This window comes from Streptomyces sp. NPDC056738 (assembly GCF_042790435.1).
Classification (GTDB): domain Bacteria; phylum Actinomycetota; class Actinomycetes; order Streptomycetales; family Streptomycetaceae; genus Streptomyces.
In genome coordinates, this window is sequence record NZ_JBHTZF010000003.1 from 606,874 (window position 1) to 663,815 (window position 56,942).

Sequence of the window (56,942 nt, forward strand, 5' to 3'; positions counted from 1 at the left end):
CCGCCCGGCCGACAAGCCGCTCCTCGACATCCACGCCTTCGTCTACATCGAGCGCCCCAGCCAGAAGGGCATCATCATCGGCCCCAAGGGCAAGCGCCTGAAGGACGTCGGCATCAAGTCGCGCAAGCAGATCGAGGCCCTGCTGGGCACGCCGGTCTTCCTGGACCTGCACGTGAAGGTCGCCAAGGACTGGCAGCGCGACCCCCGGCAGCTCCGCAAGCTCGGCTTCTGAGGCGACCCGGAAACGTACGGCACCGCCCCGGGGGAGATCACTTCCCCCGGGGCGGTGCCATGCTCAGCCCGCGGTCACCGTCGTGTGCACGGCGCCGTCGGGGCCGGCCAGCAGCACCGGTGTGGCGGGCCCGCCGAGATCCCGTACGGCCGCCCGGTCCGCGTCGGTGACGGCGGCGGCCTCGGACACCACGGCCGCCGACTCCAGGGACTTCGCGCCGGACGCCACGGCCATCGCCACGGCCGTCCGCAGGGCGCTCAGCCGCAGGGACTCCAGCTCCACGGTCCCGGCGACGTACGTACGTCCCGTCTCGTCGCGTACGGCCGCGCCCTCGGGCACACCGTTGCGGGCCCGCGCGGAACGGGCCAGGGTGACGATCTTGCGGTCCTCGGGGTCGAGCGCGCTGCTGTCGGTCATGACCAGAGCATACGAAGTGCCGGCACCGTCCCGCGCCGACGGGTCGGCCGCCCACCTGGTCGCCGGTCAGCCGGCCACCGGGTACATCGAGCCGCGGCGTCCCTCCGGCGAGGCGAGCCACTCCAGCTTCGCGGCCGTGTTCGCCTCCGGCAGCGGGGTGTGCAGCACGATCGTGAGGTCGGGCCGGACCGGCACCTTCATCGCGGTGGACTCGACGGCGAGCAGCCCCACGAGCGGATGGTCGAGCTCCTTGCGGATCTGCCCCGCGTCCTCGATGTCCCGCCGCTCCCACAACTCCGCGAACTCGGGGCTGGCCTCGGTCAGCCCGGTCAGCAGCTCGCGGAACCCCTCGTCGTCCGGCGCGGCCGCGCACGACGCGCGGAACTGGGCCACGACGGTACGGGCGTTGTGCTCCCAGGTGCGGGAACGGCCGCGGTAGAGCGGGTCGGTGAAGAAGTCGACGACGCAGTTCTGGGTGATCTCCGGACGCATGCCGAGGACCACCGCGGCGGCGTCGTTGTACAGGACGCAGTTGTAGTACGGGTCCATGATGTGCGCCGGATACGGCATCCACGTGTCGATCAGGCGCCGCAGTCCGTCGCACATGTCCCGGTCCCCGGGGGCGACTTCGGGAGCGGGCGGGTTCAGTCCGGCCAGCGTGTACAGATGACGCCGCTCGGTGTTGCTGAGCCGCAGCACGCGGGCGACGGAGTCCAGGACCTGCGGCGACACGGAGATGTCCCGCCCCTGTTCGAGCCATTGGTACCAGGAGACGCCCACGCCCGCGAGGACGGCGACCTCCTCGCGGCGCAGCCCCGGTGTGCGGCGACGGGCTCCGCCGCCCGGGAGCCCGGCCTCGGCCGGTGACACCCGTGCCCGGCGGCTCATCAGGAACTCGCGGAGTTCCGGGCGTCGTCGGGTCTTCGGCGCGTCCTCCGCCACGTGTCTCCCCCTCCGGTGACTGGTGGTGCGGCCACCAGCATAAGTTCCGGCTCCCCACGGATATTCCGGCCGCCGCACGCTCTTCCCATGACCACCGACACGACCACCGAGTCAACCGCCCGCACCCCCGGCACCGGCACGCCGGGCGTCGATCCGGGCACCACGAACGGCCCCCGGGCCGACACCTCCACCGCGTCACCGGCCCGCGGGAGGGCCGGCCGGCCGCCGCGCCCGGACCGGCTGTCGGGCCGCGCGGCGCTCGTGCTCTTCGTGCTGTGCGCCGCCCAGTTCATGGTCGCGCTGGACTTCTCCGTCCTGAACGTGGCGCTGCCCGTGCTCGGCCACGACCTCGGCATGAGCCCGTCCGCGCTCCAGTGGGCCGTCACCGCCTTCGCGCTGCCGTCCGGTGGCTTCCTGCTCCTCTTCGGCCGGATCGGCGACCTGTTCGGCCGCCGGGGGCTCTTCCTCGCCGGGCTGACCCTGTTCGGGGCGGCCTCGCTGCTCGCGACCCTCGCCTGGGACCCGGCGTCGTTCCTGGCCGGACGGGCCCTGCAAGGTCTCGCGGCGGCGGCGATCGTGCCGACCGGCATGTCGCTGCTGACCACGACCTTCCCGGAGGGCCCCGCCCGGGACCGCGCGCTCGGCATCTCCGGCACGCTCCTGTCGCTGGGCTTCACGGTCGGCATGGTGGCGGGCGGCGTCCTGACCGACGTGCTGGGCTGGCGTTCGACGATGGGGCTGCTGTCGCTGTTCGCGCTGGTCGTGCTGCCGCTCGCCGCCGGACTGCTGCCCGCGTCCGGCCCCCGGGACACGGGCGCCGGAGACCGCCCCCGCCTGGACATCCCCGGCGCGGTCACCGTCACCGGCGGTCTGCTGGCCCTGATCTACGCACTGTCGACGGCGGCGGACCGCGGCTTCGGCCGGACGGACGTCGTGGTGACACTCGTCGCGGGTGTGCTGCTGCTCGTCGCCTTCGTGCGGATCGAGTCCCGCGCCGACGCCCCGCTCGTCAGCCTGAGGATGCTGCGCCGCCCCACGGTGGCGTGGGGCAATCTGGGCGGCCTGGTCACCTTCTCGATGATGTCGACGGTCGTCTTCGTGCTGACCCTGTACCTCCAGGAGACGCTCGGCCTCTCGGCCTTCGAGACCGGTCTGGTCTTCGGCGCGCAGGGGCTGCTGTCGGCCGTCGCCGGGATGTACGCGCCGAAGGTCATCGGCCGCTTCGGCGCCCGGCGCACCCTGGCCGCCTCGCTGGCCGGACAGGGCCTGTTCGTGGCGGGGATGCTGCTGCTGAACGCGCACACCTGGTCGGTGTGGATCGCCGTCGCCGGGGTGTCGCTGGCCAGCATGTGCCACCTGGGCGCGATCATCTCGTACGGCCTGACCGTCACCTCGGGCGTCCCCGACGAGGAGCAGGGCCTGGCCACCGGTCTGGTGACCTCCACCCAGCAGGTGGGCATCACCGTCGGGATCCCGCTGCTCGGCGTCCTCGCGACCACCTCCGGCGACCTGCTCGGCGGAGTGCACACGGTCCTCGCCCTGGACGCGGCGATCGTGCTCGGGGCGGCGGCCCTGGTCGCGGTCGGACTCGGGCGGCGGGACGCGGCGCGCGCCCGCTGAGGGCGGCGCCGGACCGTCCCGGGCCGGGGACGACAGGTCCCGGGTCAGGGACGGTCGAGGCGCAGCCGCTCGGCGCGCGGCAGACCGGCCACGACGAGATCGTACGAATCCTCGACGAGCTCCCGGACCAGAGAGTCCGGGAGCTCGCCGTCGACGGTCACCGTGTTCCAGTGCCGCTTGTTCATGTGATAGCCGGGGACGACCAGTCCCGGGTGCTGCTCGCGCAGCCGGAGCGCGTCGTCCGGGTCGCACTTCAGGTTGACCGTGAGCGGGCGTCCGTCCAGGTTCGTCAGCGCGAAGAGCTTGCCCAGCACCTTGAAGACCGAGGTCTCGGGGTTGAACGGGAAGTCCTCGACGGTGGCGTTGAAGGACAGGCAGAACGCGCGCAGTTCCTGCGGGGTCACTCCGGCTTCTCCTCCCGAGGGGGCCCGGCCGGGCCGACGGGCTCGACGAGCACGGTCACGATCTTGTTCCGGCGGCCGGCGGCGGCCTCGGCGGTGAGCCGCAGCTGGCGCCCGTCGGGCAGTTCGACCACCGAGGAGGCCCCGGCGATGGGCACCCGTCCCAGGGCCTTGGCGAGCAGCCCGCCGACGGTCTCCACGTCCTCGTCGTCGTAGGCCTCGAAGCCGTACAGCTCGCCGAGGTCGCCGATGTCGAGGCGGGCGGTCACCCGGAAGCGGTCGTCGCCGAGCTCCTGGACGGGCGGCAGCTCGCGGTCGTACTCGTCGGTGATCTCGCCGACGATCTCCTCGAGGATGTCCTCGATGGTGACGATGCCGGCCGTGCCGCCGTACTCGTCGATGACGACGGCGACGTGGTTGCGCTCCTGCTGCATCTCGCGCAGCAGATCTCCGGCGTTCTTGGTGTCGGGCACGAACGTGGCGGGCCGCATGGCCGTGGCCACCAGCTCGGACTCGGCGTCCCGGCTGATGTGCGTCTTGCGGGCCAGGTCCTTGAGATAGACGATCCCGACGATGTCGTCCTCGTTCTCGCCCGTGACGGGTATGCGGGAGAAACCGGAGCGCAGCGCCAGGGTGAGGGCCTGCCGGATGGTCTTGTAGCGCTCGATGACGACGAGGTCCGTGCGGGGCACCATGACCTCGCGCACGAGGGTGTCGCCGAGTTCGAAGACGGAGTGCACCATGCGGCGCTCCTCGTCCTCGATGAGCGACTCCTTCTCGGCGAGGTCGACCATCGCCCGCAGCTCCGCCTCAGAGGCGAACGGGCCGCGCCTGAAGCCCTTGCCGGGGGTGAGCGCGTTGCCGATGAGGATCAGCAGCGGCGGGATCGGCCCCATGATCCGGGCCAGCGGCAGCAGGACGTACGCGGCCGCGGTCGCGGTGTTCAGCGGGTGCTGACGGCCGATGGTGCGCGGCGAGACACCCACCGCGACGTACGACACGAGGACCATGACGGCGATGGCGACGGCCAGCGCCTGCCAGGTCCGGTCGAACTCCTTGAGGCAGGCGAAGACGACGAGCGCGGCCGCCGCCATCTCGCAGACCACGCGGACCAGCAGCGCCACGTTCAGATAGCGCGTCGGGTCCGCGGTGACCTGCGCGAGCTTGGCGCTGCCGCGCCGGCCGCTGCGGACCGCCTCCTCGGCGCGGAAGCTGGAGACCCGCGCGAGGCCCGCCTCCGCGCAGGCGGCGAGCCAGGCGACGACGACCAGGACGATGGCACCGACGACAAGCTGTGGGCTCATGACACGGTCGGGGCCGGAGACGGACCCGTGATGCCCTTCTCCGCGCGCCAGCCGTCCACGATGGCGGCCTGCAGGCCGAACATCTCGGCCTTCTCGTCGGCTTCCTCGTGGTCGTAGCCGAGGAGGTGCAGCACCCCGTGGACGGTGAGGAGCTGGAGCTCCTCGTCCATGGAGTGCTGCGTCGGGGCGTCCTTGCCCTGCCGCTCGGCGACCTCGGGGCAGAGCACGATGTCGCCGAGCAGCCCCTGCGGCGGCTCGTCGTCGTCCTTCGACGGCGGGCGCAACTCGTCCATCGGGAAGGACATGACGTCCGTCGGTCCCGGCAGGTCCATCCACTGGATGTGGAGCTGCTCCATGGCGTCGGTGTCCACGACGATCACCGAGAGCTCGGAGAGCGGGTGGATGCGCATCCGTGCGAGCGCGTAGCGGGCGATGTCGAGGATCGCCTGCTCGTCGACCTCGGTTCCGGACTCGTTGTTGACGTCGATCGACATGGCGGTGCTGGTCTACTTCCCCTTGTGGCCCCGGCTCTTGTGGGAGCCGTTCTCGGTGCCGTTCTCGCTGTCGTACTTCTCGTACGCGTCGACGATACGGCCGACCAGCTTGTGCCGGACGACATCCTGGGACGTGAGCCGCGAGAAGTGCACGTCGTCGACACCTTCCAGGATGTCCTGGACCTGCCGCAGACCCGACTTCGTCCCGCTCGGGAGGTCGACCTGGGTCACGTCACCCGTGATCACGATCTTCGAGTCGAAGCCGAGGCGGGTGAGGAACATCTTCATCTGTTCGGGGCTCGTGTTCTGGGCCTCGTCCAGGATGATGAAGGCGTCGTTCAGGGTCCGGCCGCGCATGTACGCCAGCGGCGCGACCTCGATCGTGCCCGCCGCCATCAGGCGCGGGATCGAGTCCGGGTCGAGCATGTCGTGCAGCGCGTCGTACAGCGGGCGCAGATAGGGGTCGATCTTCTCGTAGAGCGTGCCGGGCAGGAAGCCGAGCCGCTCGCCGGCCTCGACCGCCGGGCGGGTCAGGATGATGCGGTTGACCTGCTTGGACTGGAGCGCCTGGACGGCCTTCGCCATGGCGAGGTAGGTCTTGCCCGTACCGGCGGGGCCGATGCCGAACACGATGGTGTGCTTGTCGATGGCGTCGACGTAGCGCTTCTGGTTGAGCGTCTTGGGGCGGATGGTGCGGCCTCGCGAGGACAGGATGTTCTGCGTGAGCACCTCGGCCGGAGTCTCCTGGCCGTCGCCCTCCCCGTTCTCGCTCGCCCTGAGCATGGCGATCGAGCGTTCCACTGCGTCCTCCGTCATGGGCTGCCCCGTGCGGAGCACCAGCATCATCTCGTCGAACAGGCGCTGGACGAGCGCGACTTCACCGGCGTCGCCCACCGCACTGATCTCGTTTCCCCGGACGTGGATGTCGGCCGCCGGGAAGGCCTTCTCGATCACGCGCAGCAGGGCGTCTCCGGAACCCAGAACGGTCACCATGGGGTGCTTGGCCGGGACGGTGAAGTGCGCGCGCGCCTGCCCCTGTGCGGGGCCGTGAGCTGTGGGTGTCTGAGTCATGGGCCGGCTCTGTAGGCCTGCGTATCCTCCTCGGTCGGCACGCTTGCCACACGGGCAGCCTTGCGGTTCCCAGCGTACGTCGCGGCGCACACGGACCCGTAGGGCTTTTCCCGCGGTGACGAGGTCGTGACCTGAGGGCGCCGCTCAGGCCGAGCGGCCGAAGCCGATCGTGGGTACCGCCCGGCGCAGCGGCCAGGGGCGGGTGACCTCGGGGAGCCTGCCCTCCAGGAAGGCGTACCGGGTCAGGGCCGCCGGGTCCTGGTCGTCGACCGACTGCACCCGGCGCCACCAGGCGGCGATCTCCGACCAGCCGGGCGCCGACAGCGATCCGCCGAACTCCTGGACCGAGAGCGCGGCGGTCAGCCCGGCGAAGGCGAGGCGGTCGGCGAGCGGCCAGCCGGCGAGGGTCCCGGTGACGAATCCGGCGACGAAGACGTCCCCGGCGCCGGTGGGGTCCAGCGCCTCGACGGCGATCGCGGGAACCTCGGCGCTCTCCCCGGTACGCCCGTCCACGGCGTAGGCGCCGTCGGCGCCGAGGGTGACGACCGCGAGCGGCACGTGGTCGGCCAGCGCGTGCGCCGCCGCGCGGGGGCAGTCGGCGCCGGTGTAGCGCATGGCCTCCTCGGCGTTCGGCAGGAACGCCTCGCAGTGCGCCAGGTCGGCGAGGCCCGCCAGGTCCCAGCGGCCGGTGTCGTCCCAGCCGACGTCCGCGAAGATCCGGGTGCCCCGACTCGCGGCCTGCTGGATCCAGGGCGCGCTGACGCCGGGGGTCAGCGAGGCGACGGCGGCCCGCGCGTGCGGCGGGAGGTCCGGCGCGGGCTCCTCCAGGGGTGCCTCGTGGCCGTGGCTGACCATGGTCCGCTCACCCTCGTACGCCATCGACACGGTGACCGGCGAGTGCCAGCCCGGCACGGTCCGCGACGGTGTGAGGTCGATGTGCTCGCCCTGCTCCAGGGCGTCCCAGCAGTACTCGCCGTAGTGGTCATCGCCGAAGGCGGCGGCGAGGGAGGTGCGCAGGCCGAGGCGGGCGAGGGCGGTGGCCATGTTCGCGACGCCGCCGGGGCTCGATCCCATGCCCCGCGCCCAGGACTCGGTGCCGCGCACGGGGGCGGAATCGAGCCCGGTGAAGATGATGTCCAGGAAGACCGTGCCCGTCAGGTAGACGTCCCAGGGCGGGTCGTCGGCCCTGCGCAGCGCGGCCAGCGGGTCGACATGGGCCTGACGGAACGGTCCCTCGCCGTTGATCACGGTCGCTCCCCGGGGTGGTACGGATCTGGCCAGTGTGCACCACGCCGCCGCCCCGGGCCCGTGGTCGGCGCCGGGACACCGGCACTCGACGCGCCACACCCCACCCGGCCTCGGCCCGCCCCGGCCACCAGGCTTTGCCCCGCCCCCTCCACCCGGCCTCGGCCCGCCCCGGCCACCGGGCTTTGGCCCGCCGCCTCCACCCGGCCTCGGCCCACCCCAGCCACCGGGCTTCGGCCCGCCGCCTCCACCCGGCTTCGGCCCGCCCCGGCCACCCGGCTTTGGCCCGTCCCCTCCACCCGGCTTCGGGCCGCCCGGCCACCTGGCCGATCCGCCCGGTGGCGGGGCGCGGGCGCGACGCTGGCGCGGGGGCGGCGGTCGGCTTCGCCCGCCCCTCGGCGGGCGCGAGGACGCGTCAGTACCCCGGGTGTGCCGCCGCAAACAAAGAGTGCCTCAGATCACACCGTCACGCCTTCTTCGCGGACCCCCCACCTTGATACAAATTGCCCGCGCGTTCCTGTCCTTCGACGGCCGCCCCTCCCCCCTCTCTTCTTGAGCCGCTCTCGCCTGCCCTGGGAACGCCCGTGTCCGCCCGCACCCCCACGCCCTGGCCCCTCGTCGCCCTTTTCACGGCCGGGTACCTCGCCGCGTATCTCCTCCCCACCACCGTCGGCCGCCTCGACGCGGGGCTCCCGCTGTCGGCCACCCAGGCCGGAGCCGTCGGCAGCGTCCTGCTGCTGAGCTCGGCCTCGGCCGGCTTCCTGCTCGCCTCCCGCGTCGACCGCTTCGGCCCGCGCGCGCTGGCCCGCGCCGGGCTGCTCCTCGCCGCCGCTGGCTTCGGCACCGCCGCGCTCTCGACGGCCGTCCCCCTCGTGGTCGCCGGCGCGGTCGTCGGCGGCTTCGGCTCCGGTACGGCCACCACGGTCGCCGCGACCGGGATCGCCGGCCGGCCCGATCCGCACCGGATCACCACCCTGGGCCTGTTCGGCGTCTCCGGCCTCGCGGGCGCGCTGTATCTGACGATCCCCCACCTCGGCCCGGGGCACGGCTACCCGCTCGCCGCGATCGCCTGCACCGCGCTGCTCGCGCTGTCCCTGACGGGCCGCCTTCCCGACCGCACACCGCCCGACCGCGCCCGGCGCGCCACCGGCCCGCTCCCGCATCGCCGTTCCGGGCTGCTGCTCGCCGGCACGATGCTCTTCTGGTCGCTCGCGCAGAACTCCCTGTGGGGCGTCAGCGGCCGGATAGGCCTGACGCAGGCGGGGCTCACCGAGGTGAAGGTGGGCGCGGTCTTCGCGGTGGCGCTCGGCGCCGGGCTGCTCGGCACGATCGGCGCAGGCGCCCTCGGCCCGCGGCTCGGCCGGGCCCTGCCGATCGGCCTGGGCACCGCGCTGATCGCCGGCTGCATCGCGCTGAGCGCGGCGGCCACCGATCTGACGTCCTTCGCGACGGGCGAGATCGCCTGGAACGCGCTCTACCCGGTCGTGCTGTCGTACGTGCTCGGCCTCGCCGCGTCCATGGACCCGCGCGGCCGGTGGGCGGTCCTCGTCGGTTCCGCCTCCTCGCTCGGCACGGCGTGCGGTCCGCTCACCGGCAGCCTGCTGTCCGAGCGGGCGGGCTACCCGGCCATGGGAGCGGTCCTGGCCGCCGGCCTGCTGGTCGTCGGCGTCCCGATGACGCTCGTGGCGCTGCGCCCGCACCGCACCGGGCAGATCGTCGAGATCCCCGTCGTCGACATCCCCGTGCCGGAACTCCCCGTCGTGGAGATCCCCGTGGCCGACTTCCCCGTGGCCGACTTCCCCGTCGTCGAGATCCCCGTCGTAGAGATCCCCGTCGTCGAGATCCCGCTGGACGGCGTGCCCGCCCAGCGGCGCGCGTACGGCACGGCGGGCCCCCTGCACACGGCCGCCGCGCCCGCTCCCGGGTCCGTGGGCGCCTGACTCCCGCGAGTGCCCGCCCGCCCCCAGGAGGGGAGGGTGGGCGGGTGCTCGCCGGGCCCGGGGAACCCGGCTACGGGAACTCGTACGCCTCGACCTCGGCGATGTACCGCGCCCGCCGCTCCTCGTCGTGCTCCAGGAAGGACGCCTCGAACGAGTTGCGCGCCAGCTCCCGCAGCCGCTCCTCGCCGAGGCCGAGGGCCTCGCGCACCGCGCCGAAGTTGTCGCCGACGTAACCGCCGAAGTAGGCCGGGTCGTCGGAGTTGACCGTGCACAGCAGCCCGGCGTCCATCATGGCGGGCAGCGGGTGCTCCGCCAGGACGTCCACGGCGCGCAGCCGTACGTTCGACAGCGGGCACAGCGTCAGCGGCACCCGCTCGCGGACCAGCCGCGCGACGAGCTCGGGGTCCTCCATGCAGCGCAGCCCGTGGTCGACGCGCTCGACGCCGAGGAGGTCGAGGGCCTCGGTGATGTACGCGGGCGGCCCCTCCTCGCCGGCGTGCGCGACGCGCCGCAGACCGAGCGCGGCGGCGGCCTCGTACACCTCCCGGAACTTGACCGGCGGGTGGCCGACCTCCGCCGAGTCCAGGCCCACGCCGGTGATCCGGTCGAGGTGGGGCTTCGCGGCCTCCAGGGTGTCCATGGCGGACTCCGCGGACTCGTCGCGCAGGAAGCACATGATGAGCTGGGTGGAGATCCCGTGGGTCTCCTCGCTGCGCCCGAGCGCCCGCCACAGCCCCTCGACGACCGTCCCCATCGGCACGCCCCGGGCGATGTGCGCCTGCGGGTCGAAGAAGATCTCGGCGTGCCGCACGCCCTGGGCGGCGGCGCGCGCGAGATAGGCGTCGGCCAGGTCGGCGAAGTCCGCCTCTGTCCGCAGGACGGCCATGAGCTCGTAGTACAGGTTCAGGAAGGTCTGGAGGTCGTCGAAGGCGTACGCCTCGCGCAGTTCCTCGGTGTTCGCGTACGGCAGGGTGACGCCGTTGCGCTCGGCGAGCGCGAAGGCCAGCTCGGGTTCGAGGGTGCCTTCGATGTGCAGGTGCAGTTCAGCCTTGGGGAGGGACATCGAAGCATCGTACGGTTCCTCCCCCGACGTACCGAAAACGGCGCCTTCCGGCACCGGGCGCCCGCGCACCGGGCGCCCCCGCACCGGACGCGACCGGTACCGGAGGTCACCGGCACCGGGCGTCCCGGCCCCCGTCCGCCGGGTCCTCAGTGCCGCTTGGGCACCGGCACCCGCACCAGGTCGTGCGCCACCGTCAGCTCCCCGTCGAACCCCGCCGCGCGGGCCTCCAGCTCGAACGCGCCGGGGTCGGGGTAGCGCTGGCTGAAGTGGGTGAGCACGAGGTGCCGCACCCCGGCCTCCTTGGCCACCCGGCCCGCTTGCCCCGCCGTCAGATGCCCGTGGTCGGACGCCAGCCGGTGATCGCCGTCGAGGAAGGTCGACTCGATGACCAGGAGGTCGCAGCCCTCGGCGAGCGCGTCGACCCCCTCGCACAGCCGGGTGTCCATGACGAACGCGAACCGCTGCCCCCGCCGGACCTCGCTGACGTCGTCCAGCGTGACGCCCCGCAACGCGCCCTCGCGTTGCAGCACGCCGACGTCGGGGCCCGTGATCCCGTGCTCCCTCAGCCGCTCGGGCAGCATCCGCCGCCCGTCCGGCTCGACCAGCCGGTACCCGAAGGACTCGACGGGGTGGGAGAGCCTGCGCGCCTCCAGGGTGTACGCGGGCGTCGTCGCGAGGACGCCGTCGTCCGCGACCGGCGCCTCGGTCAGCGGGACCGTCTCGCGGTAGGCGGTGGCGTACCGCAGCCGCTCGAAGAAGTGCTGCCCGGAGAGCGGGTAGTGCGCCGTCACCTCGTGCGGGACGCGGTCGAGGTTGATGCGCTGGATCACCCCGCCGAGGCCGAGCGCGTGGTCGCCGTGGAAATGGGTGACGCAGATGCGGTGCAGGTCGTGCGCGGCCACCCCGGCCCGCAGCATCTGGCGCTGGGTGCCCTCGCCGGGGTCGAAGAGCAGGCCCTCACCGTCCCAGCGCAGCAGATAGCCGTTGTGGTTGCGGTGCCGGGTCGGGACCTGGCTGGCGGTGCCGAGGACCACCAGTTCGCGTGCGGACAAGGCCGGCTATCCCGGAGGCCACTGCATGCCGCGGCCGCCCAGGAGGTGGGCGTGCGCGTGGAAGACGGTCTGGCCGGCGCCGCTGCCCGTGTTGAACACGATGCGGTAGCTCTCCAGCTTCTCCTCGCCCGCGACCTCGCCGGCCTCGCGCAGGACGTCCGCCGCGATCGCGGGCTCGGCGGCGGCCAGGGACGCGGCGTCGGGGTAGTGCACCTTGGGGATGACCAGGACGTGGGTCGGGGCCTGCGGGTTGATGTCGCGGAACGCCACGGTCGTGTCGCTCTCGCGCACCAGCGTCGCCGGGATCTGCCCCGCCACGATCTTGCAGAACAGGCAGTCGTCCTGCGGTTGCCCGCCCGCGTCCCGCCTCGGCTCCTGCGCCATGCGTGTGCCTCCTCACGCCAGCCGATCATTACCCGGGCATGCTAGCGGCCCGGCGGGTCGGACGGCTCGCGTGCGGCTCGCGCCGCCGCCCGCACCGCCGGGCGACGGTCACAGCGGCGGCAGTACGGGCGCGGTCTTCGCCGGGTTCTCCTCCAGGGCGGCCAGCGCGATCCGGACCGCCTCGTCGAGCTGGGTGTCGCGGCCGGCCGCGTGGTCCTGCGGCGCCTGCACGACTTCGACGTCGGGATCGACCCCGTGGTTCTCCACGTTCCACTCGTACCCCTCCATCCAGAAGGCGTACTTGGGCTGGGTCACGCTGGTGCCGTCGACGAGGCGGTAGCGGCTGTCGATGCCGATGACACCGCCCCAGGTGCGGGTGCCGACCACGGGCCCGATGCCGAGTGCCTTGATCGCCGCGTTGACGATGTCCCCGTCGGAGCCGGAGAACTCGTTGGCGACGGCGACGACGGGACCGCGCGGCGCGTCCTCGGGGTAGCTGTAGGGGCGCAGCCCGCGGGGCAGGTCCCAGCCGACGATCCGCCGGGCCAGCTTCTCCACGACGAGCTGGGAGGTGTGGCCGCCGCGGTTCTCGCGGACGTCCACGACCAGGCCCTCGCGGGCCACCTCGACCCGCAGATCGCGGTGGAGCTGCGCCCATCCGGCGCCGACCATGTCCGGCACGTGCAGATAGCCGAGGCGTCCGCCGGACCGCTCGTGGACGTAGGCGCGCCGGTCGGCCACCCACGCGTGGTAGCGCAGCGGCTCCTCGTCGGCGAGGGGGACGACGACCGCGTGGCGCGGATCGCCGCCGCCGGAGGGCGAGACGGTCAGCTCGACGGGCTTGCCCGCGGTGCCGACGAGCAGCGGCGCGGGCCCGGCCACGGGGTCCACCGGTCTGCCGCCGACCGCGACGATCGCGTCCCCGGCGCGCACCGCGACGCCGGGCGCGGCGAGCGGGGCCCGCGCCTCGGGGTCGGAGGTCTCCGAGGGGAGGATCCGGTCGATGCGCCAACTGCCGTCCTCGTGGCGGGAGATGTCCGCGCCGAGGAGTCCTTGCGCCCGGTCTCCGCCGCTCCAGCCGCCGCGCGGGGTGACGTACGCGTGCGAGGTGCCGAGTTCGCCCTGGACCTCCCACAGCAGGTCGACGAGGTCGTCGTGGGTGGCGACCCGTTCCAGGACCGGCCGGTACCGGTCGAGGACGCCGTCCCAGTCGACACCGCCGAGGTCCGGGCGCCAGAAGTTGTCCCGCATGAGGCGGCCGGTCTCGTCGTACATCTGGCGCCACTCGGCGGCCGGGTCGACGTACTGGCGCACCCGCGAGAGGTCGACGGTGATGTTCGTGTCGCTCTCGTCGTCGTTCGAGGCGCGCCGGTCGCTGGGGACGACCTTGAGCTTTCCGTCGGTCCACAGCAGGACCCGCTTGCCGTCGCCGGTGACGGTGAAGTGGTCGGCGTCGGCGGCGAGATGCTCGATGCGCTGCTGGACGAGGTCGTACCGTTCCAGCTCGGTCTTGGGGTCCGGGTCGTCCGGGGTGGCGCGGGAGGCGCCGAGGACACCGCGCACGGGGTGGCGCAGCCACAGCAGTCCGTCCTTGGCGGCGCGCAGCGTGGAGTAGCGGGCGGCCTCGACGGGGAACGGCACGATCCGGTCGGCGAGTCCGTCCAGGTCGATGCGGGTGCTGGGGGCGCCCTCGCTGTCGGGCGTCTCGTCCTTGTCGGGCGCCTCGAAGGGCCTGCCGTGCCGCTGGGGTCCGAAGGGCGACGGGGTCGTCGCGGCCAGGGTGATCAGATACGGCCGGGAGCCGCCGACGAAGGCCAGGTCGAAGACGTGCTCGTCGTAGACGGGGTCGAAGGCGCGGGCCGACAGGAAGGCGAGGTGTCGGCCGTCGAGGGTGAACGCCGGCGCGTAGTCCCGGAAGCGCAGCGGGGTCGCCTCGGTGACCGACAGGTCGGTGGTGTTGGCGAGCTTGAGCTGGCGCAGCGGGCGGGGGCCGGGGTGGGACCAGGCGAGCCAGGTGGAGTCGGGTGAGAAGACGAGGCCGGTGACCTCGCCGTCCTCGCTGCGGTCGACCTCGCGGACCTCGCCGCTCTCGCGCTCGACGAGCAGGACGCGCCCGTCGTGCGAGGCGACGGCGGCCCGGCTCCCGTCGGGCGCCATGGCGAGGCCGAGGACCCGGCCGAGCGCGCCGGCGGCGAGCCGTCGCGGGGTGGCGCCGGGGGCGACTCCCGTGGCGGGGGCGAATTCGAGGGCGTCGTCGCCCTCGGCGTCGGTCACCCACACCACGTGCTCCTCGCCCTCGGCGCGGAAGGCGCGGGGCAGCCGGGCGCGTACGCCGGGTTCGGCGGCGAGCGCGCGGGCCGGTCCCGAGCGGTGGGTGACCCAGTGGACGGCGCCGCGCACCGAGACCGCGCTGCCGCGTCCGGTGTGGTCGGGCGCGGCAGCGGAGAACCAGCGCGAGGCGCTCACGGGGTGCGGCTGCTGGTCGACGCGCTGGCCGCCGAGCCGGATGTCGAGTCGGCGCGGTTCGGCGCCGTCTAGGTCGTCGAGGAGCCACAGCTCGCCGCCGGACGCGTACACCACGCGGGTGCCGTCGGTGGCGGCGTGGCGGGCGTAGAAGGAGTCGAGGGGGGTGTGGCGGCTCAGGCCGGATCCGTCGGCGAGGGAGGAGTACAGGGCGCCGACGCCCTCGTGGTCCGAGAGGAACGCGATCCGCTCGCCGGCCCAGAGGGGGTATTCGATGTTGCCGTCGATGTCCTCGTGCAGCCGGACGAACTCTCCGTCGCCGTCCCGGTCGATCCACAGTTTGCCCGCCGTGCCGCCCCGGTACCGCTTCCACCAGGCGGCCTCGCGTCCCATCGGCGCGGAGAGCAGGACGACACCGTGGTCACTGTGGGCGACGTCGCCGACGGGCCCGTACGGGAGGGTCGTGGCGGGGCCGCCGTCGAGCGGGACGGACCGGGCCCATGTGCGGCGCAGGCTGGCCTGGCCCTGGGTGCTGAGGGCGAGGACCTGTCCGTCGGGGGTCCAGCCGCACACCTGGGTCTTCACGCTGCCCCAGTAGGTCAGCCGTTTCGCGGGACCGCCGTCGAGGGAGGCCGCGTGGACCTCGGGGGCTCCGTCGCGCGTCGACGTCCAGGCGACGGTCCTGCCGTCCGGGGAGACGCGTGGATGGCTGACCGGGACGTTGTCGGCGCTGACCCGCCAGGCGCGGCCCCCGCCGTCGACCGGGGCGGCCCAGATGTCGTCCTCGGCCGTGAAGACGACCAACTCGCCGTGCAGATGCGGAAACCGGATGTACGCGGAGGCTGCGGAAGCGGTCACCCGGTCACCCTATGCAGCCGCGCGTGGCCCGGGTAGAGGTTCGAATCACTTGATCCGCGTACGGTCCGGCAGGTCACTTGCCCTGCGAGGGCCAGCAGGTGGGGTCGCCCTTGCACCACATCGTCCTCGTCACGGTGACGGTGACGGTGGGGTTGGGCTGCCCGGGGTGGTAGGTGACCGGCGGGGTGGGTCCGGCACCGCAGTCGCCGAGGCCCTTGACGTGGAAGACCTGCTTTCCGCCGACGGTGGCGCGCAGATCGCCGCGTACGCAGGCGCCGTTGACGGCGCGGGTGACCTTGCCCTTGACGGTGATGGCCCGGCCGTCGCCGGTCTGGCCCTGGCAGTCGACGCTCGCCACGGTGTTCTCGCTCGGCGAGGGCGACTTCCCCGGTGTGTAGGCCTTGGCCGCGTTGCCGAGGCTAGCGGTGCAGGTGAGCCACCTCACGTCCACGTGCCGGTGCTTCAGCTCGCTGGTGGCCGTCTGGTCGGTGGTGTAGGCGACGGTCGCGGTGCTGAGTCCGTCCACGGGCTGGCACCCGGTCACGGCGAACACTCCGGCCGCTCCCAGCCCGACGGCCGTCACGACCCGCCCGCGCCTCGTCCGGTGTCCGGAATACCTCGAAGCCCCCATGGACGGCAGCGTGCCACCGCGTGGCGGCGCGCGGTAGACCGCATGCGGCCATCGGGGGCACAACCACCCGAAGGTGTTGCCCGGCGGGCCGGGGAGGCCGTAGGGTTCCCGCTTCCCACGCCCCCGGGCGCGCTGCTGACCGGCCGTCAGCCGAGCATCAGCAGCCACTCCTGGAGCTCCACGAGGTTGCCCTCGGGGTCCTTGAGGTGGGCGACGCGCATGCGGTCCGTCATGGGCGCGGGGCCGTGCAGGAGGGTCGCGCCGCGCGAGACGACCTGCTCGCAGTAGGTGTCGAGGTCGTCGACCCGCAGCACCACCAGGGACCGGTGTCCGGTCACCGCGTCGCCGAGTTCACCCAGTATCCCGGCCATCATGGACCGGTCCTGGAGGGCGATGCCCGCGGACCCGGTGACCGGACTGAACTTCTCGTACGGTCCCTCGGCCGCGCCCGACTGGGGCTTGAGGCCGAGGACTTCGGAGTAGAAGCGGTAGCAGCCGGCGAAGTCGGAGACGAGCAGTCGTACCTGGGCGAGTTCCATGGGCTCCCGATTCGATGCGCGGAGGTGAGGGTCGTACCGGCGGCGGGTGGGTCAGGACCAGCGTCCGCTGCGGGCCAGCAGCAGCGCGGTCGCCACGGTCCCGGCCGTCGAGGTGCGCAGCACCGTGCGCCCCAGGTGGAAGGTCTTCGCGCCAGCCTCGGTGAACAGGGCGACCTCGTCCGCGGAGATCCCGCCCTCGGGGCCGACCACCAGGACGATCTCACCGGAGGCGGGCAGCGCGGCGGTCGCGAAGGGCTCGGTGCCCAGGGCGGTGTCCTCGTGGAGCACGGCGGCGAGATCGGCTTTGGCGAGAAGTGCGGCAACCTGTCGGGTCGTCATCGCGTCCGCGACCTCCGGGAAGCGTGCCCGGCGGGACTGCTTGCCGGCCTCCCGTGCGGTGGCACGCCACTTGCCGAGCGCCTTGAGGCCCCGCTCGCCCTTCCACTGCGTGATGCAGCGGGAGGCGGCCCAGGGGACGATCGCGTCGACGCCGGTCTCGGTCATGGTCTCGACGGCCAGCTCGCCCCGGTCGCCCTTGGGCAGGGCCTGGACGACCGTGATGCGCGGCTCCTCGGGCGCCTCCTCGGTGACCGCGCCCATCCGCACGATCAGCCGGTCCTTGCCCTCGGTGCCCAGCACCACGCACTCCGCCCGGCGCCCGGCCCCGTCGGTGAGTACGACGTCCTCACCGCTGTGGAGCCGTTTCACGGAGACGGCGTGCCGCCCCTCGGGTCCGTCGAGGACATGGCGTCCCTCGCCGTCCGTGTCGAAGTGCTCGACCAGGAACACCGGTGCCGTCATCGGGGCGCACCCTCTTCCGGGATCTCGGCGGCGGCCGACAACGCTGTCTCGGCGGCCGCGATTTCTGCGTTCAGTACCTCCACGAGCTGCCCGGCGGGCAGGTCGCGGGCCATGCGGTGGCCCTGCCCCGCCCACAGGGCCATGCCCTGCGCGTCGCCCGCCTTGGCCGCCGCCTTGCGCAGCGGCAGGGTGAGGTGGTGGACCTCGGGGTAGGCGGCGGGGGCGTACGGGCCGTGCTCGCGCATGAAGCGGTTGGCCAGGGCCCGCGCCGGGCGCCCGGAGAAGGCGCGCGTGAGCTCCGTCCGTACGTAGAGGGGGTCGGTCAGCGCCTGCTTGTGCACGGCGCTCGCGCCGGACTCGGGGGTGGCGAGGAAGGCGGTGCCGAGCTGGGCGGCGTCCGCGCCCGCGGCGAGGACGCCGGCGATCTGGCTGCCGCGCATGAGGCCGCCGGCCGCGACGACCGGGATCGCCACCCTCTCGCGGACCTGTGCGACCAGCGTGAGCAGGCCGACGCCGGTGCCGTCCGTCTCCGGATTGTCGCGGTGGGTGCCCTGGTGTCCGCCGGCCTCGATGCCCTGCACGACGACCGCGTCGGCGCCGGCCCGCTCCACGGCGAGGGCTTCCTCGGCCGTGGTGGCGGTGACCAGGGTGAGGGTGCCCGCGCGCCGCAGCGACTGGAGCACCTCCGGCTTCGGGACGCCGAAGTGGAAGGAGACCGCCGCCACCGGCTTGTCCAGGAGGACGGCGAGTTTGGCGTCGTAGCCGTCGTCGCGGCCGCTGTCCGGGTCCCCGAGCTCGGTCTCGTACCAGGCGGCCTCGCCCGCGAGCTGGTGCGCGTACACCTCGACCGCGGCGGCGTCCGCGTGCTCGGGCTGCGGGAGGAACAGGTTGACGCCGAAGGGACGGCCGGTCAGCCCGCGCAGTTGCTTGATCTCCTGGTACATGCCGTCGGCGGTCTTGTACCCCGCCGCGAGGAAGCCGAGCCCGCCGGCCTCGGACACGGCGGCCGCGAGCTGCGGGACGGAGACTCCGCCCGCCATGGGGGCCTGCACGATCGGGTGAGGGAAGAGATCGGTCAGCGCGGAGGACATGACGGCATGTTGTCACGTCCCTCGGACAAGTCCGAATCCGGTCGGTCAGCCGGATACGGCCTCCGACGTGGAGGGCACGGGGCGCTCCTGGCCCCGTGCCCCGCCTGGATCAGCGGCCGTTGAAGGCGTCCTTCAGCCGGGAGAAGAGCCCCTGCTGACCGGGCTGGAACTGACCGGTGGGCCGTTCCTCGCCGCGCATCTGCGCCAGCTCGCGCAGCACCCGCTCCTGCTCCGGGTCGAGCTTGGTCGGCGTCATGACCTCGACGTGCACGACGAGGTCGCCTCGGCCGCCGCCGCGCAGGTGGGTGACGCCCCGGCCGTGCAGCGGGATCGACTGACCGGACTGCGTGCCCGGACGGATGTCGACCTCCTCCATGCCGTCGAGCGTCTCCAGCGGCACCTTGGTGCCGAGGGCCGCCGCGGTCATCGGGATGGTGACCGTGCAGTGCAGGTCGTCGCCGCGCCGCTGGAAGGTCGAGTGCGGCAGTTCGTGGATCTCGACGTACAGGTCGCCGGCGGGGCCGCCGCCGGGGCCGACCTCGCCCTCGCCCGCGAGCTGGATGCGGGTGCCGTTGTCCACACCGGCCGGGATCTTGACCGTGAGGGTGCGGCGGGAGCGGACCCGGCCGTCGCCCGCGCACTCGTGGCACGGGGTCGGGACGACGGTGCCGAAGCCCTGGCACTGCGGACACGGCCGCGAGGTCATGACCTGACCCAGGAAGGACCGCGTCACCTGGGACACCTCGCCGCGGCCGCGGCACATGTCACAGGTCTGCGCCGCGGTGCCGGGGGCCGCGCCCTCGCCGTTGCAGGTGCCGCAGACGACGGCCGTGTCGACCTGGATGTCCTTCGTGGTGCCGAAGGCCGCCTCGTCGAGCTCGATCTCCAGACGGATCATGGCGTCCTGGCCCCGGCGGGTGCGCGAGCGCGGTCCGCGCTGCGACGCCGTGCCGAAGAACGCGTCCATGATGTCCGAGAAGTTCCCGAAGCCGCCCTGGCCGAAGCCGCCGGCGCCACCGCCGCCCTGCTGGGACAGCGGGTCGCCGCCGAGGTCGTAGACCTGCTTCTTCTGCGGGTCCGACAACACCTCGTAGGCGGCGTTGATCTCCTTGAAGCGCTCCTGCGTCTTCGGATCGGGATTGACGTCCGGGTGCAGCTCGCGAGCGAGCCTCCGGAACGCCTTCTTGATCTCGTCCTGGGACGCGTCGCGGCGCACGCCGAGTACGGCGTAGTAGTCCGTGGCCACTTACGACTCCGCCAGGATCTGTCCGACGTACCGTGCCACCGCTCGTACCGCTCCCATCGTTCCCGGGTAATCCATGCGGGTCGGGCCGACCACGCCGAGTTTGGCTACTGCCTCGCCGCCCGAACCGTAGCCGACGGAGACCACGGACGTGGAGTTGAGTCCCTCATACGCGTTCTCGTGCCCGATTCGCACGGTCATGCTCGAATCCCCGGCCTCTCCAAGCAACTTGAGGAGCACGACCTGCTCCTCGAGGGCTTCGAGCACCGGCCGGATGGTGAGAGGGAAGTCATGTCCGAATCGCGTGAGATTGGCGGTACCGCCGATCATCAGGCGCTCCTCGGTCTCCTCGACCAATGTCTCCAGCAGGGTGGAGAGCACCGTCGAGACCGTACCCCGGTCCTCCGCCTCGAAGGCATCCGGGAGGTCCTGGACGAGCTGCGGGACGTCCGCGAAGGGGCGCCCCGCGACCCGGCTGTTGAGCCGGGCCCGCAGGTCCGCCAGCGACGTCTCACCGAACGGCGCCGGGCAGTTGATCATTCGCTGCTCGACCCGGCCGGTGTCCGTGATCAGCACGAGCATCACCCGCGCGGGGGCCATGGAGAGCAGCTCCACATGGCGCACGGTCGAGCGGGTCAGCGAGGGGTACTGCACGACGGCGACCTGCCGGGTGAGCTGCGCGAGCAGCCGCACGGTCCGGCCGACGACGTCGTCAAGGTCGACGGCTCCGTCCAGGAAGTTCTGGATGGCGCGGCGCTCGGGCGCGGTCATCGGCTTGACGCCGGCGAGCTTGTCGACGAAGAGGCGGTACCCCTTGTCCGTGGGGATGCGCCCGGCACTGGTGTGCGGCTGCGCGATGTACCCCTCGTCCTCCAGGACCGCCATGTCGTTGCGGACGGTCGCCGGCGAGACGCCGAGACGGTGCCGCTCGGTGAGCGCCTTCGAACCGACCGGCTCCTCGGTGCCCACGTAGTCCTGGACGATGGCGCGCAGCACCTCGAGCCTGCGTTCGCTGAGCATCGCGCACCTCCAGAAGTCGACTCGGTGGTCTTCGTGGCCTTCGTGGCATTCGCCTGGCACTCAGCGCACGCGAGTGCCAACGTTCCCCGGCCCAGTGTACGGCGGTCGGGCACGCCCCGGGCAAGGGCGGGCCTGCGATGTCGTGCACGGCACCCGGTCACCGTTAGCGTCGCCGCATGAGGCTGACTTGGGAAGAGCTCGGGTGGGAAAGGGTGGCGCCCCGGGTGGGGCGACGGCGGCTTCCGGACTGGGACTGCACGGCCGGGCTCGTCGTCGGCGAGGGGGCGGCACTCATGATCGACGCCGGGTCGAGCCTCGCGGAGGGCGCCGCCCTGCGCGCCGATGCGCGGGTCCTGACCGGCGGACGTGTGACCCATATCGCGCTCACCCACCCGCATTTCGACCATGTTTTCGGCGCGGCCGCGTTCGCCGGCGCGCAGGTCCTCGCCGCGGACGGCTCGTCCGAGGTGTACCGGAACGGCCGCGGGGAGCTGTGCGCGGACGCGGTGCGCAACGGTCTCGACCCGGGGGCGGCGGAGGAGGCGGCGGACACCCTCGTACGGCCCCACCGCCTCGTCGGGAGCACCTGGGACGTGGATCTCGGCGGCGGCGTCGGGGTCCGGCTGGTGCGGACGGGCGAGGGCCACACCGCCCACGACCTGGTGGCCGTCGTGCCGGGCGACCCGGTGGTGGTGTTCTGCGGCGACCTGGTCGAGGAGTCGGGCGAGCCGCAGGCGGGCCCCGACGCCGTGCCGTCGCGCTGGCCCGCGGCGCTCGACCGGCTGCTCGGCCTGGGCGGCGAGGAGGCGCTGTACGTGCCCGGCCACGGGGCGGTCGTGGACGCCGCGTTCGTACGGTCCCAACGGGACGCCCTGGCCGAGCGTTTCGGCGTGTCGCGGTGAGCGCCGCCGGGCTTCTCCTATCGTCATCCGAATGCGCCAGTACTCTCCGGACCTGACCCCGCCGTGGAAGAAGCCCCAGCCCGTGCCCGAGGTCCCGGCGGACCCGGGTCTGGTCGTCGAGGAGCCCGGCACCGGCTTCTGCGGCGCGGTGATCCGCTGCGAGGCGGGCACGGTGACCCTGGAGGACCGCTTCGGCAAGCACCGCGTGTTCCCGCTGGAACCGCGCGGCTTCCTGCTGGAGGGCAAGGTGGTGACGCTGGTCCGCCCGGCGCCCTCCGCGCCGGTGCGCCCCAGCCGTACGGCCTCCGGCTCGGTGGCGGTCCCCGGCGCCCGCGCCCGGGTCGCGCGCGCCGGGCGCATCTACGTCGAGGGCCGGCACGACGCCGAGCTGGTCGAGCGGGTCTGGGGCGACGACCTGCGCGTCGAGGGCGTGGTCGTGGAGTACCTGGAGGGCGTGGACGACCTCCCGGCGGTGGTCGAGGCGTTCTCCCCGGGCCCGGACGCCCGGCTCGGCGTGCTCGTGGACCACCTGGTGCCGGGTTCGAAGGAGTCACGGATCGCGGAGGCGGTCACGAGCGAGCACGCCCTGGTGCTCGGCCACCCGTACATCGACGTGTGGGAGGCCGTGAAGCCGTCCTCCGTCGGCATCGCGTCCTGGCCCCGGGTCCCGCACGGCCAGGACTGGAAGACGGGCGTGTGCCGGGCCCTGGGCTGGCCGGAGAACACCGGCGCGGCCTGGCAGCACATCCTGTCCCGGGTCCGCTCCTACAAGGACCTCGAACCGGCCCTGCTGGGCCGGGTGGAGGAACTGATCGACTTCGTCACGGCCCCGGAGTGAGAGGTCGGCGCGGCCGCCTGCTCAGTCCACCAGATCCCGGACCACGGCGTCCGCGAGGAGGCGGCCGCGCAGGGTGAGGACGGCCCGGCCGGCGTCGTAGGGGCCGGCTTCGAGGAGTCCCTCGGACAGGGCGCGGCGGGAGGCCGCGAGACCGTCGGGGCGGAGCAGGGAGAGCGGGCAGCCCTCGCGCAGCCGCAGTTCCAGGAGGATCCGCTCGACCCGGCGGTCCTCCTCGGAGAGGAGTTCACGGCCGGCCCCCGGGGAGCGGCCCTCGGCCAGCGCCGCCGCGTACGCCCCCGGATGCTTCACGTTCCACCAGCGAACGCCGCCGACGTGGCTGTGCGCGCCGGGACCCGCGCCCCACCAGTCGGCTCCCCGCCAGTAGAGCTCGTTGTGCAGACAGCGGCTGCCCGACGAGCCGGCGGTGGCCCAGTTCGACACCTCGTACCACTCGAAGCCCGCCGCCGACATCACCTCGTCGGCGATGAGATAGCGGTCCGCGTGCACGTCGTCGTCGGTCATGGGGACCTCGCCGCGGCGGATCCGGCGCGCGAGCTGCGTGCCCTCCTCGACGATCAGCGCGTACGCGGAGATGTGGTCGGGTCCCGCGCCGAGGGCCGCCTCGAGCGAGGCCCGCCAGTCGTCGTCCGACTCCCCCGGCGTGCCGTAGATCAGATCCAGGTTCACATGTGCGAAGCCGGCCGCGCGGGCCTCGGCGACACAGGCCTCGGGGCGGCCCGGGGTGTGGGTGCGGTCGAGCACCTTCAGGACGTGCTGCCGGGCGCTCTGCATGCCGAAGGAGATCCGGTTGAAGCCCCCGGCGCGCAGGGTCGCGAGGTACTCCGGGTCGACCGACTCGGGGTTCGCCTCCGTGGTGACCTCGGCGTCGTCCGCGAGGCCGAACTCGTCCCTGATCGCGCCCAGCATCCGTACGAGGTCGTCGGCGGCCAGCAGCGTGGGCGTACCGCCTCCGACGAAGACGGTGCGGACCGGGCGGGGGTCGTCGCCGAGGACCTTGCGGGCGAGCCGGATCTCGTCGGTCAGGGTGTCCGCGTAGTTGTCGCGGGAGGCGAGCACGCCGCCGCTGCCCCGCAGCTCGGTCGCCGTGTAGGTGTTGAAGTCGCAGTAGCCGCAGCGGGTCGCGCAGTACGGAACGTGGAGGTAGAACCCGAGGGGCCGCTCGGCGGCCCCGGCCAGGGCGTGCGCGGGCAGCGCCCCGTCGTCGGGGACGGGCTCACCGTCGGGAAGTGCGGAAGGCATGCGTTCCATTGTCCAGCACGCCCGGGGTGGACGTGCCCGGCCCGGCGGGCCCTGTCACCCGGCCCGCGTCACGGGCGGAGCCCCCTCGCTCGGCCCGCGTCACGGGCGGAGGCCGTCACCCGGCCCGCGTCACGGGCGGAGGCCTGTCACGCGGCCTGCCTCACGGGCGGAGCCCGTCATTCGGCCTGTAACACCAGCAGGGCCATGTCGTCCTCGGGCGGGCGGGGGCCGAAGGCGTGGACCAGCGCGCGGATCCGTTCCGCGATCATCTCGGCGTTCAGACCGGCGCAGCCCGCGAGGGCGTGCGCGAGGCCGTCCTCGTCGTCGAACTGACGGGACCCGTCGCGCCGCTCCGTCACCCCGTCGGTGACGCACAGGAGCGTGTCCCCCGGGTACAGCTCGAAGGACTCCGAGGTGTACTCGGGGTCCTCGAAGACGCCGAGCAGGGTCTGCGGCCGGGCCACCTCCCGTACGCCGCCGTCGGGACCCAGCAGCAGCGGCAGCGGATGCCCCGCCGAGGCCAGGGTGCAGCGCACTCCGCCCTCGAAGGGGACCAGCTCGCCGTAGAGCATCGACAGGAAGCGCGTCTGCGGGCCGAGGTCGGTGCCGAGCCCGGGTCCGCCCGCGGCCACGAGCGCGCGGGCGGCCGCGTCCGCCGCCTCCGTAGCGTCGTCGAGGAGGAGCTGGTTGAGACGGTCGAGGACGTCCGCGACGTCGTAGCCCTCGCGGGCCAGGAGCCGCAGCCAGGGCCGGGCCAGGCCGATCACGACGGCGGCCTCGGGCCCCTTGCCCTGGACGTCGCCGACAGCGAAGCACCAGCGCCCGTCGCCCGCCGGGAACACGTCGTAGAAGTCACCGCTCGGCCCGCCCTTGTCGAGCGGTTCGTAGACGAGGGCGCTGCGCACCCCGGGGATCTCGGCGACCGCGCCCGGCAGCAGCCCGCGCTGCAGGACCCGGCTGATGGTGGCCTGGCGCGCGTACTGACGGGCCGCGCCGATGGCCAGGGCGATCCGGCGGCTGAGGTCCTCGACGAGCCCGGTGACCTCGTCGGGGAAGTCGGGCGGTCCGGCCCGCCCGATGACGAGCGTGCCCAGCGGCCGCCCGCCCGCGATCAGCCGGTACGCGAGTGCCGCCCCGCGGGCGCCCAGCGCCCCACCGGGCCACGGCACCGGGACGGCGCGCGAGCGCACCGCGTCGGGCAGCCGCGGCGGGTCCTTCTCCAGAGCCTGGCGCAGGCCCTCGATCAGGTTCTCGCGGCCGTGCCAGACCCGGGCGAGGCGGGGGCCGAGGGCCAGTCCGAGCCCGCCCGCCCGGTCGGTGGCCTCGTCCTCCAGCCACACGGCGCACCAGTCGGCGAGGCGCGGGACGAGGAGCTGTCCGGCCAGCGCGGCGACCAGGTCCTCGTCGAGCTGTCCCGCGAGCAGGTCGGAGGCCTCGGCGAGGAAGGAGAGGGCGCCCCGGTCGAGCCAGTCGGGGCCCCGCGGGGTGCTCCGGTCCGCCCCGGGGGCGGACACGGCCCGATACGGCTCACCGCCGGCACCCGGTCCGTAGCCCGGGACCAGCCCGTCGCCGCCGGTTCCGTACTCCGGGATCAACCCGTCGGCACCCGGCCCGTACTCCGGGACCAGCACCTCGGCGTACCCGGTGGCCCCGGCCCCGGCCGGCTCCGAACCGGCCGCCGCACCGGTGGGGCCGTCGGCCCCGGCGAACCCGCCCGGTCCGGGGAAGGCCTCGGGGAGCGCACGTGCGAGCCCGCCCGCGAGCCCGTCGGCGTCCGTGAATCCGCCCGGTCCCACGAGCTCACCGGGAAGCCCGTCGGGGAGTCCGTCGGCGTCGGTGAAGGCGCCCGGCCCCGGGAGAGCGCCCACGTCGTCGAAGCGGAGCGGCCGGCGCGGGTCGTCGGCCTCCGTGAAGGCGCCCGCCCCCGGCAGGGCCGCGGCGGCCCCGTCGGTCAGCAGCCTGGACCACACCGTCTTGACGCCCGGACGGTAGGTGATCCCCCAGGCCTCGGAGAGCGCGGAGACGAGGCGCAGACCCCGCCCGTACTCCGGTGTCCCGTAGGGCGGTTCGGCCCTGTCCTCCTCCCGTATGGCGCGCGAGGGATGCCGGTCGGAGACCTCGACGACCAGCGGGCCGGGCGGGCCGTCGGCCGGACACTCGAGACGGCACAGCAGCTCGACGTCGGTGCCCGCGTGCACGACGGCGTTGGTGACGAGCTCGCTGACCACGACGGACGCGTCCTCCGTGAGCCGGTCGTCGATGATCTCGGCGCCGGGCAGGGCCCGTTCGGCCCAGCTCAGGAGCGTGTCACGGAGGAACCGGCGCGCGGCCGCGGGAGCGAGCGGAGTGCCCGGCAACGATGTGCGCGACACGACGTCCCGGCCGGTGGGGTGGTGCGCGAGCGCGTCCGGTGCGCACGCCGTGGACTCCCGTTGCGTCGGAATGGCCCCCACTGTGCGGCTCCCTGGGCAGTTCGGACGAAGACACCTCGGACGATGCGGCCAGGGTGACAGACTGGCGGCGCTCATAAGCGCCGAGTCACCGAAGTGGGCCGTCATGAGTGAGAACAGTGGTATGGATGTGCCCGAAGACGGACAGAATCGAGCATCCGACCCGCGTCCGCCGCTCGCCGCGACGACGGCGCGGAAGGGCGGCTTCGGCGGGGGGCCCGAGGCGGGTCGTGGACCGGCCGCGGGGCATGGACCGGCCGCCGGACCCGCGAGGCACCGAGAAGACCACGGACCGAGTGAGGCACCGCCATCATGAGCGCCGAGACGACGACCGACGAGGGCGCGAGCATCCTCCTCGTCGACGACATGGAGGACAACCTGGTCGCCCTCGAGGCCGTCCTGCGTTCCCTCAACGAGCCGCTGGTACGGGCGCGTTCGGGCGAGGAGGCGGTGGAGGCGCTGACCCGGCAGCGGTTCGCGGTCGTCCTGCTCGACATCCACATGCCGGGCATGGACGGATTCGAGACGGCCGCGAACATCAAGCGGCTCGACCGGACCAAGGACGTGCCCATCATCTTCCTGACGGGCACCGACACCGACGCGGGCTATGCCTTCCGCGGCTACGCGACGGGCGCCGCGGACTACCTGACGAAGCCGTTCGACCCGTGGGTCCTGCGCGCCAAGGTCAGCGTCTTCCTCGACCTGCACCGCAAGAACCGCCAACTGGAGTGCCTGCTCGCCCGGGAGCAGGACCAGTTCGACGAACTCGCCGCCCGCCTGGGGAGGATGGACACGGACTTGGCGGCGGGCGGCGCCCCCGACGTGCCCGCACTCCGTGACCAGATACGGCGGATGGACGAACTGCTGGGCAGGATGCGGCGGAGACGGGACGGATAGGCCGGACAGGCCGGACGCGACGGACAGGCCGGACGCGACGGACGGGAGAGCGCGAGCACCCCGGCTTCCGGCCCGTACGGAACGGACCGGAAGCCGGGGTGCCTGAGTGCCGGGGATGCCGGAGCGCCGAGGGGCGCCGGGGCCGGCTACGCCTCGCGGCTGCCCGCGTACATGTCGTCGATCAGGTGCTTGTACGCCTTCTCGACGACCGGGCGCTTCAGCTTGAGGCTCGGGGTGATCTCGCCGTGCTCGACGTCCAGGTCACGGGGCAGCAGACGGAACTTCTTGATGGTCTGCCAGCGCTGGAGGCCCGCGTTGAGCTCCTTCACGTAGCCCTCGACGAGAGCGACGGTGGCGGGCGCCGCGACGACCTCGGCGTACGACTTGCCCTCCAGGCCGTTGCCCTTGGCCCAGTCGAGGATCGACGGCTCGTCGAGGGCGATGAGCGCGGTGCAGAAGTTCCGGTCGGCGCCGTGCACGAGGATGTTGGAGACGTACGGGCAGACGGCCTTGAACTGGCCCTCGACCTCGGCGGGCGCGATGTACTTGCCGCCCGAGGTCTTGATGAGGTCCTTCTTGCGGTCGGTGATCCGCAGATAGCCGTCCGCGGACAGCTCGCCGATGTCGCCGGTGTGGAACCAGCCGTCGGCCTCCAGGACCTCGGCGGTCTTCTCGGGCAGCCCGTGGTAGCCCTCCATGATGCCGGGGCCGCGCAGCAGGATCTCGCCGTCGTCCGCGATGCGCACCTCGGTGCCGGGCAGCGGCTTGCCGACCGTGCCGGTGCGGTAGGCCTCGCCCGGGTTCACGAAGGAGGCGGCGGAGGACTCGGTGAGTCCGTAGCCCTCCAGGATGTGGATGCCGGCGCCGGCGAAGAAGTAGCCGATCTCCGGCGCGAGCGCGGCGGAGCCGGAGATGCAGGCCCGCAGGTTGCCGCCGAAGGCCTCGCGGATCTTGGCGAAGACGAGCGCGTCGGCGACCTTGTGCTTGGCGCCGAGCGCGAACGGCACCGAGGCCGAACCCGTACGGCGGAAGTTGTCCTGGCTCGCCTTCGCGTACTCGCGGGCGACCTCGGCGGCCCACTGGAAGATCTTGTACTTGGCGCCGCCGCCGGCCCGCGCCTTGGCCGCGACCCCGTTGTAGACCTTCTCGAAGATGCGCGGGACGGCCGCCATGTACGTCGGCTGCACGATCGGCAGGTTCTCGATGATCTTGTCGACGCGGCCGTCGACGGCGGTCACGTGTCCGACCTCGATCTGGCCGGAGGTCAGGACCTTGCCGAAGACGTGCGCGAGCGGCAGCCACAGGTACTGCACGTCGGCCTGGCTGACCAGGCCGGTCGCGGAGATGGCCTTCGCCATGTACGACCAGTTGTCCTGCGGCAGGCGGACGCCCTTGGGGCGGCCCGTGGTGCCGGAGGTGTAGATGAGGGTCGCGAGCTGGTCGGCGGTGATCGCGCCGACGCGCTCCTTGATCAGCTCGGGGTGCTTCTCCAGGTAGGCGGAGCCGCGCGCCTCCAGCTCGGCGAGCGTCAGGACCCAGTCCTCGCTCTCCACGCCCTCCGCGTCGATGACCACGACGTGCGTGAGCTCGGGGAGCTCCGCGCGCTTCTCCCGGGCCTTGGCGAGCTGGGCGGCGTCCTCGGCGATGAGGACCCGGCTCGCGGAGTCGGACAGGATGAAAGCCGACTCCTCGGCGTTGGTCTGCGGATACACGGTCGTGGTGGCCGCGCCCGCGCACAGGATGCCGAGGTCGGCCAGGATCCATTCGACCCGGGTCGAGGAGGCGAGCGCGACGCGCTGCTCCGGCTGGACGCCGAGTTCGATGAGACCGGCCGCGATGGCGTAGACCCGCTCGGCGGACTGCGCCCAGGTCAGCGACTTCCACTCGTCCGGCCCGTCGCCCGGGGCCGGTACCGGGTAGCGGTATGCCTCGGCGTCGGGTGTGGCCGCCACGCGCTCCAGGAAGAGGGCGGCGACGGACGGCGGACGGTTCTCGATCAGGGTCTGTGTGTCGCTCACGACATCCTCCGGGGCCCGCGGCAGTGCGGCTGGCTCAATTGCGGCTGTTGTTTAACTCGCGAGTAACTACCGAGCAGAGATCAGACTAGAGCGCGTCCGGCCGGTGCGTAAGAGGCGGCGGCCGGTCACTTCCCGGCCACTTCCCGCAGGACACACCCCTGAGACAAGCACAGGGCCCGCCGCGCCGGAGCGCGACGGGCCCTGAAATCCCGGGATTCGGCGTGGCTACTTCTTGCCCTTGGCCGAACCGGCGCTGTCGTCGCTGGAGAGCACGGCGATGAAGGCCTCTTGCGGAACTTCCACAGAGCCCACCATCTTCATCCGCTTCTTGCCCTCCTTCTGCTTCTCCAGCAGCTTCCGCTTACGGGAGATGTCACCGCCGTAGCACTTGGCGAGGACGTCCTTGCGGATGGCGCGGATCGTCTCGCGGGCGATGACCCGGGAGCCGATGGCCGCCTGGATGGGCACCTCGAAGGCCTGCCGCGGGATCAGCTCGCGCAGCTTGGCGACCAGCCGGACGCCGTACGCGTACGCGGCGTCCTTGTGGGTGACCGCAGAGAAGGCGTCGACCTTGTCGCCGTGCAGCAGGATGTCGACCTTGACCAGGCTGGAGGCCTGCTCGCCGGTGGGCTCGTAGTCCAGCGAGGCGTAGCCGCGGGTCTTGGACTTGAGCTGGTCGAAGAAGTCGAAGACGATCTCCGCGAGCGGCAGGGTGTAGCGGATCTCGACCCGGTCCTCCGAGAGGTAGTCCATGCCGAGCAGGGTGCCGCGCCGGGTCTGGCACAGCTCCATGATCGCGCCGATGAACTCCGAGGGGGCGAGGATGGTCGCCCGCACGACCGGCTCGTACACCTTGTCGATCTTGCCTTCGGGGAACTCGCTCGGGTTGGTGACCGTGTGCTCGCTGCGGTCCTCCATCTCGACGCGGTAGACCACGTTCGGGGCGGTCGCGATCAGGTCGAGCCCGAACTCGCGCTCCAGCCGCTCACGGATCACGTCGAGGTGCAGCAGCCCGAGGAAGCCGACACGAAAGCCGAAGCCCAGCGCCGCGGAGGTCTCCGGCTCGTACACCAGCGCCGCGTCGTTGAGCTGGAGCTTGTCCAGGGCGTCGCGCAGCTCGGGGTAGTCGGAGCCGTCCAGCGGGTACAGGCCCGAGAAGACCATGGGCCGGGGGTCCTTGTACCCGCCGAGTGCCTCGGTGGCGCCCTTGTGCAGGGTGGTGATCGTGTCACCGACCTTGGACTGGCGGACGTCCTTCACGCCGGTGATGAGGTAGCCCACCTCGCCGACACCGAGCCCGTCGGCCGCCTTCATCTCGGGGGCCGAGACGCCGATCTCCAGCAGCTCGTGCGTGGCGCCGGTGGACATCATCCTGATGCGCTCACGCTTGTTGAGCTGCCCGTCGATGACACGGACGTACGTCACGACACCGCGGTACGAGTCGTACACCGAGTCGAAGATCATCGCGCGCGCGGGGGCGTCCTGGACGCCGACCGGGGCGGGGATCTCGGCGACGACCTTGTCGAGCAGCGCCTCGACGCCCAGGCCCGTCTTCGCGGAGACCTTGAGGACGTCCGCGGGGTCGCAGCCGATGAGGTTGGCGAGCTCCTCGGAGAACTTCTCCGGCTGGGCGGCCGGCAGGTCGATCTTGTTCAGTACGGGGATGATCTTGAGGTCGTTCTCCATCGCCAGGTAGAGGTTGGCGAGGGTCTGCGCCTCGATCCCCTGGGCGGCGTCGACGAGCAGGACCGTGCCCTCACAGGCCGCCAGGGACCGCGACACCTCGTACGTGAAGTCGACGTGCCCGGGGGTGTCGATCATGTTGAGGATGTGGGTGCTGCCCGGATCCTGGGACGGGGCCCAGGGCAGCCGGACCGCCTGGGACTTGATCGTGATGCCGCGCTCGCGCTCGATGTCCATCCGGTCGAGGTACTGAGCACGCATCTGCCGCTGCTCGACCACCCCCGTGAGCTGGAGCATGCGGTCGGCGAGCGTGGACTTGCCGTGGTCGATGTGCGCGATGATGCAGAAATTGCGGATCAGAGCCGGGTCGGTACGGCTCGGCTCGGGCACATTGTTAGGGGTCGCGGGCACGCAGGGTCCTGTCTCTTGAGGCGCCTGTCGCCTCGGGTCGGATCGATACGTAGATTCCATGGTCCCACGCGCGGCGGGCTGCGACCGGTGTGGGCCGCGCGAGAGGGACGGCTGCGCCCGCCCCGAAGGCCCTGACCAGGACATCGGCGACCGCTCCCGGCGCGGGAGCACACGGCCGGTTTGGGCCGGTCGTGCGGGGGCTGGTAGCCTGGGTGGCTGTGTCTCATGCCCTCTCTGCAGGGGACGCACCCAAGAAAATCAAACGGCGGGTGAGACGTGCCGTCTCACGCGCCTGAACCTGTAAAGGCTCATCAGTGGCGAACATCAAGTCCCAGATCAAGCGGATCAAGACCAACGAGAAGGCCCGGCTGCGCAACAAGGCCGTCAAGTCCTCTCTGAAGACCGCGATCCGCAAGGCCCGCGAGGCTGCTGCCGCGGGTGACGTCGAGAAGGCCACCGTCGCGGCGCGCGAGGCTTCGCGCAAGCTCGACAAGGCCGTCTCGAAGGGCGTCATCCACAAGAACCAGGCCGCCAACAAGAAGTCGGCGCTTGCTTCGAAGGTCGCCTCCCTCCAGGGCTGAGTCGGCCGGGCTCTCCGGAGCCCGATCCTGACTTACTTGACGTGACCGTCGGCCGGACCCGAGCGGGCCCTCTCTCTCCGCTCCCGACCCGACACCCCCGGATTCGCGCACGATCTGCGTTCGCCACGCGGGCGTGAATCCACAGGCTCGAACCGAAGGCCCCGCTCCTCCCTTCCCCGGGAGAACGAGCGGGGCCTTCGGTGTTCCGCGGTGTCTTCGGTGCACCACCGGGTCGTCGGGGGCGCTGCGTGCCTGGTGGGGCTAGCGACGGCCGGATCGGGCCGCGCGGGCGACGGCCACGACGGCCTTCTCCAGGGCGTACTCCGGGTCGTCCCCGCCGCCCTTCACCCCGGCGTCCGCCTCCGCGACCGCCGTCAACGCCATGGCGACCCCGTCCGGCGTCCAGCCCCGCATCTGCTGGCGCACGCGGTCGATCTTCCATGGCGGCATCCCGAGCTCACGGGCCAGATCGGCGGGCCTGCCGCCCCGCGCGGAGGACAGCTTGCCGATCGCCCGCACTCCCTGCGCGAGCGCGCTGGTGATCAGGACGGGGGCCACGCCGGTCGACAGCGACCAGCGCAGCGCCTCCAGGGCCTCGGCGGCCCGCCCCTCCACGGCCCGGTCGGCCACGGTGAAGCTGGAGGCCTCGGCCCGGCCGGTGTAGTACCTCCCGACCACGGCCTCGTCGATCGTCCCCTCGACGTCCGCGGTGAGCTGCGACACGGCGGACGCCAGCTCCCGCAGATCGCTCCCGATGGAGTCCACCAGCGCCTGGCAGGCCTCCGGGGTGGCCGCCCGGCCCAGCGACCGGAACTCGCTCCGCACGAACGCCAGCCGGTCCGCCGGCTTCGTCATCTTGGGGCACGCGACCTCCCGCGCGCCCGCCTTGCGCGCGGCGTCGAGCAGCGCCTTGCCCTTGGCCCCGCCCGCGTGCAGGAGCACCAGGGTGATCTCCTCGGCGGGAGCCCCCAGATACGCCTTGACGTCCTTGATCGTGTCGGCCGACAGGTCCTGGGCGTTGCGGACGACCACGACCTTGCGCTCGGCGAAGAGCGACGGGCTCGTCAGCTCGGCGAGCGTGCCCGGCTGCAACTGGTCCGGGGTGAGGTCCCGGACGTCCGTGTCGGCGTCGGCGGCCCTGGCTGCCGCCACCACCTCCTGCACGGCACGGTCGAGCAGGAGATCCTCCTGGCCCACTGCCAGCGTGAGAGGGGCGAGAGGGTCGTCTTGTGCGGTCTTCTTGGCCATCACGGAAAGCATCCCACGCGCCACTGACAACAGACGCCGCCCACCGCGGCCCACGGAGATCCGGCCTCCCCCGACCGACGGAGCCCGGCGAGGACCGGGCGCCGGGGGGGGACCGGGCGGGCGGGCACCAGGCGCCCGGGGCGCGGGCGCGTCAGGCCCGAGCGGGCCGAGCCCGGGTCGCGCCGGCCCCGGGTCGCGCTGGCCCCGGGTCGGGCCGGTCCCGGGTCCGACCGGCCCCGGCTCGTGGGACCTCGGCGCCCGAGCGGAACGCGCGAGCCGAGCCCCGAAGAGCCGAGCCCGGCGCGAGGGACCGGGCGTGAGGGTCGGCCGAGCCCGCCCGGAGCGGCTCGGTCAGGGCTCCTCGTGCCAGCCGTCCCATTCGGCCGCGAACTCGTCCAGTTCCTTCGGGTCGAGCCGTGACTCGGGGTCCGCCAGCACCACCAGCCACTGCGCGTCCTCGGCGTCGTCCTCGCCCGCGAGTGCGTCCCGCACGAGCTGCGGCTCCTCCGCCAGCCCGAACCGGTCACCGACGGCCTCCGCCGCCTCCTCCGCGGCGTCACGGTCGGGCAGCACCAGTACATGTCTCACATCGCTCACCCGGACATTTTCCGGTACGCCCGGCGCGCCGGACGCCGGGATCCCGGTCCGGAGCGTGTGATCTGCGCGGCTTCCCGGCGCGGTCACCCGAACTCCTTGACCACCGGCACCCGGTCCAGCTCGATCCCGAAGCGTTCCCGGTAGGTGGCCAGCACCTCCTCGTCGGTCGCCAGTTCCGTCACCTCCTTGGTCCCGTCGGCCGTCGACACGGTGAACTTGCGGCCGCTGAGCGTGATCCGGCCCCCGTCCTCGGTCACCCGTGAGCACACCAGCGACCGGGTGAAGTGCGACTGCGGCGAGGTGGAGTGCCACCAGGCTCCGACACGGAAGTCCCCGAGGACACGCGGCCGTACCTCCAGCCGGTACTGGGGCTTGTCGCCCAGGAGGACGTCGAGGTCCTCGAGTTCCCGGGAACCGCCCGCCCCCCGCACCCCCGCCGCGTCCGGCCCCGACTCCACGACCCGGAACATCCCACCGGGATCCCGCTGTTCGCCCCGCTCCGTGAACAGCAGCGGATAGTGGCTGTGCGCCCCGAACCCGACGTCGGTCAGCCAGTCGCCGCCGTCCACCGTCCGCACCCGCAGCGCGAGATGGTCGTAGGGGATCCCGGGCTTCCCGTCGTCCCCGTACACCCGCGCCGCGAGCAGGGTCACGTCGTAGCCCAGCGCCGCCAGCAACGCCGCGAACGCGCCGTTCAGTTCGTAGCAGAAGCCCCCTCTGCGGGCGCCCACCACCTTGTCCAGCAGCCTCTTCTCCTCCAGCACGATCTCCTCGCCCAGATGGATCGACAGGTTCTCGAACGGCACGGTCCGCAGATGGCAGAGCTGCAGCTCGCGGAGCACATCGGACGTGGGCCATGCCGGGTGCTGGGCCCCGATGCGGCGAAGGTAGGCGTCGGCCTGTGCGGAGTTCATGCCTTCAGTGTCGCGCCACACCCAGCCCTTCCGCCGCACCGGTGACCGCGAGATCACCGTCCTCGTCGGTCCGCAGCACCACCGCGCCCCCGGCCCGCAGCGCCGCGACCGTGCTCGGGGCGGGATGGCCGTACGGGTTGTCGCCACCGACCGAGATGAGCGCGAGCCGCGGAGCCGCCCTTCGTATGAGCTCCGGATCCTGATACGCCGATCCGTGATGGGCGACCTTGAGCACGTCCACACCGTCCAGCCCCTCGGCGGCCGGCGATCTCACCAGCGCCTGCTGGGCGGGCGGCTCCAGGTCGCCCAGCAGCAACAGCCGCAGCCCCGCGGACCGCACGAGCAGGGTGACGCTGGCGTCGTTCGGGCCGTCCGGCGGCGGCATCTGATCGGGCGGCGGCCACAGCACCCGCCAGTCCAGAGGTCCCACGCTCCTCCTCTCCCCCGCCACGGCCCGCGTCAGCGGGATGTGCCGTGCGCTCGCCTCCCGCCGTACGAACTCGGCCTGATCCGGCGGTTCTTCGAAGCCCGTTGTCTCGATCGCGCCCACCGAACGCCCCCGGAGCACCCCGGGCAGGCCCCCGACATGGTCGGCGTGGAAGTGCGTCAGGACGACGAGCGGGATCCTGGTGACCCCGAGCGTGCTCAGACAGCGGTCGGCCAGCACCGGGTCGGGCCCCGCGTCCACCACCACCGCACTGCCGTCACCCACCGCGAGCACGCTCGCGTCGCCCTGCCCGACGTCACACATCGCGAACCTCCAGCCGGGCGGCGGCCATCCCGTGATCACCCGCGTCAGCGGCGGCGGCTGGACCACGAACAGCAGGAGCAGCACCGCGCCTACGGCACTCGGCAACGGATGTCTCAGCAGCCGGCGCCCGACAACCACGCCGGCCACGGTGACGAGAGCCAGCAGCAGGGCCCCTGTCCAACTGTCCGGCCAGTCCACTCCCCCACCGGGTTGCGCCGCCCCCGTGCGCGCGATGCCCGCGATCCACCGGGCGGGCCAACTCGCCCACCACGCCAGGACCTTGGCCACGGGCATCGCCCAGGGGGCGGTCGCCAGGGTCGCGAACCCCAGCACCGTGGCCGGTGTGACCGCGAACTCCGCGAGGAGATTGCACGGCACCGCCACCAGACTCACCCGGGCCGACAGCACGGCCACCACCGGCGCGCACAGCGCCTGCGCGGCGGCGGCCGCGGCCAGCGCCTCCGCCAAACGCGGCGGCACCCGGCGCCGCCGCAGGGCCGCGCTCCAGCGCGGGGCGAGCGTGAGCAGGGCCCCGGTCGCGAGGACGGAGAGCAGGAACCCGTAACTGCGGGCGAGCCAGGGGTCGTACAGCACCAGGACCAGAACCGCGGCGGCCAGCGCCGGGACCAGCGATCTGCGACGCCCGGTCGCGATGGCGAGCAGCGAGATCCCTCCGCACGCCGCCGCCCGCAGCACGCTCGGGTCCGGCCGGCACACGACGACGAAGGCGAGCGTGAGCGTTCCGCCGAGCAAGGCCGTCGCCCGCAGCGGAACCCCGAGCCGGGAGGCGAGGCCCCGGCGCTCCACCCGCTGGGCGAGGCCGGGTGGTCCGGTGAACAGGGCGAGGACGATCACGAGATTGCCCCCGCTGACGGCGAGGAGGTGCGTGAGGTCGGTGGCCTTGAAGGCGTCGTCCAGCTCCGGCGTGACACGTGAGGTGTCCCCCACCACCAGCCCTGGCAGCAGGGCCCGCGCGTCCGCGTCCAGACCGTCGGTCGCCTCGCGCAGCCCTTCCCGCAGCCGGCCCGCGAACCGCTGCGGACCGGACGGCGCCGCGACCACCCGCGGCGGCGCGCTCCCCCGTACCCGCAGCACCGCGGCGATGTCCTCCCCGTCCGACAGCGCGGGCACGACCCGCGCCGCCACCCTCAGCCGGGTCGACGGCAGCAGCGACAGCCAGGGCGAGCGGTCGCCGCCCTCCCGGGGCGCGCCTCGTCGCGAGCGGGTGTCGACGATCACCAGCACCGGTGTCCGGGTGGCCAGGACCGTGCCGTCCGGCTGCATGACCCGTGTGATGTCGGCGTCGAACATCAGGGCCGTCGGGGCGATGTGGTCGCCGTTGATCCGGGGCCGGGTGAGGCGGGGATCGGAGGTGATCTCCACCTCCGCCGTCACGTCGGCGAAGCTCTCCGCGAGCGCGGGGATGGGGCCGCGTCTCAGGTCCGCCGCGTGCAGCCCCGCGGAGGCCGCGGCGGCACCTGCGCAGAGGAGCACGGCTGCGACGGACACCCACAACCCGGGCCGCACCGCTCCGGGACCGGGCCACCGCGCCCACCGACGCGACGCGACCGGTTCCGGCTCCGCGACAGGTGCCGGCTCCACGACCGGTGCCGGCTCCGCGACCGGGCCGCCCCATCTCACCCGCCCCGCAGCCGAACCTGCCCTCCCTGCAACGGAACCTCCCCTCCCGGCGCCCGAACCTGCGTCTGCTCCCGCGCCCGCGCCCGCACCGGCACCGGCACCGGCACCGGCACCCGAGTGTCCTTGCCGAACATCACCGACGGCACCCGGGCGGACGCCGGGATCTGCCCGTCCCGCCCGAGCGCCCCTCCGCCCCATCGCCAGCAGCGCACCCGCCGCGGCCAGGGACGCGGCCACGACGACCGTGACCCAGCCCGGCGACGCTCCGACGCTCACCGCCGCCGTGAGCCAGGCCGCCGCCGCGGGGGCCACGAGCCGGAGGTCGGTCGGCCCCTCCGTCCTCGGGTGCGAGTCCCCCAGCCGTCTCCCCGAGGCCGCGTGCACGGGCCTGCGGCCGGTGCCGCCGGGGAACCCCTCAGTGCGCCCCGAGGACCCCTGCGAATCCCCGGGCTCCGCCACCGACCCGTCGGCCACCGGGCCCGCCCTCCGGGTCCTCACCCCGGAGCCGCTCACGGCCGCACCAGGTCCCGGAGATCGGCGAAGCGGCGGTCTCCGATCCCGTTCACCTCGCGGAGCTCGTCGACCGAGCGGAAACCGCCGTGCGCCGCGCGGTAGTCGACGATGTGCTGGGCCAGGACGGGCCCGACCCCGGGCAGGCTGTCGAACTGGTCCACGGTGGCCGTGTTGAGGGGAATCGGCGCGGACGGCACCGCTCTCGCCGCGGATCCCCCGGCTCCGAACGGCCCACCACCGGCACCACCCGACCCGGCTCCCGTCGGCGGCGCGGTCACGCCGACCATGATCTGTTCGCCGTCCACGAGGAAGCGGGCGCGGTTGAGGCCGTCGGAGTCCGTGCCGGGCCGTAGTCCCCCGGCGGCACGCAGGGCGTCCTCGACGCGGGACCCGGCCGGCAACCGCTGGAGTCCCGGGCTGCGCACCTTTCCGCCCACGTCCACGACGACCACGCCCCCACCGGCGCCGGGCCCGCTCGGAGCTCCGGCCGGGACAGCGGATTCCCCGCCCTGCCGGTCGCCCGGCGCGTGCTTCCCGGCGTACGGCGCGGCGGCGCTCATCACCTCCGGGGCCCGGACGGGCCGCGTCCGGCCGGTCCAGAAGTGCTGCACGGCGAAGACGGCGGCCACGGCCAGCAGCACGGTCAGCGCGGCCACGCTCCTGCGCTCCAGACCGCACCGCGACTGCAGCCACAGCGGCAGCCGCTCCCGCACGGCGAGTCCGGCCCGGTCCCGCCAGGCGCCCGCCTCCCCGTCCGCACCGGACGAGACCGGTTCATCGACGGTGGGTTCGCTCCCGGCCGGCTCACCCACGATCAGTTCGGCCGGGGGCGACCAACTCGCGGGCAGCCTTCCCACATCCCCGTCGTCGCGGTCCGGCTCCGGTGGGCCGTTCCCCGACTCGCGCCGTCCCTGGGCGTGTTCGGTGAAGAGGGCGTCGGCGCGCAGCCGGAGGGCCGCGGCCGAGGCCTCGTGGCGGCGGGTCCGGGTCCGCCGGTCGTGGCGGCGATGACGGCTGCGGCTGTCGGAGAGCGGGCCACGACCCGGGCCACTGGTCGGAGTCGCGGTGCGTGAGCTCGATCGAAGTTCCATGCGGCGAGGATGCGGCAACCCGCCACCCTCGCGATGATCATGCTCAATTCCGGTGGACAGCGGCCCAGTTGTGGATAACTCCATCACCCGCACGAGCGACGCACGCAGGTGACGCGAACGACACGGGCGCCCGCCCCCTCATCGGGGCGAGACCACCGCCGCCAGCAGTCCGGGCCCGGTGTGGGCCCCGATCACCGCGCCCACCTCGCTCACGTGCAGTTCGGCCAGTCCCGGTACCCGTGCCCGCAGCCGGTCCGCGAGGGCCGAGGCCCGCTCGGGGGCCGCCAGATGGTGGACGGCGATGTCGACCTGGGCGCCGCCCGCCCGGTCGACGACGATCTCTTCCAGCCGCGCGATCGCCTTGGACGACGTCCGGACCTTCTCCAGGAGTTCGATGCGGCCGTCGCGGAGCTGCAGCAGCGGCTTCACCGCGAGCGCGGAACCCAGCAGGGCCTGCGCGGCCCCGATCCGGCCGCCCCGGCGGAGGTAGTCGAGGGTGTCGACGTAGAAGTGCGCGGACATGCCGGCGGCTCGCTTCTCGGCGGCCGTGACCGCGTCGTCGACGGTTCCGCCGGCCTCGGCGGACTCGGCGGCGGCCAGCGCGCAGAACCCGAGGGCCATGGCGACCATCCCGGTGTCGACGACGCGCACCGGCACCGGGGCCTCGCGGGCCGCGAGCACGGCGGCGTCGTAGGTGCCCGAGAACTCGGAGGAGAGGTGCAGCGAGACGATGCCGGTGGCGCCGGACTCGGCGACCTCGCGATAGGTCGCGGCGAAGGTCTCGGGGCTGGGCCGGGAGGTCGTGACGGGTCGCCGCTTCTGGAGCGCCTGGGCCAGGGAGCGGGCCGAGATCTCGGTGCCCTCTTCGAGTGCCTGGTCTCCGAGGACCACGGTCAGGGGAACCGATGTGATGCCGTGGCGCTCCATCGTCCGCGGCGGCAGGTAGGCCGTTGAATCGGTGACGATCGCGACATGGCGGGACATGAGCTGGAGGTTACCTGGCGGGACCGGTGCGCGGCAGCCCGGCCCCTTCCACCTGCGGTCGGAACGGCTGGATCATGTCGTGCTCTCGGGCCGGGGCTTCTTCTGCCAAGGGTAGGTGGGCCGTTGGCCGGGCGGCGTGATGGCCGAACGGCCGGCCCCGTCGTCGGGACGGGACTGCCGGGGCCCGGGCGCGCTCTGTCCGCCGGAGGTCTCCGTGTCCGCGGCCGGAGCGTCGGGCCAGGACCTGGGCGGTCCCGGCTCCTTCGTCCAGTGGCGCAGGGCGCCGGCCTCCATGTCGATCTGGGCGCTCAGTGTGTCCAGGTCGTCGCCGGCGAAGCGGTGGGCCCGGTCGCGGGCGGCCCAGCGCAGCGAGTCCGCCGACTCCGTGATCCGCCGGGTGCGCTCGCGCAGGCCCGGGAGCCGGGTGGCGAGCGTGTTGCGGTCGGGCTCGGTCTCCAGGCGCTTCAGTTCGCCGTCCAGCTCGTGCCCGTGGGTGCTGAGCCGCTCGAAGAGGCTCAGGGACTCCTTGAGGGACTCGTCCTCCGCGGCGCCCGCCTGCAGCGCTTCCTGGGTGGCGCGCATCGAGGTGCGCAGCGACAGCCTGAGCTGGGCGAGCTCGCCCTGGGGGCCGGGCTGGGCGAAGGTCTTCGCCCGCAGCGTGGTGTCCTCGACCGTGCGGCGGGCCTGCGAGATCGTGCGGTCCACACCGCGTTTGGCGGCGCCGATCACCTTCACCGTCGCATACGCGCCGAACACCACGAACAGCAGGAAGAGCAAGGCGATTACGGTGATCACGGTACCCATCACACTCCTCCTCCGACCGGCCGCGGCAGCTTGCGCCGCGCTCTCAACGGTAAACGCTGCGGGCAGGTCCGGGGTTCCGGAAGAACCCCGAACCTGCCCGTAGGGGACTACCCCGAGCCGTCGCGCGGCCCGGACCTGCGGGACTACGACGTGACGATGTTGACCAGCTTCGGCGCGCGCACGATCACCTTGCGGATCCCCGCGCCGTCCAGCGCCGCGACGACCTTCTCGTCGGCCAGCGCCACCTTCTCCAGCTCCGCGTCGGTGATCGACGGGGAGACCTCCAGGCGGGCCTTGACCTTGCCCTTGATCTGCACGACGCAGGTCACGGCCTCGTCGACGACGTACGCCGGGTCGGCGACGGGGAAGTCCTGGTGGACCACCGAGTCGGCGTGGCCCAGCTTGCGCCACAGTTCCTCGGCGATGTGCGGGGCCAGCGGCGCGACCATCAGAACCAGGGCCTCGGCGACCGGACGCGCGACGGGGCCGCCCGTCTTGGTCAGGTGGTTGTTCAGCTCGGTGACCTTGGCGATGGCGGTGTTGAACCGCATGCCCTCCAGGTCCTGGCGCACACCGTCGATCGCCTTGTGCAGGGCACGCAGGGTGTCCTCGTCCGGCTCGGAGCCGACGACCGTGACGTCGCCGGTCGTCTCGTCGACGACGTTGCGCCACAGCCGCTGCAGCAGGCGGTACTGGCCCACCACCGCGCGCGTGTCCCACGGGCGGGACACGTCCAGGGGGCCCATCGCCATCTCGTACAGGCGCAGGGTGTCCGCTCCGTACTCGGCGCAGATCTCGTCCGGGGTGACCGCGTTCTTCAGGGACTTGCCCATCTTGCCCAGCAGCCGGGAGACCTTCTCGCCCTGGTAGTAGTAGGCGCCGTCGCGCTCCTCCACCTCGGCGGCCGGTACGGCGATACCGCGGCTGTCGCGGTACACGTAGGCCTGGATCATGCCCTGGTTGAACAGCTTGTGGAACGGCTCGGCCGACGAGACGTGGCCCAGGTCGAACAGGACCTTCGACCAGAAGCGCGCGTACAGCAGGTGCAGGACGGCGTGCTCCGCGCCGCCGACGTACAGGTCGACACCGCCGGTGGGCTGGCCCTCGCGCGGGCCCATCCAGTACTGCTCGATGGCCGGGTCGACCAGCTTCTGGTCGTTGTGCGGGTCCAGGTAGCGCAGCTCGTACCAGCAGGAACCGGCCCAGTTGGGCATGGTGTTGGTCTCGCGGCGGTACTTGCGCGGGCCGCGGCCGTCCTCCAGGTCCAGGGTGACGTCGACCCAGTCCTCGTTGCGGGACAGCGGGGTCTCCGGGGACGTGTTCGCGTCGTCCGGGTCGAAGGTGCGCGGCGAGTAGTCCTCGACCTCGGGCAGCTCCAGCGGCAGCATCGACTCGGGCAGCGAGTGGGCGACGCCGTCCTCGTCGTAGACGATCGGGAAGGGCTCGCCCCAGTACCGCTGGCGGCTGAACAGCCAGTCGCGCAGCCGGAAGTTGACGGTGCCCTCGCCGATGCCGCGGCGCTCCAGCCACTCGGTGATGCGCGCCTTGGCGTCGACGACGCCCAGGCCGTCCAGGGAGACGTCGTCACCGGCGGAGTTGACGATCTTCGCGTCGTACGAGGCGAAGGCGTCGTCCCAGGTGGAGGCGTCGGTACCGCGGTCGTCCGAGGGCTCGACCACACAGCGCATGGGCAGCTCGAAGGCGCGCGCGAACGCGAAGTCGCGGGTGTCGTGCGCCGGGACGGCCATGATCGCGCCGGTGCCGTAACCCATCAGCACGTAGTCGGCGATGAAGACCGGGACCTTCTCGCCGTTGACGGGGTTGGTCGCGAACGCGCCGGTGAACACACCGGTCTTGTCCTTGGCCTCGGCCTGGCGCTCGACGTCGGACTTCGAGGCGGCCTGCGCGCGGTAGGCGGCGACGGCCTCGGAGGGCGTCGCGTGACCGCCGGTCCACACGTCGTGGGTGCCCTCGGGCCAGGCGGCCGGGGTGAACTTCTCGACCAGCGGGTGTTCCGGGGCCAGCACCATGTAGGTGGCGCCGAACAGGGTGTCCTGGCGGGTGGTGAAGACCGTGATCGCTTCGCCGTCGATGGGGAAGTCGACGCGGGCGCCCTCGGAGCGGCCGATCCAGTTGCGCTGCTGCAGCTTGATGGCCTCGGGCCAGTCCAGCGCGTCCAGGTCGTCCAGCAGGCGGTCCGCGTAGGCGGTGATGCGCATGTTCCACTGGCGCAGCTTGGACTTGAAGACGGGGAAGTTGCCGCGCTCGGAACGGCCGTCGGCGGTGACCTCCTCGTTGGCCAGGACGGTGCCCAGGCCGGGGCACCAGTTGACCGGCGCGTCGGAGGCGTACGCCAGGCGGTAGCCGCTCAGGACGTCGGCGCGCTCGGCGGCGCTCAGTTCGTTCCACGCGCGCGAGGTGCCGCCGTCGGCGGGGACGGCGCGCTCACCGCTCTCGAACTGGGCGATCAGCGCGGAGATGGGGCGGGCCTTCGCGGCCTCGTCGTCGTACCAGGAGTTGAAGATCTGCAGGAAGATCCACTGGGTCCACTTGTAGTACTCCGGGTCGATCGTGGCGAACGACCGGCGCTTGTCGTGGCCCAGGCCCAGCGCGCGGAGCTGGACCTTCATGTTCTCCATGTTGGCCTCGGTGGACACGCGCGGGTGCGTGCCGGTCTGCACCGCGTACTGCTCGGCGGGCAGGCCGAAGGCGTCGAAGCCCAGGGTGTGCAGGACGTTGTGGCCCGTCATCCGCTGGAACCGGGCGTATACATCGGTGGCGATGTAGCCCAGGGGGTGGCCCACGTGCAGACCCGCACCCGAGGGGTACGGGAACATGTCCATGATGAACTTCTTGGGCCGCGCGGCCAGCTCCGGGTCCCCGGCCAGGTCGCCGGTGGGGTTCGGGGCCTCGTACGTGCCCTCGGCGTCCCAGAAGTCCTGCCAGCGTGCCTCGATGTCGGCGGCCAGGGCGGCCGTGTAGCGGTGCGGCGCGGCCGACTCGGCGGTGGCGGCAGCGGTGTTCGTCTCGCTCATGTCCTCAAAGCTCCATCGATCGTCTCTGCCAGCAGAAATGAAAAAACCCCTCGCACAGGAGGGGACGCCGCGCTGATGCCGACCACGATGTGTCAGCGGTCGGGGCTGATCAGCGCGGCTCGCTAAGCAGAAGGCGTACGGCACGCATGGCGTCAGGGTACCGCAGCGTCCGCACGGGCCGCGACGGGCTTCCCTGCCCGCCGGCACCCCGCGCCACCCCGACGGGCGGCAAAAATTCGTTGACCGAAGTTCAAATTTTACTTCGCTTAACGGACGCTTGCGGACAACACAAAGACCTCATTGCCCTTTGGTAACAACGCAATAACTCAAACGTGGAGCTCGGCGCGTTTTCTCGACCTAGAGTGCGCCTTCGGGACCGCTTCCCCGAACCGTAGGGAGTACCCCTCATGAACCCTCGTCGCAACAACAGCTCGCTTCCCCGGGCGGGCCGTTCGGCCTACGGGGCGGCCACGGCTGTCGTCCTGATCCTCATACCCGTGATCGTGCTGGTGGGAGGAAACGCAGTCCAGGACTTCCTCAACTTCGGCGCCGGCGTCCTGTCGCTGGTCTCCCTGTCCTGCTCGGTGATCTGGGGGCTGGTCGCGACCGACCGGATCTTCCTGAACACCCGCCAGCGGCTGGTGGCCCAGGCCGTGCACCGGACGACCGCCGTGTCCTCGGTCGCCTTCCTGCTGCTCCACATCACGGTGAAGATCGCGCTCGACCACACGAGCCTGCTCTCCGCCCTCGTCCCCTTCAGCCTCGGCCTCACGGGCATCGGCGGGCTCATCGGCCTCGGCTCCCTGGCCGGCCTGCTCATGATCTTCACGGCCGTCACCGGCGCCCTGCGCAGCGCCTTCGCCTCGCCCGCGCCCGTCGCGGCCCGCTGGCGCGCGATGCACATGCTGGCCTACCCGGCCTGGTGCGCCGCGCTCGTCCACGGGCTCTACGCGGGTCGCGCGGCGAAGCCGATCTTCACGATCCTCTACAGCCTGTGCCTGCTCGCGGTCATGGGCGCCCTGGCGCTGCGGACCTCCCCCGCCCCCTTCAAGCACAAGGTCGCCGCGAAGGTCCTGGCGCTCATCGGCGGCGGCAACGCCCGCGGGTTCCGCGAGGACCTGGAGGCGTCCCGCGCGGCCGCGATGGAGTCCCCGCAGGGTGCGGGAGGCCGCGCCGACCGCCGTTCCGCGGGCGACGACGGCGTCCCCTCCCCGCGCAAGGAGCGCAAGGAGTCCTCGTCCACGCTGTTCGGCGGCGCGCAGGGAGCGGCGGACACGGCCGGCTTCGCGGCCGCCTACCGGACCGCGTCGCCCGGCGACGCACCCGCCACGCAGCAGTTCCAGATGCCCGTGAACGCGCAGCCCACAGAGACGTTTCCCCGCGTCGGCAACGGTGGCGCGCAGGCCTGGCCCGTCCCCCAGTCGGCCCCCGTGGGCGAGGCCCCGGCATCGGCGTACGACCCGCTCAACGACACCGGATACACCACCCCGGTCTACGGCGGTCAGCCCGCCGGCGGCTACGGCACAAGTGATGTGTACAACACCGGTGAGACGAACGCGTCCTACCGCACGTACAACACCAACGACACGTACGACAGCGGTCCCACGACTGACGTACTGCCGGGCGCCTTCGACGCTCCTGGCTCCGGTGAATCATGGAATGCCCCTTCCGGAGGCTTTAAGTGAACGAGGCCCTGCCCGACGTCCCGGAGGTCCGCGTCGTCGGACTTCCGCAGCTCACGTCGGGTTTCGACCTGGTTGAACGTCTTGATCTGCCCATGCACCTGAAGGTGCACGGTCCGCTCGAACCGCTGGGCGGAGAAGAGCTCGCAAGCCTCGCCGAGGACATCAATCTGAAAGGTCGCGGCGGGGCGGGCTTCCCGTTCGGCAAGAAGCTGCGCTCGGTGGCCGAGTCGGCCATCAAGAAGGGCATCCGCCCGGTCGTGGTCGTCAACGGAAGCGAGGACGAACCGGCCTGCCGCAAGGACACGGTGCTCATCAACCGTGCCCCGCACCTCATCCTGGACGGCGCTCTCCTGGTCGCCGAGGCCATGGGCGCCCGCCAGCTCGTGATCGGCGTGACCCGTGAGTCGACCCAGCGCTCCATGGAGGCGGCGCTGGCCGAGCGGGGGCTGAGCAACCGGAGGGGTTCGCCCCTTCGCGCGCGCGTGCAGCGCAACCCGATCCGGATGGTGACCGGCGCGGCCGCGTCGCTGATCCGCTCGATCGACGGCGGCCCCGCGGTGCCGCCCGGCCGCAAGGTCAGCGCCTCCCAGGCGGGCGTCGGCGGCGCGCCCACCCTGCTGTCGAACGCCGAGACGTTCGCGCAGCTCGCCATCGCCGCCCGCATCGGCCCCGACCGCTACCGCAACACGGGCCTGTACGACGAGCCCGGCACCGTCATGCTCACCGTCTCGGGCGCGGTCGCGCGTCCCATGGTGATCGAGGTCCCCACCGGCGTACCGCTGCGCTACGTGCTGCAGCTCGCCGGCGCCCCGGCGATGCCCCAGGGCGTGCTGACCGGCGGCTACCACGGCAAGTGGCTGGACGCGGCGACGGTCAACGAGGCGATCGTCTCGCGGGACTCCCTGGCCGCGGTGGGCGGTGCGCTCGGTGCGGGCGCGATCCTGCCCATCACCCAGGAGACCTGCCCTCTGGGCGAGTCGCTGCGCGTGGCGCAGTGGCTGGCCGACGAGAGCGCGGGCCAGTGCGGCCCCTGCTACCTCGGTCTGCCCGCCGCCGCGCGCGGCCTGGCGGACATCCTCAACGGCGGCGGCCCGGCCGCGCTGGAGGCGGTGAAGCAGGTCGCCAAGTCCGTGAAGCGGCGCGGTGCCTGCTCCCACCCGGACGGCTCGGCGATGTTCATCGAGTCGACCCTGAAGGCGTTCACGGACGACCTGGCCGCCCACGTCCTCGGAAACGGCTGCGGAAGGCCCGTGGAGGGCGTTCTGCCGCTCTTCGAGGACGGTCAGGTGCCCATGGGCATCCTGAGCGGCCCGGGCGAGCAGGAGACGGGTCCCAGCCGCCAGAAGATCTTCGTCGACTGGACGCTGTGCCGCGGGCACGGCCTGTGCGCCGACCTCCTTCCCGAGGTCTTCGAACTGGGCGCCGACGGCTTCCCGACCGTCGCGCAGGCTCCGGTGCCTCGGTTCGCCGAGGCGAAGGCCCTGCGAGCGGTGCGCCGCTGCCCGGCGCTGGCCCTGCGCATCGAGGAGGACACCCGGGGCGCGGCGCCGTCGCGCAACCTGCCGGTCCTCTCGCAGGGGCGTGGGCGCCGCGCGCTCGGCAGCGGCCGCTGACACGAAGGAGCGGGCCACCGGGAACAGGTGGCCCGCCTTCGGCATGTCCGTACGGGGTACGCGGCCTTCGGCACGTTCCGCGCGAGGCGCCGCGACGCATGGGAGTACGCGACGTACCGGGAGTACTGGGAGAACGAAGAAGCGGACCACCCTGATCGGGTGGCCCGCTCTCAACGTCTGTGGAGCTAAGGAGAATTGAACTCCTGACCTCCTGCATGCCATGCAGGCGCTCTACCAACTGAGCTATAGCCCCTTGTGGCCACGCGGCGAGACCGCGTTTTCACCGTGTCGCCCGGTTTCCCCGGCGGCGACGCCAACATTACACGGTCCCCCTGGTGAACCACCAAATCGTTTCCCGTGTGTACCGATTCGGGCTTCATGTCGCATTCGTACGAGCTGGAGCCGCCGGCCGGCGACGGCCCAGGGCCGCCTGCCGCACCGCCACGGCCGGGGGCGCGACAAGGTGGATGCCCGAAGGTCGCCGGACGCGGCTCCTGGCGGGCTTCACGGGCCTCGTGACGGCCGCGCGGGCCTCCGGGGCGCGAAAGGTGCGCCGGAGACCCGCCGAGGGCGCGTGGAGACCGCTCCGGGGCGGCCGCGGTGTCCCCGCTCACACGGAGGCGCGTGTCCCCGCTCGCGCGGACGCGCGGTGGCGGGGTGTCAGGCCGTGACGAACGAATAGAAGCGCTTGAGGGTGCAGAGTTCGTCGAGGAGCCGTGCGTAGATCGGCTCGCCCTCCAGCTCGCGGTACGTCTCGATCGGGTCGCCTTTTATGATCAGCGCCCGCGCGCATTCCTCGCACCAGTACTGGTAGTCGTGGTTGACCGGCTCCATGTCGCGGACGATCGGCGTACCACTGCCGCACCAATCGCATTTCCGCCTGTGCGCACCCATCAGTCAGCTCCAGCAGTGGCCGCAGGCCGTGCACACGTAAGAGATTCCACCGTTGTCACCGAGAACCTGGGCAACGTGGACCGATCCGCAGGAAGGGCAGTCAAGGAGGTTGGCTTTCATGCTGTTCGGTGCCGCTCCGAGGAGATCGTGGACCTCCTCGAGGATGCTGGCAGGCATCGCTACTCCCTCCCGTCGGGCCGCGCCCCCTTCCGGCCGTTTGATTCTGCCACGGCCGGAGCAATACGGTCAGCGACGCCTTCGTACCAGTCCGGACACGGGCCCCCGGTGCGGCTCCGGCGACCGGCGCATACGAGCACGCCAGGAGCGCGTCCGCAAAGGTATACGCCCCAGGGACCCCAAGTGACTCAAGCGGGTTCGAGATGAGTGTGCCCAAGACCACGGCACCCGCCGGCCCGGGAGCGGGGCGACGGGGCACGCGGCCCGACGGTGTCACCACCGCCGCCCGAGCGACGCCTCCGGCGGGTCCACGAGGCGGCTTTCGGCATCGATCCGCCCAACTGCGCCCGCTTCGGCACATTCTTCGGAGAAGCGGCCCCAACTCGGCGATGAACAACGAAAAATCCCGCCCCCATACGGGAGCGGGATCTTTCATCACGCTGTCCGACAACTCGAGAGAGTCGGTCTGTGGAGCTAAGGAGAATTGAACTCCTGACCTCCTGCATGCCATGCAGGCGCTCTACCAACTGAGCTATAGCCCCTTGCGTTCTTCCCGCCCTGCGGGCCGAACAAGAAGAACTTTAGCCTGCGACCTGCCGGAAAGTGAAATCCGGTCCCTCCGGGCCCCCGCGGCCGGACGGAGAGCCGCCCGGCGCGCCTCAGTCGTCGTCGCCGAGGACCGGCTCAGGCAGCGTGCCGGCGTTGTGCTCCAGGAGCCGCCAGCCGCGCACGCCCTCGCCGACGACGGACCAGCAGCAGTTGGACAGACCTCCGAGGCTCTCCCAGTGCCGGGACTCCAGCCCGAGCAGCCGGCCGATGGTCGTGCGGATCGTGCCTCCGTGGCTGACGACGACGAGGGTGCCGTCGTCCGGGAGCTTGTCGGCGTGCCGCAGCACCACGGGGGCCGCGCGGTCGGCGACCTCGGTCTCCAGCTCGCCCCCGCCGCGCCGCACCGGCTCACCGCGCTTCCACGCGGCGTACTGCTCGCCGTGGCGGGCGATGATCTCCTCGTGGGTCAGCCCCTGCCAGACGCCCGCGTAGGTCTCGCGCAGGCCCTCGTCGTGGGTGACTTCGAGGCCGGTGAGGACGGCCAGCTCGGCGGCCGTGGCCGCGGCGCGCTTGAGGTCCGAGGCGACGATGGCGTCGGGCTTCAGGGAGGCGAGCAGCCGGGCGGCGCGTCGGGCCTGCCCGATGCCCGTCTCGGTCAGCTCGACGTCCGTGGAGCCCTGGAAGCGGCGGTCCACGTTCCAGGAGGTCTGGCCGTGCCGCCACAGGATGACGCGACGGCCCCTGCCCGGCTTCGCCTCGGTCGCGCCGGCCGCCCCGCGGGCCTCGGCGGTCACCGCAGCTCCTCCATGCCGGCGGAGTCCTCCTCGGCCTGGAACTTGGCGTGCTCGGCCGCCTTGCCGCGGGTCGCCTTGGCCTCTTCGGGCAGGTCGAGCTCCGGGCAGTCCTTCCACAGCCGCTCCAGGGCGTAGAAGACGCGCTCCTCGCTGTGCTGGACGTGCACGACGATGTCGACGTAGTCGAGGAGCACCCAGCGCGCCTCGCGGTCGCCCTCGCGGCGTACCGGCTTGGCGCCGAGCTCCTTGTTCAGGCGCTCCTCGATCTCGTCGACGATCGACTTGACCTGACGGTCGTTGGGCGCGGACGCCAGCAGGAAGGCGTCGGTGATGGAGAGCACATCGCTGACGTCGTAGGCGATGATGTCGTGCGCGAGCTTGTCTGCGGCCGCCTGTGCGGCGGTGTTGATGAGCTCGATGGAGCGGTCCGTGGCGGTCACTACGCGGCTTTCCGTCGGCGGTCGGTTACGACTCAAGGGTCTCACGGACCGCCGAGGACACCCCACGCGTTTCTCCGGCCACGCCCCGGGAACGACCCCCGGGGCGTGATGCCGGTCACCCGCGGGTCACCCGGTCGGGCTGCTGGTGATCTTGTAGTCCTGGCCGAGGACGACGGACACGTCCGCGTTGCCGTTGGTCTTGCCCTTCTTCACCGTGCTGGTGGGCAGTCCCAGGGTCTTGGCGACCTCGACCGCGTCCTCCTTCTTGGCCGCGTCACCGTAGGTGACCGAGGACACGCCGCGGGCGGCGGCGGAGGTGCCGGAGTCCAGGAACGTGTAGCCGCCGTTGACCAGGGCGATCCGGGCCTGGCCGGTGGCCGCCTTGCGGCCGGTGGCGTTCTCGATGCCGACGCGGACCGCGGAGCCCGCCTCGGGGCTCTTCGCCGTACCGCCCAGGACGTCCTTGATCACGCTGTCGGAGGTGCTCGCGGTCAGTGTGCCGTCCTGCTGGACGGGCAGCAGCGCGGTCTTGTAGTCGCCGCCCTTGGCGAGGTCGGCGAGCTTGGCGAGGAAGGCGCCGAGGTCCTGGTCGGTCAGGGACGGGTCGAGGATCTGGGCGAGGGTCTGCACGGTGGTGGTCGCGGCCTGCTTGTCCGAGGACAGCTTGCGCATCACGCCCTGCATGACCTGGCCGAACCGCTGGAGCTGGGCGTTCTGGGCCTCGCCCGGGGCCAGGTAGGTGGCGTAGGCGACGGCCGTCTTGCCGGTGAGGGTCTGGTCCGTGCCCTTCTTGACGAGCGGGGCCTCGCCCTTCTTCTTGGCGTCCGGGTCCGGCACGTCGACGTCGGTGGTGACCTCGATGTTGCCGACGAGTTCGACGAGGTTGTTCAGGTAGGGGGTGTCGAGCCGCCAGGTGCCCTGGATGCTGGTGCCGAGCACGGTGTCGAGGGCGTCGCGCGTCCCGGAGGAGCCGTCCGAGTCGACGGACTTGGCGAGCGTGGTCGTCGAGCCGTCGTCGTCGGTCAGGGCGAGGGAGTTGGGCAGCAGGACGGTGGTGCCCTGCCTGGTGGTGGTGTTGTCGACGAGCAGGGCCGTGGAGGTGCCGCCGCCCTTGGTGTTGTGCAGGTGGACGACGATCACGTCGCGCTTCTGCGCGGCGACGGGCGTCGTGACCCCGGGCTTGGCGTCCGAGGCGGTGCCGGGCAGCTTGCCCGCGTACCAGAGGTAGCCCGCGCCACCGGCCACGGCCAGCGCCACGACGACGACCAGGGCGACGATCCTGCTGCGGGCGCGGCGCTTGGCCTCCTCGCGGCGCTCGGTGCGGTTCTCGGTGAACTTCAGCCAGTCGATGACGTCCTCGGACTCGGTCTCCTGGTCCTCGACGAAGGCGAACTGCTCGGTGCGGTAGTCCCGGTCGGTCCCGGGGGCGTCGTCGTTCGCGGGCCCGGCCTGCTGCGGGATGCGGGCGGTCTGCTCGGCGACCCGGGGCTGCCGGCCGGTGCTCGCGGCGCCGGCCGTGTCGGCGCTCCGGCCGTAGCCGTCGTACGGCGCCTGGGTGGTACCGCTCCCGCCGGCCCGGGGCGTCTGGGTGCCGAACGGGTCGAAGGAGTCGTACGAGGCGGCGGCCGGCTGCTGACCGGTGTCGTAGGGCGACACGGGCTCCTGCCTGCCGGTGTCGTAGGGCGACACCGTTTGCTGCTGGCCCGTGTCGTAGGGCGACACAGGCTGCTGATGGCCCGTGTCGTAGGGCTGGACGGGTTCCTGACGGCCCGTCGCGTAGGGGTCGTAGCCGTAGCCCTGCTGCTGCCGGGCGTCGTAGCCGTCGTACCCCTGGGCGGGCTGCTGCGGGACCTGCCGGTACACAGGCTGCCCGTACTCGTCGTAGCCGACGAGCTCGTACGGCTGGTCGCCGCCCGCGTATCCGTCGTATCGGTCGTTCACCGGGTGCCCCTCTCGGCTCACTGGCCGCGGTACAGCTCACGCTTGTCGATGTAGCGCACCACACCGTCCGGCACCAGGTACCAGACGGGGTCGCCCTTGGCGACTCTCGCACGGCAGTCTGTGGACGAGATGGCGAGCGCGGGAACCTCGACCAGCGAGACACCGCCCTCCGGGAGTCCCGGGTCGGTCAGGGTGTGACCGGGCCGGGTGACCCCGATGAAGTGCGCGAGGGAGAACAGTTCTTCCGTGTAGCGCCAGGTGAGGATCTGGCCGAGCGCGTCCGCCCCGGTGATGAAGAAGAGATCGGCGTCGGGGTTGAGCGCGCGCAGGTCGCGCAGGGTGTCCGTCGTGTAGGTCGGACCGCCGCGGTCGATGTCGATCCGGCTGACCGAGAACTGGGGGTTCTCGGCGGTCGCGATGACCGTCATCAGATAGCGGTCCTCGGCCGGGGTGACCGCGCGGTCGGTCTTCTGCCACGGCTGCCCGGTCGGGACGAACACCACCTCGTCGAGGTGGAACTGCGCGGCGACCTCACTGGCGGCGACCAGGTGTCCGTGGTGGATCGGGTCGAAGGTGCCGCCCATGACGCCGAGCCGGCGCTTGCCCGGGTTGGAGGGGCCGTTGCGGGGGCCGGTCACGGGACTCTTCGCCGCACCGCCGGCCGCCGCGCCCGCGCCGCCCGAGGCGTCGCCGACGGCGCCGCTCTCCGTGTCACTCGCCGGACCGGTAGGCATGTCCTGCTCTCCCATGCGTGCAGACCCTACCGGCCCGGTCGACGGGCTCCGGCCGACAGGGGCCCCGAGCGGGCCCTCGGGGCTCAGCGGTCGCGGTTGAAGCGCGTGGTGATCCACAGCAGCAGAAGCAGGATGAACAGGGCCCCGCCGCCGGTCAGGTACGGGCTGAGGCTCTCGTGGTTGCCCCCGTTCTCGCCCTCGGCGACGACGGTGACCATCTGTGCGGCGGTGTGCTGGAAGCTCATCTCGGCAGGACCTATCCAGTGTGTGCGGGATAAAGATGTCGGCCCATCGTATGCGGGCGCCCACGGAGCGAACACGCCGACTCCGCCGTTGGGGACGGCGCTCCGGCCGTCGGACGCGAACCGGTCGTCAGTCGTCGCGCTTGTAGCCGCGCAGCAGGAACCAGGCCGTGAAGACCACGCCGATGACCATGACGACCAGCACGACGCGGAGCAGATTGCCCGGACCCTGCTTGTCTGCCGCCGCGGCGGCTTCCGTGAGCCACGTGGCTGCGGGGATGTGCTCCATGTCGTACGACTCCTTCTCTGTACTGCCCGTCAACGGTATCTCCGCCTAGGCTGGGCTCTGCCTTGGGGGCACAGAGGGCACTCAGACGCACATGGGGGAACACATGTCCGACGGCGACCACGAGCGGAACGGGCACGAGAACGTGCCGAGCAGGCAGCGCAGGCGCTTCGAGGGGATCTCGTCCCGGGCCTACGAGCACCCGGCGGACCGCTCGGCCCTGGTGGCCCTGCGCAAGCTCAGCGGTTTCGACACGGTCTTCAAGGCACTGAGCGGTCTGCTGCCCGAGCGCAGCCTGCGACTGCTCTTCCTGTCCGACTCGGTGCGCGTCTCGGACGCCCAGTTCGCGCACCTCAACGACATGCTGCGGGACGCCTGTTACATCCTGGACCTGGAGAAGGTCCCGCCGATGTACGTGAACCAGGACCCGCAGCCGAACGCGATGTGCATCGGTCTGGACGATCCGATCATCGTGGTGACGACCGGGCTGGTCGAGCTCCTCGACGAGGAGGAGATGCGGTCGGTCATCGGCCACGAGGTCGGCCACGCGCTGTCCGGTCACGCCGTGTACCGCACGATCCTGCTCTTCCTGACCAACCTCGCGGTCCGGGTCGCCTGGATCCCGCTGGGGAACCTCGCGATCATGGCGATCGTGACCGCGCTGCGCGAGTGGTTCCGCAAGTCGGAGCTGTCCGCGGACCGGGCCGGGCTGCTGGTCGGCCAGGACCTGCGGGCCTCGATGCGCGGCTTGATGAAGATCGCGGGCGGCAACCACCTGCACGAGATGAACGTGGACGCGTTCCTGGAGCAGGCCGAGGAGTACGAGTCGGCGGGCGACCTGCGCGACTCCGTGCTCAAGATCCTGAACGTGCTGCCCCGCACGCACCCCTTCACCGCGGTCCGCGCGGCCGAGCTGAAGAAGTGGGCGGAGTCCCGCGACCACCAGCGGATCATGGACGGCCACTACCCGCGGCGCGACGCGGACAAGGACACCTCGGTGTCGGACTCCTTCCGTCAGTCGGCGGCCAGCTACGCCAGCGACGTGAAGAACTCCAAGGACCCGCTGATGAAGCTCGTCAGCGACATCGCGGGCGGCGCGGGCGACCTCGGGGGCCGGGTGCGGCGCGGCTTCGGAGGCTTCGCGGGCGGCACGCCCAAGGACGGCACGGCCGACGGGGACGCCGGGGACACCGGGGACACCGGGGCCGGACAGGCGCCGCGTGAGGACCGCCCCGAGGGCGAGGACACCGACAACCGGGACTGACCGCCCACCGGGTCACGCCGACCGCTTCCGGACAGCCGGGCTCTCCACACGAGTGCCCGGCTGTCCGGCTGTCCGGCTGTCCGGCTGTCCGGCTGTCCGGCTGCCCGGCTGCCCGGCTGCCCGGCTGCCCGGCTGTCCGGCTGTCCGGCTGTCCGGCCAGGGTCCCGCTACAGCCTCGGCTGCGCGCTCCTGGCCAGCGAACCGCAGACGGCGGTGGCGCTGCCGGTGGCGTACGGGTCGGTGCCGGCCGGGCCGCCCGCCCTGGCCGTCTCCCCCGCGAGCAGCGGCCGCAGCCGGCTCACCGAGTCGTCGGAGCAGGACAGCGGGCCGGCCTGGACGTAGGACACCGTCAGCTCGGCCTGGTGCATCCGCAGGTCGTCCCGGTCGAAGCGGAAGGTCAGCTCGCGCCGGACGGTGAACAGGGAGGCCTGGGCCCGGGCGCTCGCGCCTGCCGGCTTCAGCGCGTAGACGAAGGTGTGGTCGGCGAGGACCTCGAGGGTGTTCGCGTCGGTCTCGGCCGCCTGGAGGGTGCCCTGGACCCGGATCCCCTTGTCGGCGAGCTGCGTCCGGGTCGCGTCGAAGCGGATCAGCCAGCCGGTCGGGGCGTGCCGGCCGTCGGCGGCCGGGTGCTCGAAGCTCTGGTCGAACTGGTCGAGCTGCCGCGGGTCGAGCAGGATCCGTACGGGCCGGGTGGCGCCCCCGGTCAGGACGCTCGGGTCGAGGGACGACTCGACGAGGTAGTCCTTGGCGGTGGTCAGGGCGGTGACGACCTGGCTGTCGGAGAAGTGAGCGGTGCGCCGGACGGCGGGCATGGTGATCCCGTCGGCTCCGGTACGGAACTGGGCCGCGGGGCTGCCGCCGTACAGCGCGTCGGTGCTGGCCGAGCCGGGGACGGCGGTCCCCGGGGCGAGCGGGACCACCGTCATGCGCAGGGGTTCGGCCGACCGGGTGGCGGGGGTCGTCGGGTACGGGTGGCGCACGCCCATGTAGATCGCGGTGCCGAAGGCCATGGCTATGAGCAGGACGAGGATCAGTGCCTGCCGGGACAGCCCGCGCTGCAGGGGCGGGCGGCGGCGTACGGCCGGGCTGTGGTCGGCCATGCGTTCCTGGGCGGAGAACTCCTGGAGGCGGGCAGCGCGGACGAACGACTCGTCGAAGACGACGGATCGGTACTCGTCCTCGCCACCGGCGGGAGCACCCTCGGGTGTCCCCTCAGGTGGGTCTCCAGGCCCGCCCATACCTTCAGAGTAGGTCTCCCGGGGCTCCGGTAAACGCTGTGGTGCGCGACAAGTTCTGACAGGTTCCCACCAGGCCGATCACGTTGTGTGACGGAGGTCGGCGCTTCGGCGGGCGGACCCGTGTCAGGGGGTCCGCGGCACCGCGGACACCGCCGGCCGGGGCGGGCCGACGGAGGTGGCGGGGCCCGGTCCCGTGACCTTCTCCCGGCTCTGTTCGAGGCCGGAGGAGGCGGGTGAGGGGACCTGGTCCCGGCTGCCGGAGGAAGCGCCTCGGTAGACGGCCGTGAAGGCGAGGGCGACCATGCCGATGCCCATGACGAGGGCGAGGAGCCAGGCCACCGGGCGGTGCCAGCGGGTCTGCTTGCCGTAGGACCGGCCGTACAGCCCGGGGAAGCCGTGGCGGCCCTCCAGGACCTCGGAGTCGTCCGGGTCGTCCAGGTCGGGATCGTGCGCGAAGTCGCCGTGGTCGTCGGGGCCGAAGCCGTCGTCGTAGCGCTCGTCGTCGCCTCGTGCGCCGCGGGTGCGCGCCCGGCGCGCCTCGGCCTCGGAGGCCTCGGCGCGGGCCTGGGCGGCCGCGAGCAGCCGCTCCACGGCGGTCGGTTCGTGGAACGCCGCCGCCCGTACGAAGTCCTCGTCGAAGACCACGGAGGCGAACTCTTCGTCCGCACCCCCGCGGTCGTGGTCGTCGTCGGGCTCCCAGCCGTCAGGGAACGGCGTGCCCCCCACGTCCTCCGGCACGGATCCAGAGTAGACCTGAGGGGTCAATTTGGGCAGACGGTACGGAAATTCGTCCGCCGGAGGGACAGCGCCTCAGTGGACCGCGGGCCGTGAACCGTCCGCCGCGCGCCCCGGCACACGGCGCCACGCCGCCCGCGCGCCCCCTTCGTTCGTCTCAGCGGCGGATGTGGCCGTCGCCCGTGACGATGTACTTGGTGCTCGTCAGCTCCGGCAGTCCCATCGGCCCGCGCGCGTGGAGCTTCTGCGTGGAGATGCCGATCTCGGCGCCGAAGCCGAACTGGCCGCCGTCGGTGAAGCGGGTCGAGGCGTTCACGGCGACCGTCGTGGAGTCGACGAGCTGGGTGAAGCGGCGGGCCGCCTGCTGCGAGGTGGTGACGATGGCCTCGGTGTGGCCGGAACTCCACAGCCGGATGTGCGACACGGCCTTGTCGAGCGAGTCGACGACGGCCGCCGCGATGTCGTAGGAGAGGTACTCGGTGTCCCAGTCCTCCGCCGTGGCCTCCACGACGGTGGCCTTGGAGTCCTCGGCGAAGGCGAGGACGCGCTCGTCGGCGTGCACGGTGACCCCGGCGTCCGCGAGGGCGTCCAGGGCGCGCGGCAGGAAGTCGGCGGCGATGTCCTGGTGGACCAGGAGGGTCTCGGCGGCGTTGCAGACGCTGGGCCGCTGGGCCTTGGAGTTGATCAGGATGTCGACGGCCATGTCGAGGTCGGCCTGGGCGTCCACGTAGACGTGGCAGTTCCCGGTGCCGGTCTCGATGACCGGGACGGTGGACTCCTGGACGACCGTACGGATCAGGGAGGCGCCGCCGCGCGGGATGAGGACGTCGACCAGCCCGCGGGCGCGCATCAGCTCGCGGACCGACTCGCGGCCCTCTCCGGGGACGAGCTGGATCGCGTCGGCGGGCAGTCCGGCGCCGC

The 56,942-nt window shown here is 72.4% G+C and carries 49 protein-coding genes and 2 tRNA genes (2 of these 51 only partly in view); 10 read left to right on the forward strand and 41 right to left on the reverse strand.

Annotated elements, in window-relative coordinates; genetic code table 11:
• Positions 1–232, forward strand: the 3' end of a protein-coding gene (era, locus tag ACFRIC_RS10285; protein ID WP_382782336.1) for a GTPase Era. 761 nt of this gene lie to the left of the window's left edge; only the last 232 of its 993 coding nucleotides appear in the window; its start codon lies off the left edge, out of view; it ends in the stop codon at positions 230–232.
• Positions 233–295: 63 nt separating this feature from the next.
• On the opposite strand, the gene ACFRIC_RS10290 is transcribed toward era, so the two are convergent.
• Both ACFRIC_RS10290 and ACFRIC_RS10295 read right to left on the reverse strand, forming a co-directional pair.
• Positions 296–649, reverse strand: coding sequence for a cytidine deaminase (locus ACFRIC_RS10290; RefSeq protein WP_382782339.1), 354 nt, complete (start codon positions 647–649; stop codon positions 296–298).
• Between the two features lie 66 nt (positions 650–715).
• Positions 716–1,537: a helix-turn-helix transcriptional regulator gene (locus ACFRIC_RS10295; RefSeq protein ID WP_382782767.1), complete on the reverse strand. Its 822-nt coding sequence runs from the start codon at positions 1,535–1,537 to the stop codon at positions 716–718.
• 141 nt (positions 1,538–1,678) lie between these two features.
• Here ACFRIC_RS10295 and ACFRIC_RS10300 point away from each other — a divergent pair, with 141 nt between their 5' ends.
• A complete protein-coding gene (locus ACFRIC_RS10300; RefSeq protein WP_382782342.1) occupies positions 1,679–3,211 on the forward strand; it encodes an MFS transporter in 1,533 nt (510 codons plus the stop codon).
• A gap of 44 nt (positions 3,212–3,255) precedes the next feature.
• Here the strand turns inward: ACFRIC_RS10300 and ACFRIC_RS10305 are convergent, their stop codons facing one another.
• The 5 genes from ACFRIC_RS10305 to ACFRIC_RS10325 form a co-directional block, all read right to left on the reverse strand.
• Positions 3,256–3,615: an MmcQ/YjbR family DNA-binding protein gene (locus ACFRIC_RS10305; protein WP_382782345.1), complete on the reverse strand. Its 360-nt coding sequence runs from the start codon at positions 3,613–3,615 to the stop codon at positions 3,256–3,258.
• The gene (locus ACFRIC_RS10310; protein WP_382782348.1) at positions 3,612–4,916 is read right to left on the reverse strand and encodes a hemolysin family protein; all 1,305 of its coding nucleotides are present in this window, start codon (positions 4,914–4,916) and stop codon (positions 3,612–3,614) included. The genes ACFRIC_RS10305 and ACFRIC_RS10310 overlap by 4 nt, the downstream gene beginning before the upstream one ends.
• Positions 4,913–5,410 carry an rRNA maturation RNase YbeY gene (gene ybeY / locus ACFRIC_RS10315; protein ID WP_361687049.1) on the reverse strand — a complete coding sequence of 166 codons (498 nt, stop codon included), beginning with the start codon at positions 5,408–5,410 and terminating at the stop codon, positions 4,913–4,915. Before ybeY ends, ACFRIC_RS10310 begins: the two co-directional genes overlap by 4 nt.
• 12 nt (positions 5,411–5,422) lie before the next feature.
• A complete protein-coding gene (locus tag ACFRIC_RS10320; protein ID WP_382782352.1) occupies positions 5,423–6,481 on the reverse strand; it encodes a PhoH family protein in 1,059 nt (352 codons plus the stop codon).
• Between the two features lie 144 nt (positions 6,482–6,625).
• Positions 6,626–7,729, reverse strand: coding sequence for a carbohydrate kinase family protein (locus ACFRIC_RS10325; protein WP_382782355.1), 1,104 nt, complete (start codon positions 7,727–7,729; stop codon positions 6,626–6,628).
• A 581-nt stretch (positions 7,730–8,310) separates the two neighbouring features.
• On the opposite strand from ACFRIC_RS10325, the gene ACFRIC_RS10330 reads away from it, so the two are divergent.
• Complete coding sequence (locus ACFRIC_RS10330) at positions 8,311–9,666, forward strand: MFS transporter (RefSeq protein ID WP_382782357.1); 1,356 nt, start codon at positions 8,311–8,313, stop codon at positions 9,664–9,666.
• A 70-nt stretch (positions 9,667–9,736) separates the two neighbouring features.
• Here ACFRIC_RS10330 and ACFRIC_RS10335 read toward each other — a convergent pair whose 3' ends face one another.
• The 10 genes from ACFRIC_RS10335 to hrcA form a co-directional block, all read right to left on the reverse strand.
• On the reverse strand, positions 9,737–10,729 hold the full coding sequence (locus ACFRIC_RS10335; protein ID WP_382782360.1) for an adenosine deaminase: 993 nt from the start codon (positions 10,727–10,729) through the stop codon (positions 9,737–9,739).
• A gap of 146 nt (positions 10,730–10,875) precedes the next feature.
• Positions 10,876–11,781 (reverse strand): ribonuclease Z, encoded by a 906-nt coding sequence (locus ACFRIC_RS10340; RefSeq protein WP_382782363.1) that lies wholly within the window; start codon positions 11,779–11,781, stop codon positions 10,876–10,878.
• Between the two features lie 6 nt (positions 11,782–11,787).
• Positions 11,788–12,165 (reverse strand): histidine triad nucleotide-binding protein, encoded by a 378-nt coding sequence (locus ACFRIC_RS10345; protein WP_382782366.1) that lies wholly within the window; start codon positions 12,163–12,165, stop codon positions 11,788–11,790.
• 108 nt (positions 12,166–12,273) lie between these two features.
• Entirely contained in the window at positions 12,274–15,486 is a 3,213-nt protein-coding gene (locus tag ACFRIC_RS10350; RefSeq protein WP_382782369.1) for a S41 family peptidase, read from the reverse strand.
• A gap of 73 nt (positions 15,487–15,559) precedes the next feature.
• Positions 15,560–16,117: a hypothetical protein gene (locus ACFRIC_RS10355; RefSeq protein WP_382782372.1), complete on the reverse strand. Its 558-nt coding sequence runs from the start codon at positions 16,115–16,117 to the stop codon at positions 15,560–15,562.
• Positions 16,118–16,263: 146 nt separating this feature from the next.
• Positions 16,264–16,656 (reverse strand): VOC family protein, encoded by a 393-nt coding sequence (locus tag ACFRIC_RS10360; protein WP_382782375.1) that lies wholly within the window; start codon positions 16,654–16,656, stop codon positions 16,264–16,266.
• A 51-nt stretch (positions 16,657–16,707) separates the two neighbouring features.
• A complete protein-coding gene (locus ACFRIC_RS10365; protein WP_382782378.1) occupies positions 16,708–17,457 on the reverse strand; it encodes a 16S rRNA (uracil(1498)-N(3))-methyltransferase in 750 nt (249 codons plus the stop codon).
• Positions 17,454–18,548 carry a nitronate monooxygenase gene (locus ACFRIC_RS10370; RefSeq protein ID WP_382782381.1) on the reverse strand — a complete coding sequence of 365 codons (1,095 nt, stop codon included), beginning with the start codon at positions 18,546–18,548 and terminating at the stop codon, positions 17,454–17,456. Before ACFRIC_RS10370 ends, ACFRIC_RS10365 begins: the two co-directional genes overlap by 4 nt.
• A gap of 109 nt (positions 18,549–18,657) precedes the next feature.
• Positions 18,658–19,794: a molecular chaperone DnaJ gene (gene dnaJ / locus ACFRIC_RS10375; RefSeq protein ID WP_382782383.1), complete on the reverse strand. Its 1,137-nt coding sequence runs from the start codon at positions 19,792–19,794 to the stop codon at positions 18,658–18,660.
• A complete protein-coding gene (gene hrcA, locus ACFRIC_RS10380; RefSeq protein ID WP_328452618.1) occupies positions 19,795–20,811 on the reverse strand; it encodes a heat-inducible transcriptional repressor HrcA in 1,017 nt (338 codons plus the stop codon).
• A 176-nt stretch (positions 20,812–20,987) separates the two neighbouring features.
• On the opposite strand from hrcA, the gene ACFRIC_RS10385 reads away from it, so the two are divergent.
• Positions 20,988–21,713, forward strand: a complete 726-nt coding sequence (locus ACFRIC_RS10385; protein WP_382782387.1) for an MBL fold metallo-hydrolase — start codon at positions 20,988–20,990, stop codon at positions 21,711–21,713.
• 31 nt (positions 21,714–21,744) lie between these two features.
• Positions 21,745–22,551, forward strand: a complete 807-nt coding sequence (locus tag ACFRIC_RS10390) for a DUF3097 domain-containing protein (protein WP_382782390.1) — start codon at positions 21,745–21,747, stop codon at positions 22,549–22,551.
• A 21-nt stretch (positions 22,552–22,572) separates the two neighbouring features.
• On the opposite strand, the gene hemW is transcribed toward ACFRIC_RS10390, so the two are convergent.
• Positions 22,573–23,811 carry a radical SAM family heme chaperone HemW gene (gene hemW, locus ACFRIC_RS10395; RefSeq protein ID WP_382782393.1) on the reverse strand — a complete coding sequence of 413 codons (1,239 nt, stop codon included), beginning with the start codon at positions 23,809–23,811 and terminating at the stop codon, positions 22,573–22,575.
• A gap of 176 nt (positions 23,812–23,987) precedes the next feature.
• Complete coding sequence (locus ACFRIC_RS10400; protein WP_382782396.1) at positions 23,988–26,264, reverse strand: SpoIIE family protein phosphatase; 2,277 nt, start codon at positions 26,262–26,264, stop codon at positions 23,988–23,990.
• Between the two features lie 309 nt (positions 26,265–26,573).
• Here ACFRIC_RS10400 and ACFRIC_RS10405 point away from each other — a divergent pair, with 309 nt between their 5' ends.
• Positions 26,574–27,158: a two-component system response regulator gene (locus ACFRIC_RS10405; protein WP_382782399.1), complete on the forward strand. Its 585-nt coding sequence runs from the start codon at positions 26,574–26,576 to the stop codon at positions 27,156–27,158.
• A gap of 146 nt (positions 27,159–27,304) precedes the next feature.
• Here the strand turns inward: ACFRIC_RS10405 and ACFRIC_RS10410 are convergent, their stop codons facing one another.
• Both ACFRIC_RS10410 and lepA read right to left on the reverse strand, forming a co-directional pair.
• On the reverse strand, positions 27,305–29,176 hold the full coding sequence (locus ACFRIC_RS10410; protein WP_382782403.1) for an AMP-dependent synthetase/ligase: 1,872 nt from the start codon (positions 29,174–29,176) through the stop codon (positions 27,305–27,307).
• Between the two features lie 225 nt (positions 29,177–29,401).
• Entirely contained in the window at positions 29,402–31,270 is a 1,869-nt protein-coding gene (lepA, locus tag ACFRIC_RS10415) for a translation elongation factor 4 (RefSeq protein ID WP_382782407.1), read from the reverse strand.
• A 314-nt stretch (positions 31,271–31,584) separates the two neighbouring features.
• On the opposite strand from lepA, the gene rpsT reads away from it, so the two are divergent.
• A complete protein-coding gene (rpsT, locus tag ACFRIC_RS10420; protein ID WP_103553320.1) occupies positions 31,585–31,851 on the forward strand; it encodes a 30S ribosomal protein S20 in 267 nt (88 codons plus the stop codon).
• Between the two features lie 261 nt (positions 31,852–32,112).
• Here rpsT and holA read toward each other — a convergent pair whose 3' ends face one another.
• The 8 genes from holA to leuS form a co-directional block, all read right to left on the reverse strand.
• Complete coding sequence (holA, locus tag ACFRIC_RS10425; protein WP_382782411.1) at positions 32,113–33,099, reverse strand: DNA polymerase III subunit delta; 987 nt, start codon at positions 33,097–33,099, stop codon at positions 32,113–32,115.
• Positions 33,100–33,450: 351 nt separating this feature from the next.
• Positions 33,451–33,696, reverse strand: a complete 246-nt coding sequence (locus tag ACFRIC_RS10430; RefSeq protein ID WP_382782414.1) for a hypothetical protein — start codon at positions 33,694–33,696, stop codon at positions 33,451–33,453.
• An 83-nt stretch (positions 33,697–33,779) separates the two neighbouring features.
• Positions 33,780–34,610, reverse strand: a complete 831-nt coding sequence (locus tag ACFRIC_RS10435; RefSeq protein WP_382782417.1) for an arylamine N-acetyltransferase — start codon at positions 34,608–34,610, stop codon at positions 33,780–33,782.
• A 4-nt stretch (positions 34,611–34,614) separates the two neighbouring features.
• The gene (locus ACFRIC_RS10440) at positions 34,615–37,386 is read right to left on the reverse strand and encodes a ComEC/Rec2 family competence protein (RefSeq protein WP_382782770.1); all 2,772 of its coding nucleotides are present in this window, start codon (positions 37,384–37,386) and stop codon (positions 34,615–34,617) included.
• Positions 37,387–37,511: 125 nt separating this feature from the next.
• Positions 37,512–38,606, reverse strand: a complete 1,095-nt coding sequence (locus tag ACFRIC_RS10445) for a ComEA family DNA-binding protein (protein WP_382782420.1) — start codon at positions 38,604–38,606, stop codon at positions 37,512–37,514.
• A 138-nt stretch (positions 38,607–38,744) separates the two neighbouring features.
• Entirely contained in the window at positions 38,745–39,590 is an 846-nt protein-coding gene (locus ACFRIC_RS10450; RefSeq protein ID WP_382782422.1) for a DegV family protein, read from the reverse strand.
• Positions 39,591–39,662: 72 nt separating this feature from the next.
• Positions 39,663–40,394, reverse strand: a complete 732-nt coding sequence (locus ACFRIC_RS10455) for a hypothetical protein (RefSeq protein ID WP_382782424.1) — start codon at positions 40,392–40,394, stop codon at positions 39,663–39,665.
• A gap of 143 nt (positions 40,395–40,537) precedes the next feature.
• Positions 40,538–43,429 carry a leucine--tRNA ligase gene (leuS, locus tag ACFRIC_RS10460; RefSeq protein WP_382782427.1) on the reverse strand — a complete coding sequence of 964 codons (2,892 nt, stop codon included), beginning with the start codon at positions 43,427–43,429 and terminating at the stop codon, positions 40,538–40,540.
• Between the two features lie 407 nt (positions 43,430–43,836).
• Between leuS and ACFRIC_RS10465 the strand changes: the two genes are divergently transcribed.
• Positions 43,837–45,114 carry a cytochrome b/b6 domain-containing protein gene (locus tag ACFRIC_RS10465; RefSeq protein ID WP_382782430.1) on the forward strand — a complete coding sequence of 426 codons (1,278 nt, stop codon included), beginning with the start codon at positions 43,837–43,839 and terminating at the stop codon, positions 45,112–45,114.
• Positions 45,111–46,727, forward strand: coding sequence for an NADH-ubiquinone oxidoreductase-F iron-sulfur binding region domain-containing protein (locus ACFRIC_RS10470; protein WP_382782434.1), 1,617 nt, complete (start codon positions 45,111–45,113; stop codon positions 46,725–46,727). Before ACFRIC_RS10465 ends, ACFRIC_RS10470 begins: the two co-directional genes overlap by 4 nt.
• Before the next feature lie 180 nt (positions 46,728–46,907).
• On the opposite strand, the gene ACFRIC_RS10475 is transcribed toward ACFRIC_RS10470, so the two are convergent.
• From ACFRIC_RS10475 to ACFRIC_RS10515, 9 genes are all read right to left on the reverse strand, one after another.
• Positions 46,908–46,980, reverse strand: a tRNA-Ala gene (locus ACFRIC_RS10475).
• A gap of 407 nt (positions 46,981–47,387) precedes the next feature.
• A complete protein-coding gene (locus tag ACFRIC_RS10480) occupies positions 47,388–47,621 on the reverse strand; it encodes a hypothetical protein (RefSeq protein ID WP_355774604.1) in 234 nt (77 codons plus the stop codon).
• A 646-nt stretch (positions 47,622–48,267) separates the two neighbouring features.
• A tRNA-Ala gene (locus ACFRIC_RS10485) sits at positions 48,268–48,340 on the reverse strand.
• Between the two features lie 117 nt (positions 48,341–48,457).
• Positions 48,458–49,141 carry a histidine phosphatase family protein gene (locus ACFRIC_RS10490; protein ID WP_382782437.1) on the reverse strand — a complete coding sequence of 228 codons (684 nt, stop codon included), beginning with the start codon at positions 49,139–49,141 and terminating at the stop codon, positions 48,458–48,460.
• Positions 49,138–49,581 (reverse strand): ribosome silencing factor, encoded by a 444-nt coding sequence (gene rsfS / locus ACFRIC_RS10495; protein ID WP_382782441.1) that lies wholly within the window; start codon positions 49,579–49,581, stop codon positions 49,138–49,140. Before rsfS ends, ACFRIC_RS10490 begins: the two co-directional genes overlap by 4 nt.
• A gap of 126 nt (positions 49,582–49,707) precedes the next feature.
• Positions 49,708–51,522, reverse strand: coding sequence for an LCP family protein (locus ACFRIC_RS10500; protein ID WP_382782444.1), 1,815 nt, complete (start codon positions 51,520–51,522; stop codon positions 49,708–49,710).
• A 17-nt stretch (positions 51,523–51,539) separates the two neighbouring features.
• Positions 51,540–52,106, reverse strand: coding sequence for a nicotinate-nucleotide adenylyltransferase (gene nadD / locus ACFRIC_RS10505; RefSeq protein WP_382782773.1), 567 nt, complete (start codon positions 52,104–52,106; stop codon positions 51,540–51,542).
• Positions 52,107–52,339: 233 nt separating this feature from the next.
• Positions 52,340–52,501, reverse strand: a complete 162-nt coding sequence (locus ACFRIC_RS10510; protein ID WP_355774590.1) for a hypothetical protein — start codon at positions 52,499–52,501, stop codon at positions 52,340–52,342.
• Positions 52,502–52,628: 127 nt separating this feature from the next.
• Positions 52,629–52,820, reverse strand: coding sequence for a hypothetical protein (locus ACFRIC_RS10515; RefSeq protein ID WP_382782791.1), 192 nt, complete (start codon positions 52,818–52,820; stop codon positions 52,629–52,631).
• A 70-nt stretch (positions 52,821–52,890) separates the two neighbouring features.
• On the opposite strand from ACFRIC_RS10515, the gene ACFRIC_RS10520 reads away from it, so the two are divergent.
• Positions 52,891–54,048 carry a M48 family metallopeptidase gene (locus ACFRIC_RS10520; protein WP_382782448.1) on the forward strand — a complete coding sequence of 386 codons (1,158 nt, stop codon included), beginning with the start codon at positions 52,891–52,893 and terminating at the stop codon, positions 54,046–54,048.
• A gap of 167 nt (positions 54,049–54,215) precedes the next feature.
• Here the strand turns inward: ACFRIC_RS10520 and ACFRIC_RS10525 are convergent, their stop codons facing one another.
• From ACFRIC_RS10525 to ACFRIC_RS10535, 3 genes are all read right to left on the reverse strand, one after another.
• Positions 54,216–55,286: a hypothetical protein gene (locus ACFRIC_RS10525; RefSeq protein ID WP_382782451.1), complete on the reverse strand. Its 1,071-nt coding sequence runs from the start codon at positions 55,284–55,286 to the stop codon at positions 54,216–54,218.
• Between the two features lie 123 nt (positions 55,287–55,409).
• The gene (locus ACFRIC_RS10530; RefSeq protein WP_382782453.1) at positions 55,410–56,024 is read right to left on the reverse strand and encodes a hypothetical protein; all 615 of its coding nucleotides are present in this window, start codon (positions 56,022–56,024) and stop codon (positions 55,410–55,412) included.
• A 154-nt stretch (positions 56,025–56,178) separates the two neighbouring features.
• Positions 56,179–56,942, reverse strand: the 3' portion of a protein-coding gene (locus ACFRIC_RS10535; protein ID WP_382782456.1) for a glutamate-5-semialdehyde dehydrogenase. The gene runs 523 nt beyond the window's last position; 764 of the gene's 1,287 nt are visible here — the last part of the coding sequence; its start codon lies beyond the right edge, outside the window; the stop codon is at positions 56,179–56,181.

What these genes read in the sequence shown, in the direction of transcription:
- ACFRIC_RS10290 (WP_382782339.1), bottom strand. Translation starts at nt 649, where the DNA reads ATGACCGACAGCAGCGCGCTCGACCCCGAGGACCGCAAGATCGTCACC.
- ACFRIC_RS10295 (WP_382782767.1), bottom strand. Translation starts at nt 1,537, where the DNA reads ATGAGCCGCCGGGCACGGGTGTCACCGGCCGAGGCCGGGCTCCCGGGC.
- ACFRIC_RS10300 (WP_382782342.1), top strand. Translation starts at nt 1,679, where the DNA reads ATGACCACCGACACGACCACCGAGTCAACCGCCCGCACCCCCGGCACC.
- ACFRIC_RS10310 (WP_382782348.1), bottom strand. Translation starts at nt 4,916, where the DNA reads ATGAGCCCACAGCTTGTCGTCGGTGCCATCGTCCTGGTCGTCGTCGCC.
- ybeY (WP_361687049.1), bottom strand. Translation starts at nt 5,410, where the DNA reads ATGTCGATCGACGTCAACAACGAGTCCGGAACCGAGGTCGACGAGCAG.
- ACFRIC_RS10320 (WP_382782352.1), bottom strand. Translation starts at nt 6,481, where the DNA reads ATGACTCAGACACCCACAGCTCACGGCCCCGCACAGGGGCAGGCGCGC.
- ACFRIC_RS10335 (WP_382782360.1), bottom strand. Translation starts at nt 10,729, where the DNA reads ATGTCCCTCCCCAAGGCTGAACTGCACCTGCACATCGAAGGCACCCTC.
- ACFRIC_RS10345 (WP_382782366.1), bottom strand. Translation starts at nt 12,165, where the DNA reads ATGGCGCAGGAGCCGAGGCGGGACGCGGGCGGGCAACCGCAGGACGAC.
- ACFRIC_RS10355 (WP_382782372.1), bottom strand. Translation starts at nt 16,117, where the DNA reads ATGGGGGCTTCGAGGTATTCCGGACACCGGACGAGGCGCGGGCGGGTC.
- ACFRIC_RS10360 (WP_382782375.1), bottom strand. Translation starts at nt 16,656, where the DNA reads ATGGAACTCGCCCAGGTACGACTGCTCGTCTCCGACTTCGCCGGCTGC.
- ACFRIC_RS10365 (WP_382782378.1), bottom strand. Translation starts at nt 17,457, where the DNA reads ATGACGGCACCGGTGTTCCTGGTCGAGCACTTCGACACGGACGGCGAG.
- ACFRIC_RS10370 (WP_382782381.1), bottom strand. Translation starts at nt 18,548, where the DNA reads ATGTCCTCCGCGCTGACCGATCTCTTCCCTCACCCGATCGTGCAGGCC.
- hrcA (WP_328452618.1), bottom strand. Translation starts at nt 20,811, where the DNA reads ATGCTCAGCGAACGCAGGCTCGAGGTGCTGCGCGCCATCGTCCAGGAC.
- ACFRIC_RS10385 (WP_382782387.1), top strand. Translation starts at nt 20,988, where the DNA reads ATGAGGCTGACTTGGGAAGAGCTCGGGTGGGAAAGGGTGGCGCCCCGG.
- ACFRIC_RS10390 (WP_382782390.1), top strand. Translation starts at nt 21,745, where the DNA reads ATGCGCCAGTACTCTCCGGACCTGACCCCGCCGTGGAAGAAGCCCCAG.
- hemW (WP_382782393.1), bottom strand. Translation starts at nt 23,811, where the DNA reads ATGCCTTCCGCACTTCCCGACGGTGAGCCCGTCCCCGACGACGGGGCG.
- ACFRIC_RS10405 (WP_382782399.1), top strand. Translation starts at nt 26,574, where the DNA reads ATGAGCGCCGAGACGACGACCGACGAGGGCGCGAGCATCCTCCTCGTC.
- holA (WP_382782411.1), bottom strand. Translation starts at nt 33,099, where the DNA reads ATGGCCAAGAAGACCGCACAAGACGACCCTCTCGCCCCTCTCACGCTG.
- ACFRIC_RS10435 (WP_382782417.1), bottom strand. Translation starts at nt 34,610, where the DNA reads ATGAACTCCGCACAGGCCGACGCCTACCTTCGCCGCATCGGGGCCCAG.
- ACFRIC_RS10445 (WP_382782420.1), bottom strand. Translation starts at nt 38,606, where the DNA reads ATGGAACTTCGATCGAGCTCACGCACCGCGACTCCGACCAGTGGCCCG.
- ACFRIC_RS10450 (WP_382782422.1), bottom strand. Translation starts at nt 39,590, where the DNA reads ATGTCCCGCCATGTCGCGATCGTCACCGATTCAACGGCCTACCTGCCG.
- ACFRIC_RS10455 (WP_382782424.1), bottom strand. Translation starts at nt 40,394, where the DNA reads ATGGGTACCGTGATCACCGTAATCGCCTTGCTCTTCCTGCTGTTCGTG.
- leuS (WP_382782427.1), bottom strand. Translation starts at nt 43,429, where the DNA reads ATGAGCGAGACGAACACCGCTGCCGCCACCGCCGAGTCGGCCGCGCCG.
- ACFRIC_RS10465 (WP_382782430.1), top strand. Translation starts at nt 43,837, where the DNA reads ATGAACCCTCGTCGCAACAACAGCTCGCTTCCCCGGGCGGGCCGTTCG.
- ACFRIC_RS10480 (WP_355774604.1), bottom strand. Translation starts at nt 47,621, where the DNA reads ATGGGTGCGCACAGGCGGAAATGCGATTGGTGCGGCAGTGGTACGCCG.
- nadD (WP_382782773.1), bottom strand. Translation starts at nt 52,106, where the DNA reads ATGGGCGGCACCTTCGACCCGATCCACCACGGACACCTGGTCGCCGCC.
- ACFRIC_RS10510 (WP_355774590.1), bottom strand. Translation starts at nt 52,501, where the DNA reads ATGAGCTTCCAGCACACCGCCGCACAGATGGTCACCGTCGTCGCCGAG.
- ACFRIC_RS10520 (WP_382782448.1), top strand. Translation starts at nt 52,891, where the DNA reads ATGTCCGACGGCGACCACGAGCGGAACGGGCACGAGAACGTGCCGAGC.
- ACFRIC_RS10525 (WP_382782451.1), bottom strand. Translation starts at nt 55,286, where the DNA reads ATGGGCGGGCCTGGAGACCCACCTGAGGGGACACCCGAGGGTGCTCCC.